This window comes from Vibrio sp. 10N.237.312.B06 (assembly GCF_041464685.1).
Lineage (GTDB): Bacteria > Pseudomonadota > Gammaproteobacteria > Enterobacterales > Vibrionaceae > Vibrio > Vibrio tasmaniensis_A.
Map to the genome: position 1 here is coordinate 1 of NZ_JBFSPI010000027.1, position 56,650 is coordinate 56,650.

General features: G+C 43.9%; 51 protein-coding genes, 1 tRNA gene and 4 pseudogenes. 26 read left to right on the plus strand and 30 right to left on the minus strand.

Annotated features, from left to right (window positions below):
• Positions 1-48: 48 nt before the first annotated feature.
• From purT to AB6C75_RS09570, 7 genes are all read right to left on the minus strand, one after another.
• Positions 49-1,224 carry a formate-dependent phosphoribosylglycinamide formyltransferase gene (gene purT / locus AB6C75_RS09540; protein WP_017070928.1) on the minus strand — a complete coding sequence of 392 codons (1,176 nt, stop codon included), beginning with the start codon at positions 1,222-1,224 and terminating at the stop codon, positions 49-51.
• A 167-nt stretch (positions 1,225-1,391) separates the two neighbouring features.
• Entirely contained in the window at positions 1,392-2,279 is an 888-nt protein-coding gene (gene cdd / locus AB6C75_RS09545) for a cytidine deaminase (RefSeq protein WP_372107640.1), read from the minus strand.
• 286 nt (positions 2,280-2,565) lie between these two features.
• Positions 2,566-3,243 (minus strand): LrgB family protein, encoded by a 678-nt coding sequence (locus AB6C75_RS09550; protein WP_004734865.1) that lies wholly within the window; start codon positions 3,241-3,243, stop codon positions 2,566-2,568.
• 2 nt (positions 3,244-3,245) lie between these two features.
• Complete coding sequence (locus tag AB6C75_RS09555) at positions 3,246-3,617, minus strand: CidA/LrgA family protein (RefSeq protein ID WP_009846947.1); 372 nt, start codon at positions 3,615-3,617, stop codon at positions 3,246-3,248.
• Between the two features lie 25 nt (positions 3,618-3,642).
• Complete coding sequence (gene sbcB, locus AB6C75_RS09560; RefSeq protein WP_372107641.1) at positions 3,643-5,067, minus strand: exodeoxyribonuclease I; 1,425 nt, start codon at positions 5,065-5,067, stop codon at positions 3,643-3,645.
• 206 nt (positions 5,068-5,273) lie between these two features.
• Positions 5,274-6,122: a sterol desaturase family protein gene (locus tag AB6C75_RS09565; protein WP_372107642.1), complete on the minus strand. Its 849-nt coding sequence runs from the start codon at positions 6,120-6,122 to the stop codon at positions 5,274-5,276.
• Between the two features lie 87 nt (positions 6,123-6,209).
• Positions 6,210-7,223 carry a DUF2804 domain-containing protein gene (locus tag AB6C75_RS09570; protein WP_193841435.1) on the minus strand — a complete coding sequence of 338 codons (1,014 nt, stop codon included), beginning with the start codon at positions 7,221-7,223 and terminating at the stop codon, positions 6,210-6,212.
• Positions 7,224-7,392: 169 nt separating this feature from the next.
• Here AB6C75_RS09570 and AB6C75_RS09575 point away from each other — a divergent pair, with 169 nt between their 5' ends.
• Entirely contained in the window at positions 7,393-8,427 is a 1,035-nt protein-coding gene (locus tag AB6C75_RS09575) for an AraC family transcriptional regulator (RefSeq protein WP_372107643.1), read from the plus strand.
• 3 nt (positions 8,428-8,430) lie between these two features.
• Here the strand turns inward: AB6C75_RS09575 and AB6C75_RS09580 are convergent, their stop codons facing one another.
• The gene (locus tag AB6C75_RS09580; RefSeq protein ID WP_372107662.1) at positions 8,431-9,381 is read right to left on the minus strand and encodes a chromosome partitioning protein ParA; all 951 of its coding nucleotides are present in this window, start codon (positions 9,379-9,381) and stop codon (positions 8,431-8,433) included.
• A gap of 39 nt (positions 9,382-9,420) precedes the next feature.
• Complete coding sequence (locus AB6C75_RS09585) at positions 9,421-10,755, minus strand: sphingomyelin phosphodiesterase (RefSeq protein ID WP_372107644.1); 1,335 nt, start codon at positions 10,753-10,755, stop codon at positions 9,421-9,423.
• A 415-nt stretch (positions 10,756-11,170) separates the two neighbouring features.
• Here AB6C75_RS09585 and AB6C75_RS09590 point away from each other — a divergent pair, with 415 nt between their 5' ends.
• The gene (locus AB6C75_RS09590) at positions 11,171-11,692 is read left to right on the plus strand and encodes a DUF2058 domain-containing protein (protein ID WP_012604134.1); all 522 of its coding nucleotides are present in this window, start codon (positions 11,171-11,173) and stop codon (positions 11,690-11,692) included.
• 193 nt (positions 11,693-11,885) lie between these two features.
• On the opposite strand, the gene AB6C75_RS09595 is transcribed toward AB6C75_RS09590, so the two are convergent.
• The 3 genes from AB6C75_RS09595 to AB6C75_RS09605 form a co-directional block, all read right to left on the minus strand.
• The gene (locus AB6C75_RS09595) at positions 11,886-12,647 is read right to left on the minus strand and encodes a YdcF family protein (protein ID WP_372107645.1); all 762 of its coding nucleotides are present in this window, start codon (positions 12,645-12,647) and stop codon (positions 11,886-11,888) included.
• 241 nt (positions 12,648-12,888) lie between these two features.
• Positions 12,889-14,262: an L-cystine transporter gene (locus AB6C75_RS09600; RefSeq protein ID WP_372107646.1), complete on the minus strand. Its 1,374-nt coding sequence runs from the start codon at positions 14,260-14,262 to the stop codon at positions 12,889-12,891.
• A gap of 185 nt (positions 14,263-14,447) precedes the next feature.
• On the minus strand, positions 14,448-15,143 hold the full coding sequence (locus AB6C75_RS09605) for an NAD-dependent epimerase/dehydratase family protein (protein ID WP_372107647.1): 696 nt from the start codon (positions 15,141-15,143) through the stop codon (positions 14,448-14,450).
• Positions 15,144-15,811: 668 nt separating this feature from the next.
• Here AB6C75_RS09605 and AB6C75_RS09610 point away from each other — a divergent pair.
• From AB6C75_RS09610 to AB6C75_RS09665, 12 genes and pseudogenes are all read left to right on the plus strand, one after another.
• Positions 15,812-16,423: a flavin reductase family protein gene (locus AB6C75_RS09610; protein ID WP_372107648.1), complete on the plus strand. Its 612-nt coding sequence runs from the start codon at positions 15,812-15,814 to the stop codon at positions 16,421-16,423.
• 44 nt (positions 16,424-16,467) lie between these two features.
• Positions 16,468-17,496 (plus strand): nicotinate-nucleotide--dimethylbenzimidazole phosphoribosyltransferase, encoded by a 1,029-nt coding sequence (gene cobT / locus AB6C75_RS09615; RefSeq protein ID WP_372107649.1) that lies wholly within the window; start codon positions 16,468-16,470, stop codon positions 17,494-17,496.
• Positions 17,496-18,302, plus strand: coding sequence for an adenosylcobinamide-GDP ribazoletransferase (locus AB6C75_RS09620; protein WP_372107650.1), 807 nt, complete (start codon positions 17,496-17,498; stop codon positions 18,300-18,302). The genes cobT and AB6C75_RS09620 overlap by 1 nt, the downstream gene beginning before the upstream one ends.
• 9 nt (positions 18,303-18,311) lie before the next feature.
• On the plus strand, positions 18,312-18,929 hold the full coding sequence (gene cobU / locus AB6C75_RS09625) for a bifunctional adenosylcobinamide kinase/adenosylcobinamide-phosphate guanylyltransferase (protein ID WP_012604127.1): 618 nt from the start codon (positions 18,312-18,314) through the stop codon (positions 18,927-18,929).
• A 26-nt stretch (positions 18,930-18,955) separates the two neighbouring features.
• Positions 18,956-19,573, plus strand: a complete 618-nt coding sequence (cobC, locus tag AB6C75_RS09630) for an alpha-ribazole phosphatase family protein (protein ID WP_017099710.1) — start codon at positions 18,956-18,958, stop codon at positions 19,571-19,573.
• Between the two features lie 139 nt (positions 19,574-19,712).
• The gene (locus tag AB6C75_RS09635; RefSeq protein WP_017099709.1) at positions 19,713-21,509 is read left to right on the plus strand and encodes a M3 family oligoendopeptidase; all 1,797 of its coding nucleotides are present in this window, start codon (positions 19,713-19,715) and stop codon (positions 21,507-21,509) included.
• Positions 21,510-21,777: 268 nt separating this feature from the next.
• On the plus strand, positions 21,778-22,806 hold the full coding sequence (locus AB6C75_RS09640) for a succinylglutamate desuccinylase (protein ID WP_017102184.1): 1,029 nt from the start codon (positions 21,778-21,780) through the stop codon (positions 22,804-22,806).
• Between the two features lie 133 nt (positions 22,807-22,939).
• Positions 22,940-23,935, plus strand: a complete 996-nt coding sequence (btuC, locus tag AB6C75_RS09645; RefSeq protein WP_017096955.1) for a vitamin B12 ABC transporter permease BtuC — start codon at positions 22,940-22,942, stop codon at positions 23,933-23,935.
• Entirely contained in the window at positions 23,922-24,680 is a 759-nt protein-coding gene (gene btuD / locus AB6C75_RS09650; protein ID WP_372107651.1) for a vitamin B12 ABC transporter ATP-binding protein BtuD, read from the plus strand. The genes btuC and btuD overlap by 14 nt, the downstream gene beginning before the upstream one ends.
• A 29-nt stretch (positions 24,681-24,709) precedes the next feature.
• Positions 24,710-25,069: a DUF6559 family protein gene (locus AB6C75_RS09655; protein ID WP_009846928.1), complete on the plus strand. Its 360-nt coding sequence runs from the start codon at positions 24,710-24,712 to the stop codon at positions 25,067-25,069.
• A gap of 494 nt (positions 25,070-25,563) precedes the next feature.
• Positions 25,564-26,930: pseudogene (locus tag AB6C75_RS09660) on the plus strand (lytic polysaccharide monooxygenase).
• A 236-nt stretch (positions 26,931-27,166) separates the two neighbouring features.
• Positions 27,167-27,655: a GNAT family N-acetyltransferase gene (locus tag AB6C75_RS09665; protein ID WP_017109820.1), complete on the plus strand. Its 489-nt coding sequence runs from the start codon at positions 27,167-27,169 to the stop codon at positions 27,653-27,655.
• A gap of 136 nt (positions 27,656-27,791) precedes the next feature.
• On the opposite strand, the gene AB6C75_RS09670 is transcribed toward AB6C75_RS09665, so the two are convergent.
• Positions 27,792-28,367: a nucleoside triphosphate pyrophosphohydrolase family protein gene (locus AB6C75_RS09670; RefSeq protein ID WP_076671730.1), complete on the minus strand. Its 576-nt coding sequence runs from the start codon at positions 28,365-28,367 to the stop codon at positions 27,792-27,794.
• Between the two features lie 187 nt (positions 28,368-28,554).
• Between AB6C75_RS09670 and AB6C75_RS09675 the strand changes: the two are divergent.
• Positions 28,555-29,626, plus strand: a pseudogene (locus AB6C75_RS09675) (diguanylate cyclase).
• Positions 29,627-29,664: 38 nt separating this feature from the next.
• Here the strand turns inward: AB6C75_RS09675 and AB6C75_RS09680 are convergent.
• Complete coding sequence (locus tag AB6C75_RS09680) at positions 29,665-30,231, minus strand: DUF1415 domain-containing protein (protein ID WP_012604112.1); 567 nt, start codon at positions 30,229-30,231, stop codon at positions 29,665-29,667.
• An 85-nt stretch (positions 30,232-30,316) separates the two neighbouring features.
• Complete coding sequence (locus AB6C75_RS09685; protein WP_372107652.1) at positions 30,317-31,516, minus strand: MFS transporter; 1,200 nt, start codon at positions 31,514-31,516, stop codon at positions 30,317-30,319.
• A gap of 110 nt (positions 31,517-31,626) precedes the next feature.
• On the opposite strand from AB6C75_RS09685, the gene AB6C75_RS09690 reads away from it, so the two are divergent.
• Entirely contained in the window at positions 31,627-32,499 is an 873-nt protein-coding gene (locus AB6C75_RS09690) for a LysR family transcriptional regulator (RefSeq protein ID WP_017104416.1), read from the plus strand.
• A gap of 88 nt (positions 32,500-32,587) precedes the next feature.
• On the opposite strand, the gene AB6C75_RS09695 is transcribed toward AB6C75_RS09690, so the two are convergent.
• A complete protein-coding gene (locus tag AB6C75_RS09695; RefSeq protein WP_371710069.1) occupies positions 32,588-32,824 on the minus strand; it encodes a glutaredoxin family protein in 237 nt (78 codons plus the stop codon).
• 153 nt (positions 32,825-32,977) lie between these two features.
• Between AB6C75_RS09695 and AB6C75_RS09700 the strand changes: the two genes are divergently transcribed.
• Together AB6C75_RS09700 and rlmF are read left to right on the plus strand one after the other, a co-directional pair.
• Positions 32,978-33,475, plus strand: a complete 498-nt coding sequence (locus AB6C75_RS09700; protein ID WP_004734935.1) for a YgjP-like metallopeptidase domain-containing protein — start codon at positions 32,978-32,980, stop codon at positions 33,473-33,475.
• Between the two features lie 4 nt (positions 33,476-33,479).
• Positions 33,480-34,823, plus strand: coding sequence for a 23S rRNA (adenine(1618)-N(6))-methyltransferase RlmF (rlmF, locus tag AB6C75_RS09705; RefSeq protein ID WP_372107653.1), 1,344 nt, complete (start codon positions 33,480-33,482; stop codon positions 34,821-34,823).
• A gap of 89 nt (positions 34,824-34,912) precedes the next feature.
• On the opposite strand, the gene pilW is transcribed toward rlmF, so the two are convergent.
• Positions 34,913-35,662, minus strand: coding sequence for a type IV pilus biogenesis/stability protein PilW (gene pilW, locus AB6C75_RS09710; RefSeq protein ID WP_009846916.1), 750 nt, complete (start codon positions 35,660-35,662; stop codon positions 34,913-34,915).
• A 169-nt stretch (positions 35,663-35,831) separates the two neighbouring features.
• Positions 35,832-36,773 (minus strand): homoserine O-succinyltransferase, encoded by a 942-nt coding sequence (gene metA, locus AB6C75_RS09715; protein ID WP_012604106.1) that lies wholly within the window; start codon positions 36,771-36,773, stop codon positions 35,832-35,834.
• Between the two features lie 275 nt (positions 36,774-37,048).
• Between metA and AB6C75_RS09720 the strand changes: the two genes are divergently transcribed.
• Together AB6C75_RS09720 and AB6C75_RS09725 are read left to right on the plus strand one after the other, a co-directional pair.
• Positions 37,049-37,417 carry an ATP-binding protein gene (locus AB6C75_RS09720; protein WP_372064506.1) on the plus strand — a complete coding sequence of 123 codons (369 nt, stop codon included), beginning with the start codon at positions 37,049-37,051 and terminating at the stop codon, positions 37,415-37,417.
• 73 nt (positions 37,418-37,490) lie between these two features.
• Positions 37,491-37,913, plus strand: a complete 423-nt coding sequence (locus AB6C75_RS09725) for a DUF3859 domain-containing protein (protein WP_372107654.1) — start codon at positions 37,491-37,493, stop codon at positions 37,911-37,913.
• A 155-nt stretch (positions 37,914-38,068) separates the two neighbouring features.
• On the opposite strand, the pseudogene AB6C75_RS09730 reads toward AB6C75_RS09725, so the two are convergent.
• Positions 38,069-39,174 (minus strand): annotated as a pseudogene (locus AB6C75_RS09730) (M20/M25/M40 family metallo-hydrolase).
• A gap of 257 nt (positions 39,175-39,431) precedes the next feature.
• Between AB6C75_RS09730 and AB6C75_RS09735 the strand changes: the two are divergent.
• Positions 39,432-41,395 (plus strand): annotated as a pseudogene (locus AB6C75_RS09735) (diguanylate cyclase).
• A gap of 153 nt (positions 41,396-41,548) precedes the next feature.
• Here AB6C75_RS09735 and AB6C75_RS09740 read toward each other — a convergent pair.
• The gene (locus AB6C75_RS09740; RefSeq protein WP_372107655.1) at positions 41,549-41,734 is read right to left on the minus strand and encodes a hypothetical protein; all 186 of its coding nucleotides are present in this window, start codon (positions 41,732-41,734) and stop codon (positions 41,549-41,551) included.
• A gap of 286 nt (positions 41,735-42,020) precedes the next feature.
• On the opposite strand from AB6C75_RS09740, the gene AB6C75_RS09745 reads away from it, so the two are divergent.
• From AB6C75_RS09745 to AB6C75_RS09755, 3 genes are all read left to right on the plus strand, one after another.
• Positions 42,021-42,689, plus strand: a complete 669-nt coding sequence (locus tag AB6C75_RS09745; RefSeq protein WP_029223195.1) for a DUF2726 domain-containing protein — start codon at positions 42,021-42,023, stop codon at positions 42,687-42,689.
• Positions 42,690-42,954: 265 nt separating this feature from the next.
• A tRNA-Val gene (locus tag AB6C75_RS09750) sits at positions 42,955-43,031 on the plus strand.
• Positions 43,032-43,204: 173 nt separating this feature from the next.
• On the plus strand, positions 43,205-44,446 hold the full coding sequence (locus AB6C75_RS09755) for an integrase domain-containing protein (protein ID WP_372107656.1): 1,242 nt from the start codon (positions 43,205-43,207) through the stop codon (positions 44,444-44,446).
• Between the two features lie 427 nt (positions 44,447-44,873).
• Here the strand turns inward: AB6C75_RS09755 and AB6C75_RS09760 are convergent, their stop codons facing one another.
• From AB6C75_RS09760 to AB6C75_RS09805, 10 genes are all read right to left on the minus strand, one after another.
• On the minus strand, positions 44,874-46,280 hold the full coding sequence (locus AB6C75_RS09760) for a YfcC family protein (RefSeq protein WP_048611918.1): 1,407 nt from the start codon (positions 46,278-46,280) through the stop codon (positions 44,874-44,876).
• Between the two features lie 73 nt (positions 46,281-46,353).
• The gene (locus tag AB6C75_RS09765; RefSeq protein WP_123297081.1) at positions 46,354-47,463 is read right to left on the minus strand and encodes an NAD/NADP octopine/nopaline dehydrogenase family protein; all 1,110 of its coding nucleotides are present in this window, start codon (positions 47,461-47,463) and stop codon (positions 46,354-46,356) included.
• A gap of 192 nt (positions 47,464-47,655) precedes the next feature.
• Positions 47,656-48,591, minus strand: a complete 936-nt coding sequence (locus tag AB6C75_RS09770; protein WP_372107657.1) for a LysR family transcriptional regulator — start codon at positions 48,589-48,591, stop codon at positions 47,656-47,658.
• 284 nt (positions 48,592-48,875) lie between these two features.
• Complete coding sequence (locus AB6C75_RS09775; protein WP_372107658.1) at positions 48,876-49,235, minus strand: RidA family protein; 360 nt, start codon at positions 49,233-49,235, stop codon at positions 48,876-48,878.
• Positions 49,210-50,667: an FAD-dependent oxidoreductase gene (locus tag AB6C75_RS09780; RefSeq protein ID WP_372107659.1), complete on the minus strand. Its 1,458-nt coding sequence runs from the start codon at positions 50,665-50,667 to the stop codon at positions 49,210-49,212. Before AB6C75_RS09780 ends, AB6C75_RS09775 begins: the two co-directional genes overlap by 26 nt.
• Before the next feature lie 11 nt (positions 50,668-50,678).
• Entirely contained in the window at positions 50,679-50,975 is a 297-nt protein-coding gene (locus AB6C75_RS09785; RefSeq protein ID WP_054541260.1) for a (2Fe-2S)-binding protein, read from the minus strand.
• Positions 50,959-52,056 carry an NAD(P)/FAD-dependent oxidoreductase gene (locus AB6C75_RS09790; RefSeq protein ID WP_372107660.1) on the minus strand — a complete coding sequence of 366 codons (1,098 nt, stop codon included), beginning with the start codon at positions 52,054-52,056 and terminating at the stop codon, positions 50,959-50,961. Before AB6C75_RS09790 ends, AB6C75_RS09785 begins: the two co-directional genes overlap by 17 nt.
• Before the next feature lie 56 nt (positions 52,057-52,112).
• Positions 52,113-53,138, minus strand: a complete 1,026-nt coding sequence (gene dctP / locus AB6C75_RS09795; RefSeq protein ID WP_054541262.1) for a TRAP transporter substrate-binding protein DctP — start codon at positions 53,136-53,138, stop codon at positions 52,113-52,115.
• 13 nt (positions 53,139-53,151) lie between these two features.
• Positions 53,152-54,450: a TRAP transporter large permease gene (locus AB6C75_RS09800; RefSeq protein ID WP_017065559.1), complete on the minus strand. Its 1,299-nt coding sequence runs from the start codon at positions 54,448-54,450 to the stop codon at positions 53,152-53,154.
• Entirely contained in the window at positions 54,447-54,935 is a 489-nt protein-coding gene (locus AB6C75_RS09805; protein ID WP_017065560.1) for a TRAP transporter small permease, read from the minus strand. The genes AB6C75_RS09800 and AB6C75_RS09805 overlap by 4 nt, the downstream gene beginning before the upstream one ends.
• A gap of 112 nt (positions 54,936-55,047) precedes the next feature.
• Between AB6C75_RS09805 and AB6C75_RS09810 the strand changes: the two genes are divergently transcribed.
• Positions 55,048-55,974, plus strand: coding sequence for a LysR substrate-binding domain-containing protein (locus AB6C75_RS09810; RefSeq protein WP_054541263.1), 927 nt, complete (start codon positions 55,048-55,050; stop codon positions 55,972-55,974).
• Positions 55,975-56,340: 366 nt separating this feature from the next.
• Positions 56,341-56,650: transposase (locus tag AB6C75_RS09815; RefSeq protein ID WP_372107661.1), on the plus strand; the 310-nt coding region annotated here is incomplete at its 3' end.

Genomic DNA, 56,650 nt, shown 5'->3' on the forward strand with positions numbered 1-56,650 from the left:
ACTCTTTACCATGCTGTTCAAAAAACACTCACGAAAGATCAACACGCCCTAGTAAATCACTTTTACTTTAGAAGCACTCTCAATTGCATCTTCAATCGCAGTCTCAGTGCTGTTGCGACGAGTCAGCGCCACACCTAGACGACGGCGACCATCGATATCAGGCTTACCAAACAAGCGAACTTGCGTTTGTGGTGCGTCTAGCGCCTCTGTAAGACCTTCAAAACGAATGTTGGTTGAAGTGCCTTGGCCCAGAATAACCGCTGATGCACATGGGCCGTATTGCGTGATGGATTTGATCGGCATACCGGTAAACGCGCGTACGTGCAGTGCGAATTCCGATGAGTCTTGAGACATAAGAGTCACTAAGCCAGTATCGTGTGGGCGAGGGGATACTTCGTTGAAGATAACGTGATCGCCTTTAACAAACAGCTCGACACCAAAGATGCCGTGACCACCTAGTGCGTTAACCACTTGTTCAGCCGTGTATTGCGCGGCTTTAAGTGCGTTGTCTGACATCACTTGTGGCTGCCAAGACTCACGGTAATCACCGTCTTCTTGGCGGTGACCGATAGGTGCACAGAAGTGAACACCGTCGACTGCGCGAACGGTAAGTAACGTAATTTCGTAATCAAAGTCGATGAAGCCTTCAACGATTACGCGACCCGCGCCAGTACGACCGCCTTCTTGTGCGTAGTCCCAAGACTTTTGAATGTCTTCCTCTGTTTTGATAACGCTTTGGCCTTTACCTGAAGAGCTCATTACTGGCTTAACAACGCAAGGCATTCCCACGAATTCAACAGCGGCAGCGAAGTCTTCAAAGGTGTCTGCAAAGCGGTAAGGAGAAGTGCTCAGTTTTAGCTCTTCTGCCGCTAGGCGACGGATACCTTCGCGGTTCATCGTTAGCTTGGTCGCATTCGCAGTCGGAACGACATTTAAGCCTTGTGCTTCTAGCTCTACCAACTTGCTGGTGGCAATAGCTTCAATTTCAGGAACCACATAATCTGGCTTTTCTAGTTCAATGATCGCTTGAAGTGCATCGCCGTCTAACATGTCTAATACATGGCTACGATGCGCAACTTGCATCGCGGGTGCGTCTGCATAACGGTCACAAGCAATAACTTCCAAACCTAAACGTTGGCACTCGATAGCAACTTCTTTGCCGAGTTCACCTGAACCTAATAGAAGTACACGAGTAGCATTTTCACGAGTAGCAGTACCAAACATAGAAATTCCTTCCGATCTTTTGAACGATTGATTGAAAACGGGGTGATCATACTTATTTCAATGATAAAAGCAAACGTTTGCGCAAGTTGTTGCGTTAATTACAGGTATAAAAAAAGCAGCCCCGTTAAATAGGGCTGCTTATTTGAATTTTTGTTAATTAGATGTACTTAGATTGCTAAGTAAGTCACTGGAAGGTCGGGATTAATCGCTTCTAATGTAGATTGCGTATCCGCTAGGTGACTGATGCTACCTTCGGCGATTTCAACCAAAGCTGCACTTTCAATTTGTTCAAAATCGAAGCCAGCCAGTTTAAGTTGAATTAACGCGACTTGCAGAGGAGGTAGGCTCGGGTTGAACGCTGCGTTTTCAGCGTAAGCACCCGTAAAAATTTCACCTGACGTCAGTTGTAGCGAAACACCACTTAGGTTTTTTGTGTAAGGCGCATGGCTGCGGTTTAGTGCTGCTAGCGCATCTACAACAATAGGTGTTGTTTCTTCGGTCGTGTACTTATGATCAAGCTCTGTCATTAGGCCTGTTGTTACACCTAAATCAGCAGGGCCGAACGAGTCTGGTAGGTACTCTTGCAGAGACATTTCATCACGTTGTGGAAGCTGAACCTTAAGCTCTTTCGCTGTGGTCAGTTCGTTCATGAATTGACGACAGTGACCACAAGGGCTGAAGTTGATGGTGATATCAGAAATACCTTGTTCGCCTTTCATCCAAGCGTGGCTGATTGCAGATTGCTCAGCGTGTACTGTTTGGCCAAGTTGAGCACCAGCGATTTCAAGGTTTGCACCAAAATACAGAGTGCCAGACAAACCACGCACGATTGCACCAACATAAAAGTCAGATAACGGAGCGTAAGAATAGGCTGCGGCAAAAGGAAGTAGCGCAATACGTAGCTCGTCATCCGCTAAACCACTTGCTTGCAGTAGGCTAGCAAATTGTTCTGGAGACAATGTCGCGTCAAAGTTGTCTGCTAATACGATGTCACTCAAAAGTGCTTTGATTGCTGTTGGAGCACTTTCCAGCGCCAGGGTAATACGACTGTTCATGTTGAATCCTTAATTGACCTTAGGCTTTAATTCTATGCAATGCTCAGGAATTTTCTGTGATAAAGAGCACCATTGAATTGTTGTTGTTACATTGGTTTGCATAATTAGAGTGAGGTCACACTTGAAATCGATTACAAGAGCCATTTATACAGCTGATATCGCACTTAGTGCTCGTAAAAGACCGTGACTTGACTGCTATTGCTAAATAAATGCGAATAAAAAGCCCAAACAGACACTGTAATAAACAGCATTCTGGTTGGGCTGGATCGCGTAGTGATCGTTTAGGTTAAGAATAGAACCAAACCACGAGCGAAAATATACTCGGTGCGATGATTGAGGTAATGACGCCGCAAAGCACAAGAGCCAAAGAACTGAATGCTGCGTCTTCCTGATTCTTTTCAGCACATGTCGCAGTACCTAAAGCGTGAGATACCGTGCCCATGGTTAAACCTCTGGCGATCGGGCTCTTAATGCCAATCAGGTTATAGATTGGGTAAGCAAAAATTGCCCCAAACAGACCGACAATCAATACCAATATTGCCGCAATCGCTGCTTCACCACCTAAATGGCTCGATACTTCCATCGCAATTGGTGTGGTGACTGACTTACCTAATAAACTCGCAATCAAAGTTAAGTCCGCTTTAAAAGCCACTGCGATTAATGCTGTCGTTGTCATCGACATCACACTGCCTAGCGTGCAAGCAAAGGTGATGATGCGCCAGTTGGCTCTGATTTGAGGTAGCTGTTCATAAAGCGGATAAGCAAGGGCAACTACCGCGGGCTGCAGCATGTAGGTAATCCAGGTGTTGTCCGCATAGTAAGTCTCAAACGGTACTTTGAAGAACGTGAGTATCGGAATGATGATACCAATGCTGATCAGCAGGGGATTACACAGTGGTGAGTTAACTTTTTGACTTACCCAGCGAGCAAACAGGAATACCACGATGGTGAGTAGAATCCACATGATCAGTTGCCTCTCGAAAGCAAGCGGTCTAAAAACCATGATAAGGACACCAACACCAGCAACGTGCCACCAACGGCGCTCGCCATAATTGGCAATGCGTTCGCGATGAGCATGTCGAAGTGATCCATCAACCCAACACTGATCGGAACAAACAGTAAGATCATTAGGCGGATAATCAAGCTTGCACCGGGTTGTACCCAGTGCGAAGGAACAATACCAATCACCATGGCGGCAAACAGAATCAACATGCCAAAAATACTGCCTGGGATTGAGGTATCCAAAAAGTGCTGTAACGCGTTACCTACTGTAAGTGCACCTATGATTAAGGTGAAGGAGATTAAGCAGTAAACCAGTTGGATCAATCTTTCTTTCAAAGTGTTACGTCTCTTGATAATGGAATTAACTAGCTAACTTTTCTACGTATTGATAAACCGCCTTCAAGATAGCCATTTTCTTCTCGTCACTTTCATGTTCGTGCGCGAGGTTTTCAAGGTTGAGCATGTACTCTTCTAAACGGCACTCATAAAACTCACGACAATGGTTTGCCCATTTCAATTGCTCAGCTTCGTCGAGCGTCCATGGGAAGTTACGTGCACGGTAACGGAACAGTAACGGTTTAATACGTTCGTCACTGAAGGTGATATCCAAAGCTGCCAAGTTGTTCGGGTCAGTTTCACGAATGATGTTCATCGCTGTTTTATCAGCAGGTGAAAAGAAACCGTCGTAAAGGTGGGTATCAACATCATCACTTTTTTCGTACTCGCGCTCTTGAGAGTACAGGCCAATGAGTTTTTCGCGGATCTCTGGATGTTCGCGCAGCAGTGCCAAGTTCTTCAAGCATTGTTGGCGATCGATACCGATGGTTTCGGCATTTTCAGCCGTCAGCGTTTTGGCTGGAGCAAGAATAGGGCACTTGTTCAGTTGAACCAATTTGATGGGTACGGGTAGCTCGTCTTCACTCAGTTCACTGCGTTTGGTGTAGAGTCTGTCTCTGAGTTCATCAGCGTCCAGTTCTAGTAGTGGGCTTGGATCTTTAGCTAAATCAACCACGATAACCGCATTTTGATTAGTTGGGTGCCAAGCCATAGGCACAATCCAGCTTGTGTAGTTGCAGTCACGGCCAAACATGCCCGAAACGTGCATCAATGGTGTCATGTTTACGATATCAACTAGGTCATTTAGCTTACGCTTATGACGCATGTTGTAAAGGTAATCGAACATCTTAGGTTGTGCAGCTTTAAGCTTCTTTGCTAACTCGATGGTCGCAATAACATCGGCCATCGCATCGTGCGCGTTCTCATGTTCAATGCCGTTTGCCACAGATAGGTGTTCCAGTTTGAAACTTGGATAACCTTCTTCGTTCTCTGGCCAAACAATGCCTTCAGGGCGCAGTGCGTGAACAGCGCGCATTACATCTAATAGATCCCAACGTGAGTTGCCGTTCTGCCAGCTCCACGCATATGGGTCAATGAAGTTTCGGTAACAGGTGTAACGCGTTACTTCATCATCGAATCGGATACTGTTGTAGCCAAGGCTTGTGGTGTTTGGTTTCGCCAACTCAGCATGGATCTTAGCGATAAACTCTGGCTCAGGGAGACCTTGTGAAGCCGCTTTCTGTGGCGTGATACGGGTGATCAACGCAGCTTCAGGCGCAGGGAGGTAATCAGCAGGAGGTTGGCAATAGATAACCAGAGGTTCTCCAATAACATTGAAATCTTGGTCGGTACGAACACCCGCAAACTGACTCGGACGGTCTTTTGCTGGGCTAACGCCCCACGTTTCGTAATCGAAAAAGAAGTAGGTCGGCTGATTATCTGAACTCATTGAAATTCCTGAACAGCAAGCGCAGAACGTTTACTGTGGCTGAAGGTTAGTTTTGTTCAGTATCTGATAGTATGCGGTACGCGTGCAACCCAGATCACAAATAAATTATCGGAAAACGGTGCTTTACTATTCAATCGAGTCGGTGGGGATGCCTTTGAATCCAGTAGAGGCGGTTTCTTAGTTAATACAATCTGTCTATCGTCCGTTTAATCCGATGGGGGGGAGAGTATCAACAGGACTTTCTGTTTAATGGTTAGCTCTCGGTTTCTCAAATCTTTGAATATAGCCTTCCATTCTTGAAAGGTGACGATTATAGGGTTAAAACTGTTTACGGGGTTGGTGACGCCGTAACGTACAGTTTCAACTTCAGGTTCGAACGTACCAAACAACTTATCCCAAATGATCAAAACACCGGCGTAGTTCTTATCTATGTATTGCGGGTTTTTGCCGTGATGTACTCGATGATGCGAAGGGGTGTTAAAGATGTATTCAAGTGGCCCCAAGCTTCGTATCCATTGTGTATGGACGAAGAACTGCAAACCTAGATTCAGAAGCACTACAAAGATGACCCATTTAGGGTCGAAACCTATGATGACGAGCGGTACCCAAAATAGCCACATGCCTGCGAATGGGTACATCAAACTCTGACGGAAAGCCGTACTGAAGTTCATCTGTTCTGAACTGTGGTGCGCGACGTGCGCGGCCCACATCCAGCGAATACGATGGCTTGCTCTATGGAACCAATAATAGAAAAAGTCTTGTAACACCATCAATACGACAAAACTCAGCACGCCCATTTCAATGTCCATTAAGCGCCAACCAAACAGCCATAGATACAGCTGCACGACCAATAACCCAGTGAGCAAATCGGAGAGTTGATGCATTCCCGCCAGCGTGAAGTTACACATCACTTCTGAAAGTTTATAGTTGGAATTGTCTGGTAGTCGACCTTGCTTCTGACCGACAAAATACTCAGCCAACATGCACACCACGAATAAGGGCGCTAATACCAGCAGTAGCCATTCTGGGTGATTGATTAATGCGTCGATATTCATGTTTTATCCTTGTTGAGACGCCATACGCGTTCTTAGTATCAAGTTTACTTAAACTTGCTCGCCTGAGATTCAATCAGCAGAATTACGTTACCAGCGAGCAAAGTGATCTTCTGTTAGGCCAAGAACACCATCGAGTTGATGTGTCACTCCATTGTTGTCTTCAATCGAGCCAGAAAAGTGACCAATGAACTGACGAAAGTTACTCTTTAACAGCCATAAATTGAGCTTTTCGCTGCGGTTATTTAAGGGCGTGAAGGTCAGGTTTATACGTCCATCTTGTGATGTTATCTGCCAAGGCAAGTTCGTGTTTTGGCGACTGAACGTAAACTGTACCGGGTTAAGCAAGTGTCTGGTTCCATTTACCCATAACACGTTTTCGCAGCCTCCGGTTTCATTAACGCCCGCCGCGAGGTTTAGGCCAATACCTGTGCCATTAGATTGCGTATTGATGCTTGCCCAGCGCCAACTGGTTTCACGTCTCATGTAGCCCGCTGAAAAGTCATAACCGGCACGAGCTTGTTCGAGAACGAGTGATTCTCCCTTGATTTGGATTTCACCGCTGATGCGCAAAGCATTGTGCTTTTGGGTGTAAGTCCAACCTGAATAACCCGTTGGGCTGCACATCGCCAAGGGCAAGCTGTCGGCTTTAGGCTCTAAAGCGATATCGGCCTTGATGAGTTTGGTATTCAAGCGAACTTGCCATTGCCCGCCTTCAATATTAAAGGTGATGCTTTGGCCTGCAATGTTTGTCGTGCCGTCAAATGGCGAAGCGGTAACTTGTTTATCAAACCCTAATGGCCTCAACCAAGATGACTCTTCTAGATGGTTGTTTTCAATATCGTACAGATAACAAAATGCCGAGCCCAAATAGCGAATATCCGCGATAGCTACGCCGATAATGTGCGTGTCTGAGACGATGCTGACAAACTGGAATTGCTTGTAGTGGAAGTGCTTCTGCCAAAGATTTGCTTTTGCATCCATAGAGTTTCGGTAGTCAAAGTTCTCGATGTTCAGGTGCTTTGGAATGCCATCGAAATGCCCAATGATCGGCTGACCATTAGAATCAATCAAACTGTGTGGGGCAGGGTTAGTTTTTATCATTGCGATGGTTCACATAAATTTAACAACTAAAGCCATTGTGCGATGAGTAGCGTAGAATTGGGAGGTCATATTCGGACAATAGCGCGTGAGCAATCACGATTTTGTTAGCAGTGTTGTTGAAGCTGAGTAGTCATGTTTATGGGAAGGGGTTAGATATAAGGAGATTCGATTGGATATTATTGCGGAGTATAAGCCAACCGGACATCGGCATCAGTTGGGTACATTAGATATCGCGCTGCTGTTAAATACGCTAGAGCAACGAGGCGTCGATATTGAAAGGCTACTCAATGATGTGGGTTTGCCGAACATGGATTGGCGAGACCCGAATGGAAAGCTGACTTACGCTGATAAACTTGCGTTATTTAGCGTGGCGAATCAGAGCTTTCTTCACGATGGCTTAGGGCTTTGGCTGGGGGAACACGCTAGCTTGAGCCACTTTGGTGTGTTGGGTTATGCGTTATCGACCAGTCAAAATGTCGGGGAGGCCATCAAGTCGGGCTTCAAATATTTGCGCCTGAATGGGCCTATCTTCTCGGTTAAATTGTTTCTAGATTCTGAACAAGCAGTGATTCAGATTGAGAACACCTTGGAAGTGGGCGATCTGCTCCCTTTCTGCAGTGAGTATTTCTTGAGTTCCATCGTCTCTTTGTTCAAAGAACTGACTGGTCATGAATTGGATATTCACACTTTGGCTTTGCCTTATGCTTTTCCCAATTACGCCAAGCTCTATGATGACCGTTTCCAGTGCCCTGTAGTTTTTGAGCAGAGCCATTGTGAATTGCGTTTTGATGCCTCGGTTTTATCACAAACCTTATTGACTCATGATGCCGCGACACTGAAGCGCTATCTCGCGTCTTGCCAGTCGATAGTGGAAACGCTGGACTCTGAGCATCTGCTGACTAACCAAATCAAAACGATCTTTTATCAAACCGCAGGCAGTTTCCCGAATATTGAACAACTTGCGGATGAGTTTTGTTGTAGTTCTCGTACACTAAGGAGAGAGCTAGTGACCCATGATTCCAGTTATCAAGTATTGCTTACCGAAGTTCGAGTGGAACTGGCCAAAGAGCTGTTACTCGGCACAACCATGAGTATCGATGACATCGGTGAAAGGCTCGGTTATAGCGACCCTGCAAATTTCAGAAGGGCGTTTAAAGGTTGGCTCAATAAAACGCCCGCGCAGTTTCGTGACGGTTTAAGTTAAACGTTACTTGCTAAAAAACTGTTCTCTGAAATTGGTGACTTGCTGCTGATAGTAACTGTCCCAATCGTGCTGAGTCCAAGTGGCATAACTTGATGAGCGCTGAGAGTCTAAGGTCGCGTTGAGCTGATCCAGTTGCTCGTGATAACTCATCACGGTTTGCTGCTGTTGCGCGACTTGCTGTTCTCGCGCGGCAATGTTGCTGGTCTGCATTTCATCTAAGTAGGTCTCTTGAAGGTCGGCTTTGACTGATACTATCTCAGCAGGGCTATAGCTGCTGGGTATCAAAGAGACTGCCAATTCATATTTTAGAAGCTGTGTTTCCGCGTTTAACGTGTCCGTATTGTTTTGCCATTCACTGAGCAAATCTTGATAGTTGGCCAAAAACTGGCTCGCTTCGTTCTCTTTAAGGGTGTTGGCGTCAAGCGTAAAATCCAAATGAGTAAACTGGTCTGCGAATAGCTGGTGGGCCAACTCTCCCCATACTTGCTGTGCAGATTGTTTGAATAGGGCAACACGCTCTTCAAGAGTCTCTATGGATTCAAGAGGGATAGTGCTTTGGGTTAATTGCCAGTCGACTGATAGCTGCGGATAGTCGCTCAGTAACTCAAACCATATGCTCGGCAATTCTGATTTCAATCGTGCGAGTTGCTCTGCGCAGTCATCGCGTTGTTGGCAAAGCTTCCAGAACCCGTCGAGTTCATCGAATAAAGCCTTACCTTCAAGCTCAGTCAAGTTTTCAACATGCGTTTCTCCGCCCGATGATTCAGTTAGGGATAGATTGCTCTGCGATGCTGAATTTCCCGAACTGGTGGTTGCAGTGGGCGTGAAATTATCGTCATCAGTTGTCGTAGAAACACGCGGCTTAGCTTCTGTGTGTTGAGCAGAAGATAGCGCTGTTTCGTTCGTTTTTGATGACCACGAATAGCCAATAATGCTCGCCGTTAAGACGAGCATTAGGATTAATATAACTCGATGCATTATTGGTTCACCGAGTTACTTGATCACGGCGCTAACAGGGAAGTGGTCTGAAAGGTTGTAGTGCTTCCATAACTCACTGCTTGTTGATCTTGGAACATCCACGCGATTGTCGTTATGCGCTTTAGCGGCATACTCTGAGCTCACTACCACATAATCGAGATACTCAACGTTCTCGCCACCCGACATAGGCTCACCCGCAAAGTTGTTGATGCGTGGGTCAAAGGTAGAAGCGGTGTAACCTGAGTATGTTGGTTCATCAGCCTGCAGGTTAGCAAACATCTGTTGGTAGTCGCCCGGGAACTTGAGCTTGTTCACGTTGAAGTCACCGCTGTAAACCACAGTTTCTGATGCCGGGATATTCAGAGACTGCGCCAGTGCACGCATCTGCTTGAATTGACGTTGTCGGTAGTCACGTGCCGTGTCCGTATCGAATGATGCCGTGTGGGTACCGAAAACATGGTAAGCCTGACCATTCTTGATCACTTCCGCGTAGTTAACACCTTTATCAGCGAAGCAATCTGTGCCCGTACAATCAGGGAAAACATACTGAGCTTCGTTAACGATAGGGTAGCGGCTGACAATGATCACACCACCGTCGTATATGTTAATCCCATCTTTATCGAGCATTTTAGTTTGATAAGGATACTCTTTCGCAAGTTCACGCAAGAACTCATCTCTGCCGTTGGCAAACACCTCTTGAAGCGCCAGCACGTCATAGCCCTTTACGTATTGAGGGAGAAGGTCGTAGCGGTCACCAATATGCGACGCGATGGCAGGCAGCGCCCAGATGTTATAAGTCATGACTTTGAGTGTATTGGCATCCGGCTCTGGCTGCTCATCCGCTTTTGGTGGGGTGATGGTGTAATAAATATCATCGTAACGCGCCGTAGAATCGGCTTTGAGGGCTAGCTCTGCATTGACCCCGAATGCATCAGTGGTGTTGCGATGAATATTACGATCGTCATGCAACGTTAGGTTAACGTCTGCGGCACTCAAACCATGTTGCAGTGTCGAGTTATACCAATGTCCCTTCATGGTTTGGTTGAGCGTGAAACTCTCGCCCACAGCGTTCGATACCACAGTGTCAAACTCATAGGTCTTCCCAGATTTCACACCAGTCCAGCGGTTAAAACTGATCAGCTTCTTCGTCTCCCAAGGACCAATCTGTTCAACATGCTGTTGCCACTCATCACCGAGTTGAAGTAGGTCGGTACCGGTGTGGTTGGCTTGAATGGTCATCACTTGATTAGTGTTATTGGTAAGATACACGTCGGTGTCTGCGATCGCAGAGGTCGAAGCGATTGATGTGGATGCCACAAGTGCAGCTAACCAAGTCCATTGAGTTTTCATCGTTTACGTTATCCTTATTGATTGATGTCTAGAATAACGTAGTCAAGAGTTATGACATTGGAGTTATAACTCTATGGCATTTATTCAAATGTGAGATATATGCCAAGGTTTTATAAAATTGATTAACCATTGAAAATTAACATATTGCTTTGTCGGAATGATAAGTGGTACGCGCGCGAATAATAGAGTCAGATAATGGTTTCGAGTCGGTAGATCAGCCAATGTTGGCGTGCTTAAACGAAAACTGTTTGTTCGGGGAGAGTAGAGATTGTGAGCAACAAGAAGGGATTATGGCGACAGCTTTGAGCTATCAGCACAAATTTTGCGATTGTTCTGTAATTTACTCTTGTTCAGTAAACAGAAACCTTAAAAACAGGTATGATAGTGCAGTTTTTAATCCTGAACTGGGAAAGTCATGGCAAAGTTAACACTCCAAGAGCAGATGCTTAAAGCTGGCTTGGTAAATGAGAAAAAATTAAAGAAGGCGAAGAAAGGCTCTAAAAAGTCTCGCGTTCAGTCTCGTGAAGCAAAAGCGGCAGCAGAAGAAACTAAACTGGCGCAGCAAGCGAAAGACAAAGAGTTAAACCAACAGTTGAAAGAACAGCAGTTGAGCAAAGAAATTAAAGCTCAAGTGAAGCAACTGATTGAGATGAACAAGATCGAACAGAAGAACGGTGAGATCAAATACAACTTCACCGACGGTACGCTAGTTAAATACCTTTACGTAGAAGAGCTGACTCAAAAGCAACTAAGTAAAGGCATTCTAAGTATTGCGCGCCAAGGCGAAAGCTATGTTGTTATCCCAACAGCAGTAGCAAACAAGATCGCAATGCGTGACGAAGAATCTATCGTTGATACGCAAGCTTCAAGCTCAGATGAAGTAGACGAAGATGACCCGTACAAAGACTTCGTGATCCCAGATGATCTAATGTGGTAATTGCCCGTTAGTACTGAGTAGAAGCACGAATTAAAAATGCAGCTGACAATCCTTCGATTGTGGCTGCATTTTTTTGTTTATGAGCTGTGAATCTTCTAGATACTAAATGACCACTAGCCAAATAGCCAAATAGCCAAATAGCCAAATAGCTAAATAACTAAATAACTAACTAGTTAGATCATGGTTGAAGCGATCAGGCGTCACCGGGCTTCTCACGTTTGCTGTTCCAACCCATAAAGTTGTAAAGGTTGTAACGAGCAAAACCCAATTGTTCATGCAATGCAAAGTCTGTAACTGCGAAGTTGTACCATAATGGTAACCATGAAATTTGAGCAGCCATGTAGTCGGCTCGTACTGGGACGACGTTTAATCCAAAATGATTAAAGTAGAGTTCACTACGACGAATATGTAGGCCTGATGAAACAAGAACAATGTTGTCGAACTGGTGATGCTTCATTAGGTCACTGGTGAGCTGCGCGTTTTTCCAAGTGTTGACGCTATTCGATTCTTGAATGATATCGGCTAGTGGAACGCCGAGTCTAAGCAACTGCTGTTGATAAACTTCCGCTTCGGTTACACCATTATTTTGTGCATCTCCACCACTAACAATCACTTTGCATATGGTTTGAGCCTTCGCACAGTTTTTATATTGGCTTGCCGTTTCATTGATGCGACCGAACGAGAAAAAGGTCGGCTCAAATTCTTGTGTACTTGCGATGAGTTGAGTACCAGCACCAAGCAAGATAATGGCATTGTGAGAGGTCCACTGAATGTCAGGTTTGCGCTCATAATTGGCTTGCAGGTCGTTTAGTAGATAGCGAGGGATTAAACCCGAACCAATCAATATAAATAAAGAGATCAGAAGAAGTTTGATAAAACTAGAGGTTTTTCGCCACTGAAATAAACGTGTAACGCCAACGAATACTAGAAGAAGTAATAATATAATAAAGCTCATGAGGATCCTGTTATCGAACGGGTGCCAGAATGATGTGACATATTGAAGCGGTGCATCATATATCAGTTTGGCTGATGTTTCATGGCTAACTTATTGTACTATTGAACAAATATAGAGTTTTGCGTTATAGAATGTGGATGATCGTAAAGTAATAAACAAAACTAATAAGCAATAAAAAAACCGACGCATGTGCATCGGTTTTTGTTTAACGAGACTCAAGTTATTGGATCAATCGAACCCATTAAGCGTTCGCTTGTTCCAAATCTTGCTGCTTGTCCTTTTTAGCCAATAGGCGGCTTGTGATTGTACCAGCTGTCATTGCACCAGATACGTTAAGCGCAGTACGTGCCATATCTATAAGTGGTTCGATAGAGATAAGCAGTGCTGCGATAGTCACAGGAAGACCCATCGCGGGTAGTACGATAAGTGCAGCGAAAGTTGCACCGCCACCAACGCCGGCAATACCAAATGAGCTCACTGTGATAATAGCAATGAGAGACAGAATGAAGTTAATGTCCATTGGGTCGATACCAACCGTAGGCGCAACCATAACTGCAAGCATTGCAGGGTAAATACCCGCACAACCATTTTGACCAATTGTTGCACCGAAAGACGCAGACAGGTTAGCAATCGCTGGTGGCACGTTTAACTTAGTGATTTGAGCTTCAACGTTCAGGGGAATAGTTGCTGCAGAGCTACGAGACGTGAAAGCGAACGTCAGTACTGGCCAGATCTTTTGGAAGTACTCTTTCGGGTTGACACCAACAAAAGAAACCAACACACCGTGAACGACGAACATCAGGATAATAGCGACATAAGAAGCAACGATGAAGCCCAATAGGCTTAGGATGTCAGAAGCACTTGACGTTGCGACTACCTTCGCCATTAATGCTGCGATGCCGTATGGCGTTAGTGCCATGATCATCTTAACTAAGCGCATAACGATAGATTGAGCCGCTTCAACGAACGTACGGATTGGAGATTCTAATTCTTCTTTCTCTGCCATCACCTTACGAGCAGCAATACCCGTTAGCACGCCAAAGATAACTACCGCGATGATAGAAGTAGAGCGAGCCCCTGTTAGGTCTGCAAATGGGTTAGTCGGAATAAAGCTAACCAGCATTTGTGGAATAGTTAGATCTGAAACGCTGCCGATGCGGCTTTCTAGTGTTGCGATACGTGCTGTTTCACGAGCGCCTTCAGTTAAACCTTCAGCCGACAAGCCGAATGCTTGTGTTACAACAATACCAACAATCGCAGAAATTGCCGTTGTTGCTAGCAACACAGAAATGGTGATGCCGGAAATCTTACCTAGTGAGCCGCCTTTCTCAAGCTTCACTACTGCCGCAATCATTGAAACTAACACCAATGGCATGATGACCATTTTTAATAGGCCAACGTAACCACGACCCACAATGTTTACCCAGTCGAGCGCCTCTTTGATAACAGGATTGCCTTCACCAAATAGCAGTTGAAGACCAAGGCCAAAAGCACTACCGAAAACTAAACCGAGTAAAACGAGGCGAGAAAGTGTGTGTTCTTTTTTCTGCTGTCCGTAGAGAAAAAAGAGGATACCAGTGAATACCGCTAAGGCAGCGATAGCTGAAAATGACATTGTTTTTCCTTATGAATAACCTTGAATCGATAGGGCGCTTAGATATATGGGCGCAAATACTGTTAGCTAAAATAGCGACCTGTAACAAAACGTAAAATAAGGAAAAGTAATTTATTAGAACGATTAGTAATATCCACCCAATGGATTGGATGGATATTCAACATTGTGGTGAATAGGTAGACGTTTTAACGATATTTCGCTAATAAATTAAGCATGTCAGTCGAGGTGTAAATTTCGATACTTTGGAAATTATTTTCGAACAATCGGAATAATATTGCTTTCGCTACATCTTCCGATTGGATAGGGCGTAGGTTTTTGAATTTTCCAAACATTAACGGAGATATTAAAGGGAAGGCTCTTTGTAGGAGTTTTTCATCAGTTCTGGGTTCGGCACGTTCACCCACCAGCGGGCCTGGACGAGCGATGAAGAGCTGCTTGAAGCCAATACGTTTTAGGTTTTGCTCCATTTGTCCCTTACAGCGCAGATAGTGTGAATAGGAGTCTGGCGAAGCGCCATAGCTAGAAACGACTGCGACACGTTGAACTCCAAGGAATTTCATCGACTGTGCCACTTGGCTAACCAGTTCTACATCGATCTTTCGCAGCGCTTCTTTTGAACCTGCTTTTTTCTTGGTTGTGCCTAAGCAGATAATGCCTAAGTTGGGCGTCGCTTTGGTGTCGTCCCAACTCGTTACTTGTAGATCGTTGTGGATGAGTGTATCGAGTTTGTTGGAGTGAAATTCTTCACCTAATGCTCTTCGTGACAAAGCATAGATGTGTTCTACAGCGGGCTCGTTAATGAGCAGTCTCAGGACATGATGACCAATTAGCCCTGTCGCACCAGCTATAACAACCGATGTTTTATCTCCATTAATACTCATTCTATTCCTTACTCGCTCTACAAGTGCTTGTTTAATATAAACAGTGTTTGAATTTTAAGCGAACAAAAGTTTCATGAATGAGCGTTAGGAAGATGGGGTTTGATGATGGGCTTTTATACGGAAGGTATGTGCTTAGCTAGGTAAACCTCAATTAAGGTGTTAAAGATAACAAAGCCCGCTGGGCGACGGGCTTGTTATTTGCTTTACTACTTTGTTGTCTTATTGCTTCGATAGCTATTAGGTGAAGGAGAGTGGGATTTTCCTTACCTTTTTGCTGGTTTTCTTACTTGATTTATTTGGTTTTCTTTTACTTGAGTTTGGAATCATTACACCTCCTAAATCGTTGCTCTGTTTTGTCTTTCAATCGATTGTCTTTCTTTGTGTAGCGTCAGTGTTGTGGGCATTCACTGTATGGGTACTTATCAATGGAGAGATTAACAAGTACTTTAGATAAAGCATAAACGATGCCAAAATGTAAGTTATTGATAAATCTATTATCAGTATTGTAGGTGTTTTAGGGTTCGTCAATTTGATTGTCAATTTGAGAAAAAACCAGTGTGATCTGTTTAAATTAAGAACACTCTCTACGGTTTCTGTTGATTAGGCATAGATACAGCATTGCTTAACACGTAAACTGAGTCGTAATTCACATAGACCAAGGACGTGCTATGAACCTCAAGCTTGATACTCTTGCTCCCACTCAGATTTATCACCTGATGACACAAACCGTTGTTCCTCGCCCTATTGCGTGGGTATTGACGGAATCTTCTGAACAAGAGTACAACCTAGCGCCTTTCTCTTATTTCACGCCTGTTTCTAGCAATCCGCCGCTACTGATGTTGTCGGTCGGGAAGAAATCGGCTGGCGAAATCAAAGATACCACTCGTAACGCCTTAGAAACGGGTAAGCTAGTGATTCACATTGCTTCTTCAAGTTCTGCCGAAACAATGACTGCGACAGCAGCCACACTCGATCATGGTGATTCTGAAATCACCGCGAATGATATTGAGCTGGTTGAATTTGAAGGCTTTTCTTTACCAAGAGTAAAAGAGTGCGCGGTCGCTTTTGGCTGCACCTTGTACGAAGTAAAAGAAGTTGGAGATGTGCCACAAAGCCTTATCTTTGCTCAAGTCGAAACCGTGTACATTTCCGAAGACGTGATCGATAAAGAGAGTGAACGTCTTAAGGTTGATGCGTTGGCATTGGACCCACTGTCTCGACTTGGTGGCGGTGAATACGCGACGCTTTCTAATGTGTTCTCTGTTGCTCGCCCAAAATAGCCAATCCTAAATTAACGTACCCAGAATAAGCGTTTTTAAAAACTATGTTAGATACCCAATACTCGCAGTACATCCAACACCGTATTGACCAAAAAACCAAGCCGCTCGGTGCGCTTGGCTTACTAGAAAAAGTCGCTCATCAATTGGCATTGATTCAGAGCCAAGGCAAAGAAGCTGCGGTCGAACACATTGAATTAAATAAGCCACGTATCATCATTTTTGCTGGCGACCATGGCATAGCAGATGAAGGTGTGAGTATTGCTCCAAGTGCCGTCACGCAACAGATGGTGTTGAACTTCTTAAGCGGTGGCGCAGCGATTAATTGCTTTTGTGCGGTAAACAACGTCGAAATTACAGTCGTGGACACTGGGATTTTGTTGCCTGTTGAATCTGACAGCGACATGTTGATTTCTCAGCGCTTAGGTACGCGAACCAATAACTTTGCCAATGAAGCGGCAATGAGTTTAGAAACTGTTGAACGTGGGATTGAACTGGGAACTGAGCTTGTATCTAGAACCATTTCGAATGGCACGAATATCATCATGTTTGGTGAAATGGGCATCGGCAATACCAGCAGCGCGTCTGCCATCTTAAGTGCGCTAGCAAACCGAACTGCAGATGAGTGTGTTGGTTTAGGCACTGGTATCAACAATGAACAGCTTGCACGTAAAGTGGCGGTGGTTAAGCAAGGTGTTGCTCGTTGCATAAATCCTGACGCAAAAGAGGTGTTAAGCCAAGTCGGCGGTTATGAAATAGTTCAAATGGTGGGGGGCTTCCTTGGCGCTTACGAAAACAGAACCCCTGTGTTGGTCGATGGTTTTATCGTGTCGGTTGCGGCGTATGTCGCGACTCTAATTGAACCGAGTTGCCGTGATTACATGATCTTTGCTCATCGCTCTGAAGAGTCGGGGCACAAGATTCTATTAGACCTGCTAGACGCTGAGCCACTGCTCGATCTTGGATTGAGATTGGGCGAGGGCACAGGTGCTGCGCTAGCTATGCCAATAATTCGTGCGGCGGCAGAGTTCTATAACAACATGGCGAGTTTTGCGAGTGCTGGAGTCACGGTTTAATGAGTGATGCACCAAAAAGATCGTTGAAAGATAGCATCACATACCAATGGGAACTTTTTTCGTTGGCGATGGGTTTCTTTTCTCGTTTGCCGATGCCGAAGAATACGCCTTATTCAGAAGAGCGCATGAATCGTTCGGGTCGCTACTTTTCAACGGTTGGTTTGTTACTTGGTGTTCTGTGTGGCGGTGTGTTCTTGCTACTCGATGCAATACTGCCGAGTGCAGTGGCCATCTTTTTGATGATGAGCTTTAGCTTGATGCTAACCGGTGCTTTCCATGAAGACGGCTTAACCGATATGGCGGATGGTATTGGCGGCGGTATGACCTTAGAACGCCGTTTGACCATCATGAAAGACAGTCGAATTGGTACTTATGGCGCGTCTGCACTGGTTATGGCTCTGCTTGGCAAGTGGGTTCTATTAAACGAACTAGCGAATATGACAAATTTGTTTATGGTTATCGTGACCAGTTATACCTTTAGCCGTGCAATTGCTGCATCACTGATTTACGACATGCCTTACGTTAGCGATTTAGATACCAGTAAAAGTAAGCCATTGGCGAACAAGCAAACTAAAGGTGAACTTGTCTTTTTATTGCTTGTGGGCGTTCTGCCTAGCTTGTGGTTTGGTCTTGAGCTCGCTTTGGTTTTATCTGTCGTCGCCTATCTGTTCAGAACAGGTTTCAAAAAGTGGTTAACGGCTCGAATTGGTGGCTTTACTGGCGACTGCTTGGGGGCTGCTCAACAGTTGATGGAGTTGCTGACTTACCTTGTATTCATTACTGCATTTTACAATGGCTTTCTATAACGGCTCCTTATGACAAACACGAATCAAGCTAATCAAATTAATCAAGTAAGTCAGCGAAATAGCCATCTGGTATTGGGTGGGGCTCGTTCTGGTAAGTCTAGTTTTGCAGAACAACAGGCATTATGTGCGCTTGAAGCATGTTCAAATGGACGCCTCAACTATATTGCGACGGCCACTTATTTGGACGACGAAATGCGTGAGAGAATTGCGCATCATCAACAACGTCGTGGTGAGCTGTGGATTGAGCATGAAGCCCCTGTTGAATTAGCCGAAAAACTGCAGTCTTTTGATCAAAACGATGTGGTGATGATTGACTGCTTAACTTTGTGGTTGAACAACATTATTTTTGAGTTGGGTGATGATGCGACCAATGAACAGGTTGAGGCCGTGGTCGAAGTTTTAGTGAAAAGCGTAGAGCAAAGCCCGGCGCAAATTATCATGGTGTCTAACGAAGTCGGTTTAGGTGTGGTGCCTTTAGGTAAAGTGTCGCGCCTATTTGTCGACAATGCGGGTCGCATGAACCAAGCGCTAGCTCGCGTCGTTGAACGCGTTACGCTGGTTGCTGCAGGATTACCATTGAGCTTAAAGCCGTCGAGCTATTTGACTCAAAGCTCGACTCATAATTAGATTGGTATCAAAGGTTAGTTGAACAAATGGAAAATGGAACAACCAAAAACATCTATCTACTAAGACATGGCAAAGTCGAAGGCGAAGCGGCACTTAATGGTTCATCTGATGTGTTGGTTAATCCTGATCTTCAAGATCGGATATGTGGGGCGCTGATAAAACAAGATATTGCCTTTGATTGCGTGGTTTCTTCGCCACTCAGACGATGTGGTGATCTCGCGAGCTTGTTTGCACAACGCATGTCGGTGCCTCTGTCTGTTGCACCAGATTTCCAAGAAATGAATTTTGGTGAGGTTGACGGGGTCGCATTTGATGAACTTGAAGACAAGTGGGCGATGTTAGACACCTTCTGGCAAGATCCCGCAAACCATCAACTGACTGGCGCGGAAAGTTTACAGAGCTTCCATAACAGAGTAACTCAAGCTTGGTCGCAACTTTTGAATGATCCAAGTGACAATATATTGTTGGTTACCCATGGTGGTGTGATTCGCATTCTGTTAGCACATTGTCTTGATATTGATTGGAAAAATCCGAGTTTGTACTCGAAGCTATCGATAGAAAACGCGTCGATAACTCATATTCAAATCACTCAGTTTGCGCAGAGTTTTATCAGCGTTAAATCGATAGGGCTACCTGTTCTCTGAGTGTTAAAAATACACAGTTTAAGAATTAACAATCTATTAGATCTGTAAATAGAAACAGAAATAAGAATCGAAATATAAAGCGGCGTTTACAGCCGCTATACCAGATTGGTATTACTACCTACGTGAAAGGAATTTAGTCATGACAACACCGAGTTGGGATCTAAGCATTGCTTATCGCGATCTTAATGATGCAAAAATCGAACAGGACATTGAACTCATTCAACAATGTATTGAGCTGTTGTACCTACACGTTGAAAAGCGTCATATTATCCTAGCGATGCAAAACGCCATTCAAACTTCTGAAGCGGCAGGCACGTTACTGAGCACAATCAACACCTTCGCTAATTGCCACGCATCGGTAGACGCGACGCACACAGAAGCCAAAGCACTGCTTGGTCGAGTTGCGAAACTGAATTCTGAAATGTCTCAAGCGTTCAGCCCTTATGAAGACACGCTAATCCACGCAGAACCAGAGTTTATTGATGCAGTTTTAGAGCATGACAGCGCAGATGTAGCAGGACAACGCTTTGCGATTGAAAGCTCGCGTAAGTTATCAAGCAGCCGCCTTAGTGTTGCTGAAGAGCAGTTATTGGCCGCGATGAAGGTTGATGGCCGTGATGGATGGGGTCGTTTGTACGATAACTTAACCGGTTCTTTAAAACTGTCGCTAAAGCTGAACGGTGAAGACGAAGCGCTAGGTTTTTCACAAGCTGCGAGCTTGTTGTACGGCAGCGAATTCGACAAACAAGAACCGGCATGGCGCGCAGTCCAAGGCGCAATGAAGACGCACCAAGAGTCTTTTGCTTCAATTCTAAATGCGCTTGCGGGTTGGCGACTGACAGAGAACAAAAAGCGCTCGAAAATAAGCGACGTACATTTCCTTGATCCAAGCCTACACGCCAGCCGCATCGTACCTGAAACGCTAGACACCATGATGTCGGTAGCAAAGGCAAATCGCGAAGTAGGCCAGAAAGCAGGTCTGTTAATGGCAAGAGTTCACGGGCTTGATGAAATGAAGCCTTGGAACCATTTAGCCGCGATGCCTCCGCTGGGTGACAGCGAATCTAAGGTTTATTCATTTGATGAAGCGATTGAAGTGATCAAAACCGCTTTTGCTGAAGTCAATCCAGAGATGGCTGATTTTGTCGCATTAATGGTTGAGAACGGTTGGATTGATGCCGCTCCGGCTGCGAACAAACGTTTAGGCGCGTACTGCACCAAGTTTGCTGCGACACGTACACCTCTTGTGTTCATGACATGGAGCGGTAGCCGCTCAGACTTAATGACATTGGCACACGAACTAGGCCATGCGTTCCATAACTGGGTGATGAAAGACATGCCTTTGTGTCAGACGCGCTACCCAATGACGCTAGCAGAAACCGCTTCAATCTTTGCTGAAAACATCGTCCGTGACCACTTGTTAAAACAAGCACAAACACGCAATGAGAAACTTGAAATGTTGTGGGAAGAGCTTTCTTCTTCACTCGCTTTGATGGTAAACATTCCAGTACGTTTCGAGTTTGAGAAAGCCTTCTATGAGCAGCGTGAAAAAGGTGAGCTAACGGCTCAGCAGCTGTGTGACTTGATGGAAACCACTTGGAAGGAGTGGTATGGCGATGCAATGACAGAAGCCGACCCTTACTTCTGGGCAAGCAAACTGCACTTCAGCATCTCTCAAGTGAGCTTCTACAACTACCCATACCTGTTCGGTTACCTGTTCAGTAAAGGTGTTTACGCTCAGCGCGATGCTAAGGGCGAACAATTCTACGGTGATTACGTTTCCTTGCTTCGTGATACGGGCAGCATGATGGCGGAAGAAGTCGTTCAAAAACATTTGGGAATGGACCTGACTCAAGCTGACTTTTGGCAACAAAGCATCGACATGGTCAAAGTTCAAATCGATGAATTTGAAAGATTGCTCGATCAGGAAGATTAATTGATCTCAATCTGTTCATGGTAGGTAAGAGCTGTGTTAGCTTACGTGGCTCTTATCTTGCTGATATAAACAGAGATAACCAAAAGTTGTTTTAAATAGGTAAAATTATTTGGAATAGATGTCGGTTAGTAAAGTCAGCAGGTAATACAAAAATATATGGGTAGTATTTGTGAGTGATAACGGAGTTTCTATTGATAAGTGCGATCCTAGCAACACAATTTCTATGTACAATTTATTAACATACGGCCGTGCAATTAAGGAGTAGCGCATGACGAAGACCCTCTTTCGCCAATCATTTCTTTTTGACAGCCTAGATCTTGAGCAAGAAGTGGTTGCAGGACAGACCGTACTGAGTAACGGTGTTCAAATTAAGCTTCATCAACGCGGTGTATTGGAAGTGATTCCCGCAGAGTATAATTCTGAGACCAAGAACATCATCTTTTCAACAGGTGTTCATGGCGACGAAACTTCACCAATGGAGCTGATTGATAAGCTCATTGAGGATATTGAAACCGGCTTCCAAGTCGTGACAGCAAGATGTTTGTTCATCATTGCTCACCCAGAAGCGACCAATGCGCATACGCGTTTTCTTGATGTGAATATGAACCGTCTGTTTGATGAAAAACAGTACGAGAGTAATCGAGAAGTGGACATCGCGAAGAACCTTAAGTACTTGGTTACTGAGTTTTACAAGGAAACGGTGCCTGCCACTCGTTGGCACTTAGATCTGCACTGTGCTATCCGTTTGTCTAAGCATTACTCTTTCGCCGTAAGCCCTAAGGTTCGACACGAAGTTCGCAGTAAAGCCTTGTTCGATTTCATTAACAGTGCTCACGTTGAAGCGGTGTTGTTATCCAATGCGCCAACGAGTACTTTCAGTTGGTACAGCGCTGAAAACTTTGAAGCCCAAGCACTGACAATGGAGCTAGGGCAGGTAGCAAGAATTGGTGAGAACCAGCTTGATAAGTTAACTGCTTTCGATTTGGCAATGCGCAATTTGATTGCTGAAATAGAACCAGAGCATTTGCCAAAGAAAACCATTACTTATCGCGTAAGCCGAACCATTGTTCGTTTGCATGATGATTTTGATTTCATGTTCTCTGATGCCGTTGAAAACTTTACGGCGTTCAAGCACGGTGAAGTGTTTGGTCATGATGGTGATAAGCCATTGATGGCGAAGAATGAAAACGAAGCAGTAGTGTTCCCAAATCGCAACGTTGCTATCGGTCAACGAGCGGCCTTAATGGTGTGCGAAGTTGAAACACGATTCGACCACGGTCAGCTTGTGTACGATTAATACCGACTCGGGTTTAAACGACGAAAACAACCGCTCAACTGGTTGAAATATCAAGGTTCACATTACGGTGTGAGCCTTGAGTTTATTTGGGGATACAGGTAAGGTTACGCGAACAATTTCAAAGTAGCTTGATATGGATTTCCAACAACTTCTTCACCAAAAACAGCGCAAATGGACCCGAGCCATTTATCTGATGGCAGCACTGCTTGTCGCGCTGAGTGCGATTTACCTAATGGTTGGCGATCTTTTCATTTCCCCTCTGGGCACCTTGTCCACGTTAGAACAAAAACTACTGATTGATTTACGCTTACCTCGACTATTGGCGGCTATTGCTATCGGGGCAGGGTTAGCCGTATCTGGCGCAAGCTTACAAGTCTTATTGGGTAACGTATTAGCAGAGCCCGGTGTGCTCGGCATTTCTGGTGGTGCAAGCTTAGCGATGGTGATCGTGCTGTTCTTCTTACCGTTTGCTCCTACACCAGAACTGTTCATGATTGCCGCCGTTTTAGGCTCACTCTGTTTTACCGTGATTCTAGTGAGCATGGTAAAAACGATGCGACTCACCACGGCTAAATTACTGCTGGTGGGTGTCGCGTTAGGTATTCTTTCTGGTGCGATGGTGACATGGGCGTTCTATTTTAGTGATGACTTAAGCCTACGCTTGTTGATGTATTGGCTGATGGGCAGCTTAGGTGGCGTGACTTGGTATCAACACTCGCTCACGTTAGTGATGATCCCCGTGATTATTTGGCTGTGTCTCCAAGGTAGCAAGCTAGACAAGCTGATGATTGGCGAAACGCATGCCGCGCAACTGGGTGTGAACGTTCCGAGATTACGTTGGCGTCTAATTTTCGCTGTGTCTATTTTAGTCGGCTGCGCGGTAGCTTTAGGTGGCGTGATCAGCTTTGTTGGCTTGGTTGTGCCACACTTATTGCGTTTAGCGATTGGTACTGATAACAAATACCTTCTTCCTTTGTCTGCCGTTGCTGGCGCTGCGTTGTTGGTGTTTGCTGATATTTGCGCGCGTACATTACTCGATTCTGCAGAATTACCTTTGGGTGTGATGACCACCAGTATCGGTGCGCCTATCTTCATTTGGATGTTAATTAAAAATCATGATTCAAATTAAGAGCCTGAGCGTCGGCGCTCGTTTATTACCATTATCATTTGAGCTCAAGCAAGGGCAGGTGACTCATGTCATCGGTCCTAATGGCAGTGGGAAAAGTACCTTATTAGAAGCGATATCTGGCGTTGGTGATGGCTACAAAGGTGATATAAAGTTCGACGGACAAGACTTGTCAGTATTATCACTACAAGATTTATCATTGCATCGCGCTTATCTTTGCCAAAGTGCAAGGCCCGCCTTCAACTTGGAAGTGTTCCAATACCTTGCGTTGTCACTGCCAAGTTCATCACACGGCCTTGATATTGAAATCAACGCAGCTTTGGACGAAATCAGCCAGATGCTAGACATCACAGACAAACTTCATCGTTCAATTCAGACATTGTCTGGTGGTGAATGGCAACGCGTTCGCTTGGCGGGCATGTGTCTGCAAATTTGGCCGACGCTTAATCCATACGCAAAGCTGCTGATCCTCGATGAACCCGCAGCTCCATTGGATATTGCTCAAGAAGCCTTGTTATACAAGCTCATTGAACGAGTGGCAGAGAAGGGCATCGCCGTGATCATGGCTAACCACGACCTGAACCGGACCTTGAGGCATGCCGACCAAGTACTGCTGCTCGAAAAGGGCGTACTACAAACATCAGGCAGTGCAGAGCAAGTGCTTGTGCCTGAACAGCTAGAATCCGTATTTAACACGCAAGTAAAAAGCATCTCGGTCGACAATCAAACTTATCTATTGTTTGGTTAACTTAGGCTCATCAATACAAGGCAATCTCTTTGTTTAGATATATTCAACGACGACGAATCAAGAAAGTAATCAAATCACTTTCTGCAAAGTTGGTGAAAGCGTACGGAAGCAGTGATTTTTTCTCTATTGGGCAAGTAGAAACGAGTTCATGTGAATTGAGTAAGCGCCAACAACTGGTTGCCTTAGCATTGTTTGCTGACCCACAAGACCTTGCTGCTGAAATTGCTCCAGCCATTCAATTGCTGCGTAATGATGTGTCTAATGACTTCTTCGGTGGTGAGGAATATAACGCGCGTGATGTACTTAATTTGTTGGGCGGTGGCGGTTGGAAGGGCGGTCGTATGGACGATGATATGTCGAATCGATTTGGCATGAATAGCCGCTATTAGTTTAGCTCGTTCAAATTAACGTTTAATGATTTATCTATTTATAAACGCATACGCTCAGTAGCTTAATAGCTTAGTAACTTAGCGACTTTGCAACAGTCTCAACAACGTTTTGATGATGATCAAAAGCACTCAATATCATTATTTATGCGAGCGTTTCACTCCAATTGATTCCCTAAAAAAATACCTTCCTAGTGAACTATTTTCTTAGGGAATGCGTAATTCGTGTCGGTAAAAATCGATAATTCGAAGCAATATCATCTATCTCTAACACATTTCTTTGAGTTGTGTGACTCTGATTCCTTTCAAAATAAATCCCACTTTTATTGATAGTTATGACGTATATATTTTCCGTGTTCTTTAAGTCAGAAACTATAAACCCTCGAACTGCAATCTTGATTAGTAAATATCCAATCAATATTGCATACGGGGGTAAAATAATAGAGAGTGGGAAAGTGAAAACAGCAAATAATAATATTCTAAAAATAGCAGTGGGGATGGCTATGCTATCCAGCGTACCATCAGTAGCAAACGCTCATGGTTGGTCTGAATTTCCAAGTGCACGTCAGAATACGTGTTACGAGCAGGGCGGAGTTTGGTCAGGTACGCCACCAAATGCGGCATGTGCTCAAGCAAAAGATATTTCTGGGTCATATCCTTTCGTTCAACGCAACGAGTATGCGAAAAATATCCAAGATTTCAACAACATTAATGCTGTGAAAGCGGCGATTCCAGACGGCACTTTGTGTTATGCCAATGATTCGCAAAAACGTGGTATGGGAGCACCTCATACAGGTTGGACTCGCACCGAGCTAAGCACTGGTACATTTGAATATGTATTCAACGCGACTGCACCACACAACCCGTCATTCTGGGAGTTCTACCTAACAAAACCAAACGCCGACCTGAGCAAAGGCCTAGCGTGGGGTGATTTAGATCTTATCCAAGAAGTTGGCAACGTGACGATGCCGCGGGTGAAGGCTTCTATAACTGTTCTGACATCACTATCGCGGGGGGAACAACCCCTCCACCAGAGCCGGGTCCTGAACCTGATCTAGTCCGTGGCGACCTGTTTGTTTCTGACCAGTTTGGTACGCCAGAAATTGGTGATACGGTTAAGTACGACATCATCAACAAGTACGGTGAAGTCGCGCGTAGCTTCGACATCGTTATCGACGCTTCAAACGTTAACGATTGGGCTCGCTTGTTGGCTTCAGAGATTAACGGCTGGCACGAAGAGTTTAAAGATGGCGCGATCTTCATTGGTGATTGGCACACTGAAATGCAGCACTACATGTACTTCCAAAACGATCCTTCACGTAACTTCTTTAACTCAAAAGATAGCCGTGCTTCTGGTCAGTTAACGCTGATTGATGGTGGCGACGGTGGTGTTGAACCATTGAAAGGCGACATCTACGAGCTAGTGAAGAGTGACAACGTAGTGAATGCTGGCGACAAAGTTGTGATTGCAACAAGCGAAGCGGCGACATTGACTCAAACTCAAGGCTCTTCAGTAAGCATTCAAAATAACGGCACGGCTTCTATCGTAGTTGATACCACTGGCATCACTGCAAACGAAACTCTATCGTTTATGGCTAGCTCGATTGAAAGCGAAAGTGTTGAAACCTTCACTTTTGAAGTAATTGCTGATGACGGTGGCGTAACACCAGACCCAGATCCAACGCCGGATCCTGATCCGACTCCTGACCCAGGCACATGGGATTCATCAGCTACTTACCTTGGTGGCGAAGTCGTGACTTACTCGAACCAGTCATGGAAAGCGCAATGGTGGGTTCAAGGTGGTACAAACCCTAAAGCTACCTACGAAAATGATCAGTGGGGCGTTTGGCGTCCAGTTAAATAACGCTATAGGTTTCATGATATGGGCACACCCGAGGTGCCCATATCGAATTACCTCTAGTTTAACTAACCTTGATTCTTAAAATTTACTTCTTCAGAACATCCACATACATTCCCCACATCAGATCCAATAAAACAATTTTATCTAACCTATTGTTAAATATTTACTATTTGATAGTGTGTCTAGGTGCACATTAAGGATGTGTTTCATATTTAGCGATGAAAATAGTAGGAGTTGCGATGAGTATTATAGTGAGACGGTCTGAACCGTCAGATGCAAAGGGAATCAAAGAAGTTTACGAATGCACAAACGCTTATACCGGTACGCTGCAACTCCCAAATCCATCTTTGGAAAGCTGGCAGAAACGAATCTCAAATATGCCCGACAACGTGTACTCGTATGTCGCGATGATCGACGATGAGATTGTTGGTAATTTGGGAATGGAAGTGTGTGTAAACCCGAGAAGGCGTCATGTTGCTTCATTCGGTATGGGTGTTAAAGACGATGTATTAGGCAAAGGTGTCGGTAGTCAACTGCTCGCGACCGCGATCGACTTGTGTGATAACTGGATTAACATCAAACGACTGGAGCTAACGGTGTACACCGATAACGAAAGAGCGATCAGTCTCTACAAGAAATTCGGTTTTGTTATTGAAGGAGAGTCGGCTGGGTTCGCTTTCAGAAATGGCGAATATGTGGCGGCTTATCACATGGCACGACTGGTATAGTGTTCTGCTTCTAATACAAGGCTCCAATTACCACAGCTAGGGCTTTCTAATAGATAATAAAACGCCACGTTAAAATAACGTGGCGTTTTCGATTTTAGTCAACTGCGGCTTTAAAGTGCTTCAGTTGTAGCCTTACTTAAGCCGTTAGAGACTCAAGGTTCGCAGGGCGGTAATGTACTGATTTTAGTACTTTACCTTGGCGAACTGTCTTGCCTTCCGATACGAAATCTTCCGCACACTTAGCGATGATGTATTCACCTTTTTGAACAGCCATCAGTTTGATGTTCTGCTCAGCATAGAAAGCTTCAGTTTCTGCGTATTCTGTTTCGTTACGGCACACTTTACTCATGTTGCTTGAGTGTACTTCGTCCCAACAAGGCAGAAAGTCGATTGAGCGGTTTTTAGAAACATTCAACAGTAGGTCGATCAGGTAGCTGATTGCTAGGTTGTCTTCAACCTTAGCTTGGCCAAGGTGAACTAAACGTCCCATCAAAACATAAACGCTGTCTACAATAGCGTCCGCTTGTTCGATTTTAGAGTCAGCTTCTGCAAGTTCTGTTAGTTCTTCGATCGCTAGAGATGTGTGTAGCGTATCGCCTTTTTCGTCCATTGTTTCAGGAGCAGCAACAGGCAGATCAAAAGTACTGCGGAACTCTTCAATGTCGCGGTAAAGGTGATCGTAGATTTCTTGGCTTAGTTGAGAAAGGTTCATTTTCCTATCCATTCTGTTTCGTTAATGGGGTATTTTACCAAAGCTGGGAATAGGGTGCTAACGCAAAGTCGACTTTTATTCATTGGTTTAATGAGGTATCTTGCATAAAAACTAATTGATTAATATATAATTTACAGTAGGCCACACGTAATATTGCCAATCAGTTCTCCGTCGTAGGATCACAGTTATGCACCAAGCTAATGAAAGTGAAGTTTGTTATACGTCGTTTGTATCAAATCACCAATGATTATCGAAAAGGGTTCGATATTCAGATCGCTCAGCTGCTTATCATGGGGCTTGAACGCTTCAACCTTGATATCGGTATTTTATCTAAAGTCGAGGGTAATACTTACTTAGTTGAACACTCTGTCACACCTGAAGGGGTTGAGCTCAATAGTGGCGATATCTTCGATTATCGTTCAACCTATTGCGAAATTACCTGTAAATCGATTGGTCCTATCTGCATAGAGCATTGTGGCAAACACGATAAGTATGCGACGCATCCCGCTTACCAATCTTTTGGGCTAGAGTCTTATATTGGTATCCCGATTTTCGTCAATGATGAGCTTTATGGCACCTTAAACTTTTCAAGCCCAGCTCCCTATCATCGCGAGTTTAAAGAGTTCGATATCGACGTTATGCGGTTAATGGCCTCATGGATCGAAGTGGAACTGGTTAGAAGACAGCAAGAACGAAAACTCAAAGAGCTGAATGAGAAGTTAGAGTACCAAGCTATGTACGATCCTCTGACCCATTTGCCAAATAGACGTTGCTTGTTCAAAACGTTGAATGCAGAAGTGGAGCAGTTAAAAGGCTCTCTAGGTAAAGGGACACTAGCCGTCGTAGACATCGATTTCTTTAAGGTCGTTAATGACACTTACGGTCACCAAATGGGTGACGTTGTTTTAAAGAAAGTGGCAAACGTTCTGCGCAATAATATTCAAGATGGAGAGTTTGTAGCTCGCTTTGGTGGTGAAGAGTTCATTCTTTGGTATCCAAATAGTACACCAAGTGGTGTTGAAGATAAGTTCATGACTCTTTTACAAGAAATGAAGAAAATCACACTAGATAGTAAGCCTATCACCATATCAATTGGTGCGTGTCATTTTGAGTTGAGCACTGGAGATAGCAAAGGGGAGAGAATGTCGGCATTAGACTCGCTAATCAAAGTTGCCGATGAATGCCTGTACATTGCTAAACAAAATGGACGAGATCAGTTTATATCTCGCCCATATCATCAAGAACACTCAGACTCGTAAGTTGAAGCTGTCAGCTCTTAAAGCTCAAAGGTTAGTTCTTAACTGAATAGATAAGGGAACAACTTACGACGCTCTTCGGGTGTTAAAGATTCAACTCTCGCGATGTTGGTATCAGGAATCGTTTCAGGGTTGGGGTAGTGCTTCAACACTTTTTCCATACTCGCTTCACGAATCAAATGGTAAACCGGATACGGAGAGCGGTTAGTAAGATTTTCATCGTCTTCTGGATCCGCACCACCAAAGCAATAGTCTGGATGGAAGGTTGCCACTTGATAAACGCCTTCCCAATCTTCTTGCTTGATCAAGGCTTCAATCCAATCAATGAACATGTTGTAGTCGAAGAAATCTTGCAGCATGTTAGGCACAACCACCAAAGTCGTCTCTAATTCTGCGACTGGCGTGTTATCTAATTCTACAAAGTGCGTCATGATGTCTTCTAGTAACGCTTCTTCCGTTTTCGCTTCACTCACAAAGATCTTAATCTGTTTATTACGTTGTGGCTTAGCTGCAAATGGACACAGGTTTAGGCCAATAACGACATCGTCTAACCACTGTTTTACTTGGTCATGGATGGTTTGAAGATCTGAGCTTTGAGTGTTCGACATAACAGGTTCCGAAATGAAATTTTGCGTAGGATATCAGAACGGACGTTAATCAAAAGCAATAATTGAGTTACAACCTCAGTCGTACTTATGCTTGTGCGAGTTTAGAGGCTGACACTTGAAGTTGTTTTAACTGGTAGACCCAAGCAAATATCGCAACATAGAAGATAGAACCACCGGCGATAACACCATTCCAACCGAACAACTGCCAGCAATATAAGAGTAAGAAACCACCCAAGCTCCCGCCTATGTAATAGTGAACTAAGTAAAGTGCCGTTGCTGTCGCTTTCGCGCTCGGTGCTTTTTGACTTACCCAAGAATAGGCTAGGGTATGGGCGAAGAAAGCTCCGCCACTGATCAATAACAACCCAGCTAACATGAATGGGACTTTGTCGACGGCAGAAACCAACATACCAATTAAGCTGATACACACGCCGATCAATATACCGTTTAACGGGTCAAAACGAAGTGTCCATTTATTGGAAAGTTTAGAGGTTATCGTACCGGCTAAGTAACATAGGAATATCAGCGAAGCTAAACCAACGGGTACCGAGTGAGGTGCAGATACAAGCCTGAAGCCCATTACTGAGTACAAGTTAACGAACAGAGCAAAGTTAGCGCCACCAATCAACATCGCGAGCCACAAGGTACGGTTTCTTAAGTGCATCACAACCGAGCGGTTATGATGAAAGAACAACCCTTTCTGAGGTTTGAAGTTTTGTTGGTCAGGCAGACTATACGCAATATAGAGTGCGCCAAGCAAAGAGCCGACAACGAAAAACAGAACTGTTGCATGCCAGTCGAAATAGTCCGTAATCAAGCCACCCAATACACGACCGAAGATGCCACCTAATGAGTTAGCCGCAATATACCCACCAATCGCGATGGCGAATGCCTTAGGTGACAACTCTTCAACCAAATAGGCAACAGCCACACCTGCAAATGCAGCGACTGCAATTCCCATGAATGCTCGAGCAATAACAAGCTGTAGTAGAGTAGTCGTGAACACCATGCTCAGTCCAATCAAAGGAATAGCGAACAGACTGAACAGAATGATGGGCTTTCGGCCAAAGGTTTCAGATGCGATTGCCCAAGGCACCAAACTGATGGAAAGCCCAAGTGTTGTCGCGGCAAACAGCCAGTTGATCTGAGTTTCCGATACTTGGAAGTGCTCGGCCATGTGCGGCAAGATTGGCTGAAAGAGATAAAGGTTACAGAAAATGATAAACGATCCAATCGCCAATGATTGGGTGATACGTTTGTATTGAGGGCTGCCTTTATCAAACATTTACGTTGTGCCTGCGCGAGTTAGTAAGCTATTTGTGAACAAGTTATCAGTACAATGGTGATTAAAGAAATATATTAAAAATATCACTTCTATATAATTAATATATCGACATGCTTGAATCAAAACCACTTCGACATTTTCTGGCTGTTGCTCAGTTTGGCAATTTCACTCAGGCCGCCAAAGCGCTGCATATCGCACAGCCTGCATTGAGTATCTCCATTAAAAAACTAGAGCAGACACTTGAGTTGATTCTATTTCGTCGCGGAGATAAATCCGTCACCTTAACGGAAGAGGGCAAAGTGTTATTTGAGCATGCGAAGCGAATCGCCCAACAGTTCAATGATGCTCAACTCGCAATGAATGAGCTAAAGGGACTAGAAAAGGGAGAAGTGCGATTAGGCGCTCCAAGTATGATGGGGAGCTACTTTTTCCCACAGGTGGTGATGGCCTTTAAAAGCCAATACCCAAACCTAAAACTGACGCTTATAGATGCTGGTACCGCTTCGATTCGTGAAATGCTGTTAAACGGCGAACTGGATATCGGGGTTATCAATCATGAAAATGTCCCAGATGATCTCGAAACCGATCACTTGTTGAGTTCTGAGATGCTAGCTGTTGTTGGTAAAGAACACCCATTAGCGTCACAACCATTCATTACCTTTGAAGAGTTTTTCGCTCAAGAACTGATTATGTTCAAGTCGGGTTATTTCCACCGTGATTTCATTGATGCGACCTGTAAAAAATACAATCTCGATATGACCATCGCCTTCGAAACCAACTTATTACCAATGATTCTTTCTATAGTAAAACGAGAGTTTGCCATTACTGCGCTGCTGAGTTTGGTCACAGAATACGAAGAAGACGTCGTGGGGGTGCCATTTAAAGATCCTGTAAAACTCAATCTATCTTTGGCTTGGAGAAAGGAAGGGTACTTGTCGAAGGCAGACCGAACCTTTATTGATTTCGTTAAGCGCTACGTGTGATTTAGAATGGTATAGAACAACAAAGCCCGAGTATCCTAGATTGGACATTCGGGCTTTATTTTATAGAAGTATTACTGGCTTAGAGCACTTAGTTACTCTTTGAGTTATACATCTTATCGAAGTTCTTCTGATTCCAGCCGACCATCACCTGGTCGCCGATTTTAAGTACGGGGATAGAGCGAGCTCCCATCGCTTGCAACTCTTTACGACCACGCTGCATCTTTGCATTCGTTAGGCGGTAAACAATTTTCTTTGAATCCAAATAGCGCTGTGCATCTTTACAGTGCGGGCATTTGTCTGCGACGTACAATACAACACGTTTCATTTTTATAATCTCTTTTTGAGTCTAGCTCTTGGTGAATCTCGCTAAAGTGTAACGAATCCTAGGTGATTAGAAAAGTGTGATCAGTTACACTATGCGGCTCAATTTTCAAGACCACAACGTATTGTCGTGGTGTAACTTGTACGGTCTTTCAGCATGCATCCTTCTTTACGCTATATCCAAGGCTACCCGAAGCACATTCTCGACCCGGTAACTCAACTAGTTGAATCGGGAAAGTTGGTGCCGTGGTTCGAAGCTCGCTACCCAAAGAATCATGAAATAAAAAGCGAGAAAGCCCTGTTTGACTATGCGATTGAGATTAAAAATCGTTATATGAAAAAAACACCACCGATCAGTAAAGTGATTTATGACGGCAAGATACACCTAATTAATAATGCATTAGGTCTGCACTCTTACGTCGCGAAGAATCACGGTGGAAAGATCAAATCGAAGAATGAGATTCGTATCGCTAGTGTTTTTAAAAATGCGCCAGAACCTTTGCTGAGAATGTTGGTGGTACACGAACTGGCGCATATCAAAGAGAAAGAGCACGACAAAGCCTTTTACCAACTATGCTGTCACATGGAGCCGGAATATCATCAACTTGAGTTAGATGCCCGTTTATTCATGATGTATTTAGATTTAAAGAAGTAGCCCAATGAGCCAATCACAAAACAGAACGACGCTAAGCCTGTCGAAAAACAGTACCTCCGCAGCAAAAGCAAAAGATAACCAAGCTAACGAAGGTAACAGTACGCAAGGTAACCGCAAGCAAGGTGATGTTAAGCCAAATGCCGGCACGCCAAGCAGCGACAAGCGTATTTCTACAAAGAACACATCAGACCGCAAAAACAGTGCTCCCAAAGGTGCTGACAACAAAGCAAAGCGACCTTTTGCAAAAGATAGCAAAGGCAAACCGGGTGCGAATAAAGGATCATCGAATAAGGGTTCTTTCAATAAAACTGCATTTAACAAGAATGCAGCACAGAAAAGACGTTCGGCAGAGAAGCCTCAAGGTGGATTACACCCAAGAAACCAACACACAGGTCGCTACGACTTTGAGTTATTGGTTGCAGCGTTGCCAGAGCTAAAAGAACACCTGATCAAGAACCCGGTGGGCGAAGACACCGTTAATTTCTCTGATCCATTGGCTGTTAAGCTACTTAACAAGGCTTTACTGGCGCATCACTATGGCGTTAAGCATTGGGATATTCCTGCTGGTTACTTGTGCCCACCAATTCCTGGCCGTGCAGATTATATCCACAGAGTGGCAGACATCTTAAATAGCGATGGACAAGGTGAACCTTATAATCATGCCTCTGTGAAAGCATTAGATATCGGTGTTGGTGCAAACTGTATTTACCCAATCATTGGCGCGACAGAGTATAAGTGGCGCTGTACGGGTACGGACGTCGATTCAGTCTCCATCAAAACAGCGAACTTCATTGCTGAAAGTAACCCTAATCTAAAAGGTAAGATCCGAGCTCGCCTGCAAGCGGACTCTGAATCTATCTTTAAGGGCGTGATTAAGGATAATGAACGTTACGATGTCACTATTTGTAATCCTCCATTCCATAGTTCTCTAGAAGAGGCGGAAAAGGGATCACAACGTAAATTGGATAACTTAGCGGCAAACCGAGCTAAGAAAGCGGGCAAGTCATTCAAGCCCGAGATGAATAAGAAGCCAGCCAAATCGATTAAGCAAGAGAAACCAACCTTAAACTTTGGTGGCCAAAAATCTGAACTTTGGTGTCCGGGTGGCGAAGCTACTTTCATTATGAAAATGGCGAGAGAGAGCCAACTTTTTGCTACTCAAGTATTGTGGTTCACGACATTGATTTCTAACAAAGATAACGTCGATATGGTTCGTTCAGAGCTGGGTAAGCTAAGAGCTAAACAAGTAAAAGTGGTTGAGATGTCGCAAGGCCAGAAGGTGAGTCGCTTTATCGCATGGACCTTTATGGACGACGAGCAAAGACAAGAGTGGATTGCGCTAAAATAGCGGCAGCACTGTGTTAAGACATTAAGTTGAAATTACGTACGGGCTTGTTGTTAACGCAACAAGCCCGTTTTTTGTGTTTTTCATATGCGCTAAGCAGAAAGTAACTCATCTAACTTACTCTGATATTTCTTCTCTAGAGCACTGTTACCTGCTTTGTTTTCGAGATCGACCAAGATTTTAAGCGATGGAATTTGGTAGCCATAACGCTGGTGGAATTTGAATAAACGAAGCCTAGCGTCGTTGTAATCGGCGTCACTCACTTCAATTTTTGATAGCTGTAGTATCGATTTTACGCGATTTGGATCGTGGTCAATCGCTCGTGTGAAGTAGTATTTTGCTTGGTCGGTATTACCAGCCTTAAACGCGCAGAATGCCGCATTCTCATAACTTGCAGAGACAAGGTAGTAGTAGGGTTGGTCAATAGCGCGATTGAAATATTTATCAGCTTGCTCGTATTCGCCTTGTTTACACAAGAACGTACCGTAGTTATTCAATACATTGCCGTTTCTTGAATCTAGACTGAGTGCTTTGCGGTAAGTGGTTCTTGCTTCATCTACTTCGCCAACTTGCTCGTAATAATGTGCCATCGAAAGTTGGGCGCGGTAATAGCTAGGAGCGTGTTTGATAGCGAGCTCTAGGTTTTCACGTGCCTTGACCATATTACCTTGTCCCATGTAGCCCAAACCCAATTCAATACGTGATTGAGACATCGCAATTGGATCACTTGCCATTTTTGGTGGACCTTCGGTTACAGAAACACAACCTACCAAAGAAAGAGAGGCGAATAGCGTTAGATGAGATATCAGGGTGGATTTTGGTAATAGCGACTTGTTAGGCATGTGCAGCTCCTTTTGAACACAAACCTATGATATGAAATCGAATACATTTAAGTGTTATGTCGATTATGGAATGCGACCCAAACACCATAAAAAAGCCGTGTCCCATTTGGTGTTTTATCAACAACCTATGGAAGACGGCTTAATGTGTTTGTGAATCGGAAGAAAGAACTTAGTCGTCCTTGGTGAAGTTGTCTTCGCTGAAGTGATCCAGATCGTAAGGCGTTTGTTGGTAAACGCAGTAGTTAAGCCAGTTTGAAAACAATAAGTGTCCATGACTACGCCAACTTGCTACAGGCTTGTTGTCTGGATTGTTGTTCGGGTAGTAGTTGATTGGTATCACAGGCTCCATGCCTTCACCCAAATCACGAATGTATTCGTTGTGAAGTGTATGCGCATCGTATTCAGGGTGACCGGTTACAAACACGTTTCGCTTATCTTTGGTTGCCGCAAGGTATACGCCCGCCACATCAGAAGTCGCAAGAACATCAAGGTCGGTATGCTCGGCCAAGTATTCCTGAGAGAAATCAGCATAGCGAGAGTGCGGTGCCAAAAAGGTATCGTCGAAGCCACGTAAAATTGGGTGGTACGGGTTATGTATCTCGTGGTTGTAAACCCCAGAAAGCTTATCTTTACGAGTTCGTTTTGGTAAATCATACAAGAGCTTTAAGCCAGCTTGAGCAGCCCAACACACATACAAGGTTGAGGTCACATGCTTGTTTGCCCATTCCATGATGGTTTTTAGATGATCCCAGTAGATAACGTCTTCAAATTGAACCAAGCCAAGTGGCGCACCAGTGATGATCAATCCATCAAAGTTTCTCCCTTTGACCATTTCAAATTGACGGTAGAAGTTATCAAGGTGTTCTGTCGGAGTGTTTTTACTTGGTCGGTCATCAATACGCAACAGCTCTACATCGACTTGCAATGGGCTGTTGGATAGTAGGCGCAAGAATTGAGTTTCAGTTTCAATCTTCTTTGGCATTAGGTTGAGGATCAAGACTCGAAGTGGACGAATTTCCTGTGTCGATGCTCTTGATAACGGCATAATAAAGATGTTTTCTTCACGAAGAACATCAGATGCTGGCAATTGGTCTGGAATGCGAATAGGCAAAGCTTTCTCCCTAAGCTAGATATGTAGACGTCTATACATCTAAATCTATAGTAGTTTGATACGCTTGTCGATATACAAAATGGATAGTTGTAAATTATTTGTGTTTGCTTTCAGAAGTCATTCACCGACGTCGAGGGGAGTCTCATTGTATTCAGTGATTATCTGAGTCGAGTATAAGGACTCGGTTTTCGGATGTTGAGCAACGGCAGTTATCAGAGAAACTCGTCACTATTTAAGATAAACTCATGTTTTAAAATTAGCCTGTAAAGTGACAGATGAAGTTAATACTCATTCGAGGGTTGCCCGGTTCCGGCAAGTCAACAAAAGCAAAAACCTACGATGCATTGCATGTCGAAGCGGATATGTATTACGTGAATGAGCAAGGCGACTATAATTTTGACCCAAGGCAGTTGCAGCAAGCGCATGAGTGGTGTCAGAACACTGCAGAAGACGGCTTGAAGCAAGGGTTAGACGTTGTGGTGTCGAATACTTTTATTAAGCAGTGGGAAATGAAAGCCTACCGCCAACTCGCACTCAAATATAAAGCGGATTTAGTTATAGAAGTGTGCCGAGAGCAATATGGCAGCATTCACGACATTGAACCGTCGGTGAATAAGCGCATGGCAAAAGATTGGCAAGAATAGCCTCGTGCTTATCCAGCTTGGGTGAGTGGCAAATAGAATTAATTAATAGAACAACTCCAAGGTAACGATTGAAATGGCAAAGCGCTCTGTTGTGGTCGACATGACATCTTACGGCATCTATACAACGTGGGATTCCAAATCTAAAGATCTTCCAAAAATCCAAGAGTTCACCACTACCGTTGATGCTGAAATCGACGTGGAATTTGGCTATATCTTGAATATCAAAAAAGCCAAAGGTGAAAAAATCCGTTACTGCATCTATCACCCGAACATCACCACCGACACGGGTGAAGTGCTCGAACCGTTCGATGGTGAAGAGCATGTCGGCAACAATGACTGGGATTTTTACTTAGGCGATACTATCTGGGCTCCTGTCTCCAACAAACTAGGTAAATGGCGTATGACGGTTGAGCTAAAAGGCAACATCATTGCTGATAAGACATTCGACCTTGTAGCGAAAGATGAAGGGCAGTTTTGGAAGCATAGGGGTTTTTAGATTAGAACTTCTGTCTAAATTAAGACAACAAAAAAGCCGAGTCACACGTTACATGTGAACTCGGCTTTTTGACGTTCACTAGATGGCATTTTCTATTTCGTCAACGACTAAGACAGGCTTGTTAACAAATAAGGCCGGCTAGTTAACCAGTAAGACTATTGAGTCACGTAAGCCACAACAAACTCAGTGATTGCGACCATGTCTTTCACTGCAATGTACTCTTCAGTGGTGTGAACTTTCGCCATACCTGTAGAAAGGTTAACCGTTGTTAGGCCTTTCGCGTTGAAGTTGTTTGCATCGCTACCGCCGCCAGTGCGTTTAGTGTTCGCTGTTACGCCAAGCTTCTCGAATGCGGATTTGATAGAAAGAATGTGCGGGTGATCGTCTGCGATAACGAATGCATCGTAAGCACGAGTCGATTCGATTTCTACTTCAGCACCGAACTGTTTTACACTCTCTTGGAATGTAGAGATCATGTGCTCAACTTGAGCTGTTAGCTTTTCTCCGTTTAGAGAGCGAGCTTCAGCCACGACTTTAAGTTCTGGCATAACGATGTTAGTCGCTTGACCGCCTTCAACAATACCCACGTTTGCAGTTGTTTCTTCATCAATACGAAGCAGGCTCATTTTAGTGATAGCGTCTGCTGCTACTTGAATTGCGCTGATGCCTTCTTCTGGTGCTAAACCAGCGTGAGCAGGGCGACCTTTGATCTTCGCAACAATTTTTTGCTGACCAGGTGCTGCATTTACGATAGTACCAATCGGGCCGCCTGTATCTAGAACAATAGCGTGCTCAGATTGAATGTAAGACATATCGAAGTTCAAAGAACCGAATAGACCGCCTTCTCGAATACGGTGAACGCGATTTCAATGGTTTTGTGAGCTTGGCCTTCAGCTTGGATTACGCGAACCGCTTCCATGATCGCTGCGATACCAGACTTGTCGTCGCCGCCTAGAATCGTATTGCCTTTAGAGCGGATGATGCCGTCTTCAATGATTGGCTCAATGCCGATACCTGGCGTTACTGTGTCCATGTGGCAGCTGAACACTGTGCTACCTGGAAGAGTGCCATCTAGACGAGCGTAGATGTTGAAACCGTTAGACACTTCTTCAGGAACCGCCAGTTTGTGAACTTCGAAACCCAGTCCACCGAGTTGCTCAGCCAAAGCTTCAGCAATCGCTTTTTCGTTACGAGATTCACTATCAATTTTCACTAGATCGCAGAAATGTTCTACGAGGCGTTGTTCATTAATTTGGGTCATTGTTAATTCTCATTTTGCTCCGTTGTTTCTAAAGAAGTCACGGAGGCTGGAACAGGAAAATAACTATAACGCCAATGAGGTAGATGATTGTCTGAGTTAAATCAAGAAAGTTGCCTGATTATTCTAATTAATGGAAAAACCCAATTCAGATCCACCAGTGCGCAGGATTTTAATCTGTATATCTGTCGGGTATAATAAGTTTCTAATATAGATAAACAGCAGTGATATGGTCATTCAATTTGTAACGGTCTTAATACATGAATAAAAACAACGTTTTAGGTTCGTTTCTACTCGTTGTAACAATGAGTGCCGTACTCGGGCTTTATTTACTGTATCCGCTCAATGATGTGGACTTGAGCCCTCCTCAAGCCGACAACACTTCTGTCTACACTCCAGAAAAAGAACTCTCTCAAACTGAATATGGAAAAAAGATAATTCATATTCTCGGTTTATCACGCAGTGACCCCTCTGTTGCAAAACATCAGTTTGATCTACTACGACCGCCCACTAGCGTTAATGACAAGACAATATACCAAGCTTATCGACTTATGATCTTGTCTAATGTCGCTCAACATCAACGAGATGTCGACGCCGTGATGGCCTACGTAGAACAAATAAAAGCATTGTCTGAGCATGAAGGTATGTTGTGGTTGAAGTCAGAATCATTGGTCGAATCTGCGATTGAATATCTCAAGAAAGGCGAACTTGCAATTGCGGAAATTGAAATTCGGTCCGCGATAGGCATTGCTGAATCTATTCGTTACGATAAGTTATTGGTTAAAGCGTATAACACCGCGGGGGCGATCAATAACGTGCGGAACGACTTGCAAGACGCTCAGTACTTTTTCTATAAAGGGCTGCAACTTGGCAAGCAGTATCAACGCACATTTATAACAGCAAGCTGATGTCGAACATGGCGTTGCTCTATATCTATTTAGAGGATTGGCCTAAAGCCCTGCGTATTATCGAGAAAGCAAAAAAACTCTACTTTAAAAGTGGCTTACTTGAAGATGACGCTATTGGCATTCTTTACATTAACGAGTCATTTCTGCATTTGAACAGTGGTGACGTGACTAATGGCCGAATTGCTTATGAGAAGGCAAAAGCACTCGATAGCAAAAGAGTCAGTGCTCGATACAAAATCTTATTACTGAGAACCTACAGTGATGTACTGCTATCAGAGGGCAATTTCAGCAAAGCATTACAAGTGGCTAATCAATGTCTTCAAGCGCCGAATATTAAGAAGTACACGCTTCAAAACGGGCAGTGTTACCTAAACCGAGCGTTAGCTAACATTGGACTGGATCAAGATGACGCCATATTGAATGATCTTGAACGAGCACTTGCAATCTTTGAAGTGGTTGGGAGCAGAAGTTGGAAGGTACTAGGCTTAAAAACACTGGCTGAATATTACGAATCTCAGGGTGACCTTGATACTGCACTGAGTTACTACAAACAATATTATCATGGCAACAAAGCGCTATTGTTTGATAAAAGGCAGAGTGACATTTTCTTACTAGAGCAAGACTATGCAAAACAGACGCTTGCTAACGAAAATGAATTACTCAATACAGAAAAAGACCTCAACGAGTTGCTGCTTCAAAAGGAACAATTGATAAACAGAATCGTGGTGGCATTGATCATAATGGTCAGCATTAGTGCTGTATTACTGGCGATTCGGCTTCGTAGCATTCAAAGTAAAAATAAAGCGCTGGTCACTCAATCTACAACGTGTGCGCTAACGGGTTTGTACAACCGACGCTATCTAGAGCAGTTGTTAACTCAGCCAATGCCATTTAATACTTCACGGTTTGGGATCAGTCTCGTTATTCTAGATCTTGACCACTTTAAGCGCGTTAATGACACCTTTGGGCATGATATTGGTGATGAGGTTTTAGTGGAAGTGGCAAGGCGAGTAAAGCAGCACTTCTTCCCAAATGATGTAGTGGCTCGCTGGGGTGGTGAAGAGTTTGTTATGCTGTTGTCTGGTTCCATTGATCCTGAGCAACAGTTGAACGTTATCCGTTTAGCTATTTCTGAAACACCCATTGATACGCACTCCGGCTCTTTAGACCTCACCACATCGATAGGAGCGTCGATTGGTATTGTTCATGAGCAACTCAATCAAGATACTTACAAGAAGTACCTCAAAGCCGCGGATGATGCACTATATCAAGCGAAAGAGTCGGGTAGGAATCAAGTCATCATCGCTGAAAGTTAATCGCTAATCTGGAAACAAAAAGCCATTCTGATCTTCGTGAGATAAGAATGGCTTCTGGAACACTCTGAGATCGCTAATATAAAAATTTGAGTGAGAAGTGAGGTTTACTTAGCGATATGACGAGTTTATCTATATCAACATTTTCTAAATGAGTTATTTAGCGACACCTTGGAGCATCTCAACCAATTCGCCTTCTGTCGCTGGTTCGCTAGCGAGTTCAATTACCGCTGAAGTCCCTCCCTTTAACATGTAGGCTTGGGTTCCGCAGTGGTCATAGTGGAACCATTTACCATCTACACATACGTCGGTATAACATCTTGGGTCTTGTTTGAGTTCCATAGTCATTTCCTTATTAACATTTGCCTAACGTTTTTCATGCTAATTGGTCACAACTTGGTGCGATTTGATCTGAATCAATTTAATATGTAATTGATGATTTGATTATTAAATAGGAGATGTGCGTCTTGAACTGTCGAAGCCGATAAAGAGACAGCCTCTGGCGATTAAAGCGTTCAAAGGTCATGATTCCAATTCGCAGCTCTGCTTCTTTTGCTTGCCACGTGACGCTTTTCTACATACGCTAACCACTCTCTTAATCCCTATACAAATGTGATTGTGTTGGAAAATGACTAATATCTTTATCGTTGTAATTGTTCTGGTTGTGTTTTTTTACTTTATTCAAAACTATCTAGTAAAAAATGATGACACCAAAGATCATGCTTATCAAAAGAAAGGCTCGTTAATGTCGGCGCAACAAGCGACCTTCTATAACGCACTCAAATCCGCAGTGGGTAACCATGGAGAAGTATTTGCTAAAGTGAGCATGTCTAACATTGTTGTCCCCGCTAAGGCGAACAATAAAAAGAATTGGTTTATTGCGAACAACAAAATCTCACGCAGTTATTTTGACTTTGTAGTGTGCGACCCGCGAACGTTAGAGCCACGCGTAATCATCGAATTGGACAATGGAAAAGAGCTGAATAAAGGAAAGGTTGATCGCGAGAAGCTATTGATGCACGTTTGTAAATCGGCTGGCCTTCCACTTATTGGCGCTTCAATTAAGCACAGTTATCAAGTGAGCCGTTTGAAGAGGTTACTGGCAGCACACATCGATTTGATTGAGCCATCTAAAGAAGTTCGATTCTGTAAGAAATGTAGCAGCCCTATGATCATCAAACTCGCAAGCCATGGCGATTATAAAGGCCGACGTTTCTTTACTTGTAGTCGTCAACCTAACTGTACTTATACCGAGAACTACAACGTCGTGTTCGACATGGACGAAGATTCTAACTAATACATTGCGCCAAAGTGCTCAGTAAAGGGAGAAAAGACACGAAGCATGCTGATGTCTGTAATCATCGAAGTTGAACTTAAATGTGATCTACTTCAAGCCATTGTTCTGCTTTGTGTTTAAATTTTATTCTGATTGTTGTTTTTAAAAGCAAACGAACAGTTTTGTGCAAATTTATCCTTGCACGCATCCAAATCACTCGCTATTATCCATCTCGTTCTGAAGCGTTAGCCACTTAATAAAGCGGTTAGATAAGTTTCACAGCACTGCCCGCTTAGCTCAGTTGGTTAGAGTACTTGCATGACATGCAAGGTGTCACTGGTTCGAGTCCAGTAGCGGGCACCACATTATACGAAAGAGCCCACCTAGTGTGGGCTTTTTTGTGCCTGTAATTCCTTGTCTTATCAGACTCTTAGCCATTTCTTGGTCCCAAGAGATCCCATGATGTGTTGTAAAATCCACCGTTTAAAGTAACACTGTTAGTAACACTACAAGAAATACGGATTGGTGATGTTACTATGGCTAGGAAAACAACCCCATTAACAGCGACTCAGATCTTACAAGCAAAACCAAAAGAAAAGGAATATAGCCTGCTCGATGGTGATGGTCTTGCATTGAGAATAAAGCCCAATGGTTCCAAATTGTGGCTCTTTAACTATTACCGTCCGATTGCTCGTAAACGAGCAAACCTCAGTATTGGTAAATACCCATCTGTATCGCTTGCTAAAGCTCGAACCAAAGCTATTGAAGCTAGAGAACTACTTGCTGATGGTATCGACCCTAAAGAGCACCGTGACACTACTCTTAGAGAAAAACAGTTAGAATTGGCGAATACGTTACAGTCGGTATTTGATGACTGGATTGAAGTGAAGAGAACAAGCGTCAAAGAGCAAACGGCTAAAAAGTTAAAACAACGAATAGAAAAGTACCTTTTGCCGAATCTGGGTAAGTGTCCACTTGGCGATATCACGGCTCCTCAAGCGATCAAAACAATTAAACCCATTGCGAACCAAGGCAAGCTAGAAACAGTAGGGCGCTTGTGCCGCAACCTCAATGAGATAATGACCTTTGCAGTAAACACGGGTGTGATTGAACATAACAAGCTCGCAGGCATTGGTAAAGCCTTTGAAACAGCTAAGGTGACCAATCAAGCTTCGTTAGCCCCAGATGAGCTTCCAGAGCTTCTCAAAACAATCAACTATGCATCAATTAAACCCATCACTCGCTGCTTGCTAGAATGGCAACTTCATACCATGACAAGACCTGCTGAAACGGCTGGGGCACGTTGGGGTGAAATTGACAGAGAAAAGATGCTTTGGATCATTCCTGCTGAACGAATGAAAAAGGGAAGAGTGCATACTGTCCCTTTAACAAAACAAACTCTAGATCTATTGGAAACCATTGATCTCATCACGGGTGATAGTGAATACCTTTTCCCTGCTGACAAAAGTAACAAAAATCACATCAATAAAGAGACAGCAAATAAGGCATTAGTAAGAATGGGCATGAAGGGCAGGCAAACGTCTCACGGTTTGCGCGCATTAGCCAGTACCACTCTAAATGAACAGAATTTTGATCCAGACATTATTGAAGCTGCACTTTCTCATGTGGATAGAGATAAGGTAAGAAGCGCATACAATCGCACAGATTACCTTGAACGTCGTAAAGTTCTCATGGCGTGGTGGAGTGACCACATTGAAGAAGCTGCAAAGGGGAGCTTGTCGATGAGCGGTAAAAAGAGTCTTAAGGTTGTGGGTTAGTTGTATGGTAGTGCAAGAGCAACGTATAACTTACATACTTTAACTGTACTAGCTCATACTCGTTCTGACAGCTTTGCTGACAAGTCACGATAAAATCGTACACATATTCCGTTGGCATCGTGACTCAAAACGGGACAAAATATTCTTACATTAATCACTTAAATTAGAAAAATTCGAATGACTTTTGGTATCGGAAAATTGCTTAGTGAAGTGTCCAGTTCTACTGGAGGAAGCAGAGCACCTTAACGCCGTTTCTCTTTCTTAAGACTGCGTTAAATCAATCTATCAGCAACTCAATATGCAATTTTGTCACTATTCATTAATGGCTGAATAAACAAAGTTCACCTCTAAAGGGGATAGCCAGCCCCGAGATGAACTTTAATCTACGGCTAATTGACGTTGCTGTTGGGTTTATACTTCAGCCAGATTAGCTGATCACAACGCCAATACTTAGAAGAATCATGACCATGGTACAAAGTACGCCAAGCAATGGACCAATGAATTTTAGCCAAGATGAGTAAGCGACTCGCCCAATGGCTAGACCGCCCATCACCACGCCCGATGTCGGTGTCACAAGGTTTGGTAAACCAGAGGCAGATTGGTAGGCAGTGACAACCAGTTCACGGCCAACACCAGCAAAATCTGCGAGTGGGGCAAGAACTGGCATTGAGAGTACCGCAAGCCCTGAAGAAGAGGGAACGACCAAACACATCACGGCTTCGACCCAGTAGATAGCATTGATGAATGCGATTTCGTTTAACCCGCCTAATAAGCCTTCCGCGTAATGCAAAATGGTGTGGGTTATGTTGCCGTTATCCATGACGACCACAAGGCCACGAGCAATAGCGATGATCAGGGCTACTCCCAGAAGATCGCGCGCTCCGTTTACAAAACTGTCGGTAATTTCAACTTCTGACATCCGGCCAACGAAGCCAACAAGAATGCTTGAGCCAAGAAATAGAGCGGAGAGTTCAGCCATCCACCATCCTGCTGCGGATACGCCCCACATCATAACGGCGAAAGTTAAACCGAAGATAGCCAGTACCGCTTTACGTGTGTTGTTTAGCTCTGGTGTTTCTTGCTTTTTACTGTGTAGGAAATATTCTAAGTTTGACTCTTTCTGGTGAGCGACGATTGAAAGTTCAGGGTTGTTTTTCACTTTTTCTGCATAGCGCATTACATAGATAACACAAACGATCCAACCAAGAACAAGGATCACGGCGCGCAGAGCAAAGCCCTCCATAAAATTGATTTCAGCTGCGTTAGAGGCAATGACAGTCGCAAAAGGGTTAATAGTAGAGCCTAAACAGCCAATACCAGCACCAACCATGATAATAGCAACGCCAACGATACTGTCGTAACCTGCTGCGATCATTACAGGTATCAGCAGTGCGTAAAAAGGAATAGTTTCTTCCGCCATGCCGTAAACGGTACCACCCAGCGCAAACAACCCCATTAGAATAGGGATCATCCATTTCTCGCGACCTGATAGGCGTTTCATGGTTCCGGCGATGCCTGCATCAATCGCGCCGGTTTGGGTTACTACAGCCAAAAATCCACCGATAACCAATACAAATAGGGCGACGTCCACTGCACGCGCCACGTAGCTACCTGGGTCATAGAAGCCTTGAATTGGTGCCATTAAAATATCGACGATACCTTGAGGGTTTGAATCAACGGTTTGATACGTACCAACCATTGGCACCATACGGCCTAGTGTTTCATTGGTTTCCATCTGGTACTGACCGGCCGGTATAACCCAAGTTAAAATGGCCATTAGTACGGTCAATATCATCAAAATTGTGTAGGCAGAAGGGAATTTAAATTTTGTCATTACGATGTCCTTTTATTTCTTATGGGGCCGAAGCCCCATTTGTCGGATTTAGCCCAAAAGCTGTTCCTTCACGTTAGCTAACGAATTCCATGATTTGTTGAGCGGACATATCGCCAAGTCCCATTTTTTTTAATGTTCTTCCAGATTCGAAATAATTGGTCTCGTTATACGCATTGTCGATGTGCAGACAAGATGTCACCATAGGTGTGTCAATACCGACCAGTTTACCGAGCTCGTAACAAGGGACGAGAAGGTAAGCGGCATCTTCCGTGATGTATCGGTTGCTGGCTGAGTTGGGTGCGCTGTTCAGTTTGCCGTGGGTTTCTGAAGTGCGGTTAACCTCATAAACACTTTCACATTTCATACCGTAAAGGGCATTCATTGCTTGAAGCTCAGGCAACAGTTGTAATCCTAGCGCTTTGCCTATGGATTGACGCTCTGACTCCATTACTGCTGCCGCTTTTGCTGTTGAAACTGAGCAGCAATCTTTGTAGTAATTGAATTGGCCATCGAAGTTTTCTAGTAAGCCAATATTGAGTGTTGTTAGTAATGGATGTCCGCCAAAGTTGATGTTTTCTAATCCGGCTTCAATGACATTACTAAGCCTTGTTAGAGGTAAAGGCATCACAGTTTGTAAGGCTGCAATAGCCTCTTCCGTGCGATCTGCAGGATAAGCGGCGACAGGAAGGTGCTCTTTCATACCTAAAATAGCGATCTCTGCAGGCCCAACAATTCGAGTTGCCCAGGGAATCGAGATTGCGTCAACAAAAGTGATATCTAAATGGGTAAATCCTTGTTCATTTTTAATTCGATTTAGCGCTAATGAGCCATAATTCCCTGGCATAAGCATGATAATTTGGCCATCACGTAAATGAGGCAGCATTTGAGTAAAGAGTGGCTCTTGCGCAAATGATGGGACCGGTAAGACGAGTAAGTCGGCATATGAGACTGTCTCTGCCAGATCGCGGCTGATTTTGTCACACGCCTGAAAGCCACTGTAAGTCAGTTCAACGTCATTAAAGCTTTCAAGTGCACAGATCCCTCCTCGTTGTTCTATGTCTGCCAGAGGATGGTCAAAACCTGGCGAGCCATAGAGGCAGACATCAGCACCTTGTAGGGTAAAGTGATAGGCCGCTGTTAATCCAGCATTACCGGAGCCAATCACAGAGACGCGCGTTTTCATAATTTCTTCCTTATTGATTTTTGTTTTTCTGGTTGAGAGCTTAAGGAAGAAGGCATATTCGTCGCCAATGACTAAGCTGGAGGCTAGTATGCAAAAAAGGAATGATGAGAGGCTGGTGTTATCTCAAAGCATTGACTTTATTAGTATAAATTGATTTCACCAAAGTAGTCTGGCATCTCTGTAACTGTGAACTTAATCAGAATCATATTCACTGAGGTTTCGCATTGGGCCAATTTTGAGCTGAATATTCATCGCGTCAGCTTGTAACATGAATTGCTCAATGAACTGTTCCGCATTTCGGTGAATGGGCTTTAACGAAGGGTAGAGGATATCAAATTCAAACGGCAGGCCGAATACAAGTGGTTTCATTACGACCTTTGGGTGCTCGCTTTCCATGTAAGCGGTAAATGGATCAGTGATCGCGATCCCGACACCTTCTCGAACTAAGGTTGCAGCGGTGCTTGCCAGTGAGACTTCGATTTGCTCAATCGTTGATAGGTCATAGCGACGTAACAATGCATCGACTCTTCTCTGAGTAATATCCTTTTCGTGGCGGATGAGCACTTGACCCGCAATATCGTAGATATCTATGACCGAGCGTTTGGCCAGTGGCGAATCGGAGGGGATAAGACAGACGCATTCGCATTCTACTTTTTGTGCTTTTACACCCGCGAGGTGATCATCAATAAACGCAAAGCCAATGTCTGTTGTTTGACTTTGAACCCGCTGAATCACCTCTTCGGAACGATATGTTTTAAACCCGACTTTGACTTTAGGCGCTTGCTTTAAAAAGACCGCCAAGATTCTAGGCAAAAAGGCGTTTGAGAGAAGAGGCATCGCAGCAATATTCAGTGTCCCAAAATGGCGCGAGCGAATTGAATGCGCAGCGTGATCGAGACTTGATACAGCATCAAAGACTTTGGATACTTCAATATAGAAGGCTTCCCCCTCATTACTAAGCTCCAAGCGATTTCGTTTACGAGTAAAAAGTTGAAAGCCAATTCTTTGTTCTAAACTGGCTAATAGTCGACTGACGGCGGATTGACTAAGCGATAAGCGCTCTGCCGCGGCAGTGACGGTTTGACATTCAACAATGGCTTTAAAAGCATTGAGTTGGGTTAGCTTCATTACATACAGCTCTGGATACAGGAATCGATGAAATTACCAGAAGCTCTAATGGAATACCTTGAGCTGCAATGAGTAATCAACAATTTCTTGGCAAGTTTAAAGCTCAACTAAAAGTCGTTTTAAACAGTGATGTATGAAGATGACGTGGAGTACAAACGTTTAATGGGAGAGTTTTAGATAAGCCCTTATATATCTCAAAATGTAATTTATGGCTCTGTTAACGGTCTAATTATTGAACTAGACCGTTAACACATGGGCCTCCCGGTGGATAATCGCTACAAATTTTAAATATTGGTTTTGCGTGCTGCAGTCACAAGTAGCTCGACTTTGAGTTCAGGGCTAGCGAGTTTCGCTTCACCACAAGCTCGCGCAGGTGCGAACCCTTCATCAAACCATTCATCCCATACTGCATTCATTTCATTGAAATCACTCATGTCAGCTAGCCATACTGTGACCTGTAAAACATGCTGACAATCACTTCCTGCTTCTATAAGAAGGCTTTCTACTCTCGTAAGCGCTTCTCTTGTTTGCTCCGTAACGCTTGTACCACGGACTCCGACTTGACCACATAAATATACTGTATCGTTGTGGGTTACAATTTTGCTCATACGTTGATTATTATGCAGTCTCTGTATCTTGCTCATACTTAGTATTTCCTTTGTTATACTTTTTAATAAATGAACTCTTTGCGGGGGTGAGACTTGCTAGCTCTCCAAGTTTCAATGGTTTAATAGGGTTGCGTAGTCGGTAGTAGCCTACTTTTTCCATTGAAATACCCGCTTTGTCACTAATAATATGGGCCACCGTTGAGCCGCAATGGCGTCCTTGACACGGGCCCATGCCACAACGAGTGAACGTTTTTATTTGATTAATTCCACAGGCTCCCTGATCTACGTGATCGCGGATTTGTTTTGTTGTCACTTCTTCACACCGACAAACGATCGTATGATCGCTGGGGGCGAGTGCTTGCTTAGGTGGTGCGTACAACGCATCAAGAAACGGTCGTACTGATAGCTCTTTGTTTATTTTTGCTTTTATGGGGTTATCGTTATTTTTAGTTATGGGATTACCGTTAAGCTCAAGATCTTGCAGAGCCTTTTGTGCGACGAGTTCCCCTTGTAATTCTGCTACGAGTGCTCCTCCAATGCCCCCGCTGTCACCAGCAACAAACACACCGTAACGTGAGCTCATGTTGTTACTGTCTAACTTGGGCTTCCAGCAAACTTGTAACGAATCCCAAACATGTTCCAATCCCATAGCGCGAGTGAGCTGCACGTTAGGAATCACTCCTATATGTGCTAAGAGTGTTTCGCCTTTAAGTTCAACCGTTCTTCCTGAGCTTTGAAAGGTTAAACCTTCTAAACGTTGGCTACCTAGTGCTTCAATGTGAGTAGAAGATGTGTAACGCTTGATCCCAAGCTTATGAATCTTGGAAAGGAGCGTTAAGCCTTTGGCTATATAATTGCGTCCTTGCCATGCATTCAACCAATATCCGGCTGCTTTAAAGTAACTTGCGCTTTGCTGAGTATCGACAATGGCCTTCGGTGTAGCGCCGGCATCGCTCATCTGTACGGCGAGTAGGTAGAGAAGGGGACCTGTTCCAACCAAGATTGCATCTTTAGGGACAATGCCTGATGTTTTCATCATGATTTGGCAAGCCCCTGCAGTCATCACCCCTGGTAGTGTCCAACCTGAGAATGGGAATGGTCTCTCAATCGCCCCCGTTGCTATGATGATTTTCTTCGCGGTCGCTTTTTGAGCTTTCCCATCGCGACTCCAATAAACCGCGTTGTCTGAATCAATTCGCCATAGCGTAGCGCCAGAGAAATAAGAGATGTTAGCTTGGTTAAAAGTTTTAACGAGTTCGGCACCTCTTAAATAATCTGGCCCAAATATATGTCCGTGTGGGTGACCTGATTCTTGTATGGCTCTATAAATTTGGCCTCCTGGACGAGCTTGTTCGTCGATAACCATGACATTTGCTCCCGCCATAGAGCATTGAACTGCTGCTGACATTCCTGCAGGCCCAGCTCCGATCACACACACATCAAAATTCATGTTTGATTGTTCCAGCATGAAACCTCCTATTACATTGTTTGTCGGCGAATTTTCATGCCGTCTTTAATCAAATTCATGCAAGCTTGAACGTTAGGTTCTCCATCGACTTCAACGCGGCACTCAAAGCAACTACCCATCATACAAAACGGTGCTCTTGGTGAGCCGGATTGAGGCGTTGTACGAGTATGATCTACCGTTGCTGCTAGCAATGCTGCAGCTATGGTATCTCCGTCATACGCCTTGTAATATTGACCTTCCCATTCAAACTGAATTGATGTTTTCTCTTTATCCGAGGCAAGTCGTTGGAATCTAGAATCTGTCTTCACTGAATACCTCCAAATCTGGTGCGTTAGTAGATTGCTCAAGCCAATGCGGTAACAAATAACTATGAACTGCGGCTAGTGTAATACCGCTGTGGCAACTCACCAGGTAAGCACCTGGATGTGTTTTTGATTGTTGATATATTGGTAGGCCATCAGGTGAAACGATTCGAGTCGCGCCCCAACTTCGAATTAGCCTGGTGTGCTCTAAAAATGGATAAACAGCAATCGCTCGCTCAGCTATAGCAGCTGTAGTTGCGATGGTGTCATTGTTGTCAAATCCAGCATTTTCCTTAGAGTCTCCTATCTGGATACCACCTTCATCTACCTGACGAATAATACCGGAGGGACGCTTCATCTTTTTGGGGAGCTTTTCAGTGATTAAAACTTGCCCTTTTTGAGGAGAGACTAATGCTTTGAAGTTGAGTTTTGGGCCTAATTGAGCCGCTCCTAAACCTGCAGACAAAACAACTTTGTCGCTAGAATAAATCCTCCCATCTTCTAACGTGACTTGAAACGTTCCCGACTTATCTTGGCTAATATCAGACACATTCGTTCCAGTAATTAAATTAGCACCGAGCTTTCGGATCGCGGCAGTATACGCATTGAGTAACTTCAATGGATTGACATGCCCATCTTCTGCTCCGTAAATTGCACCGACGACGTCAGGGCCAATTTCGGGCTCCTCCTGTATTAGGCGTTTGCGATCCCAAATTTCATATGGATGGTCGCTATTCAATTGCTTACGTAGGTGCTCATACTGCTTAGCTTTAGCCATTAATTCTTCTTCACAGAAGTGGAAATCGTATCCCCCTTCTTGCACTAGGTTAAGCTTATGTCCGGTAACGTTTTCTAATTCTTCTGCGAGCTCTTTCCATAACTTTACAGATCGGCGAGTCCATGCTGCATAGTGAGGTGCGTCGAGCCCTTTACTCGACAACCAAACCAAGCCAAAATTGCCACGAGATGCACGATGATCGAGGTCGCCGCCATCCAGTACTGTTACCTGATGACCCGCTTTAAGAAGGCCATAAGCTAGTGCGCAACCCACAATTCCGCCACCGACAACAATATATTCCGGTTTCATAACATTCTCTTCAGCTTTCGTTGAGGGGGCAGGGTGCCCCCTTTGGTTGGTGTTTCTTAATTAAGCGCTTTGTCTAAGATTGGCTGGCTCCAATCAGAACCGATATCGTCAATAATTTGAGGCCATACTGTAGCGCGTACTTTGTTAGCTGTTTTGCTCAACTGACTTGGAGTCATTTCTATGATTGTTGCACCAGCTTCTACCAGTTTTTGTTCATTGGCTTTCTGGTCTAGTTGTGCAGCGCCCCAACGACGGTTTTCAAATTGAGCTGCGGCTGTTTTGAGAGCTGCTCTCTCTGCTTCATCGAGATCTTCTAAGCGCTCAGAATTGATCATCAGGTACCAGATTTCGAAGTGGGTATTGAGAGGAATATAGGTTTTTGTTACATCACGGAATGAAGCGTAATAGCCTTCAGCTCCAGAACCAATAACACCATCAACTACACCAGTTTGTACTGCCGTAAAAGCTTCTGAAAAAGGTAGGGGTGAACCAATATAGCCGACGTTATCTGCTAATAACTGGAAACTCTTGATCGGTGGTACACGAAGCTTAATACCTTTGGTTATATCGGGATCACCAGCACCAACTGCATTACGGTTTAACGAAATTCCTCCAAAGTAAACAGGGTAGGCTGCGAGCAATGTTATATCTTGTTTAGCAAATAGCTCTTCCATTGCTTCACGTACTGGTGCATTCGAACCGTAGATATTTTGAGCTTCTTGCCAATCGTTTGCTAAGAAAGGTAATAAACCAATTTGCATTCTACGGTCGGTAGATGTGGAGGCTGGTTGCAATGCCATATCAATTGCACCAATTGAAATTCGTTCCTGTACTAACGTGTAATCACCTAAAGCGTTAGCAGCATACACTCTTAGTTTAAGGTCGCCATCTGTCGAGGCTTTTAGATCGTTGCTTAACTGCTTGATGTCATTATCAACTACGGTACCTTGTGGGCGTACATGACTGATTTTTAGCGTTGTAGCATGTGCAGGGAAAGTACTTAGGGCGGCGGCCATAAGTGATGCCAACATAGTGACATTTTTTATTGTTTTTAATGGCTTTAACTTACTTGTTTTTAACATTGTTAATTTCCTTTTAATAACCAAACATAGTAGGGAGGTACAGAGATAATTCTGACCAAAAAGACGTAAGAATTACGACAGGTAGATACCCAAATAAAATGAGTAGCATTGCCGGCCCAACAACTTCAGAGAATTTTACGTTACCAATGCGAGCACCAAGGTATAGGATCGACGCATATGGTGGGGTCACTCCGCCCATCGCGGTATTGACTCCCATGATTGCAGCAAATTGAATTGGGCTGATGCCAATTGCCGTCATTAGTGGCAAAAGCAAAGGCGCTATAAGAATGATTGCAGTCAAATCGTTCACGACCATACCAACGACAAACAACAACAGATTAATAAAAATTAGTAATAAAAATTTGTCATCAGTAATATTGAAGATAGCTTCAACTAATTGTTGGGGGATTCCTTCTACAACAAACATTTGGCTAAGAATTAGACTGAATAAAATCATAAACATGATAGAACCAACCGCTGTTGCAGACTCTTTGCCGGATTCTAATAATGTCTTCCAACTCAATCCTTTATAGATCATAAAGCCGACTGGAACAGCATAGATAACAGCAACTGCCGCAGCTTCTGTTGGAGTCATAATGCCGCCATAAATACCACCAAGGATAATTACTGGCATCAATAAAGCAGGCACCGCGTTAAATGTTTGGCTAGAAGCTTTCTTAAACATCTCTGGTAAGCTCAGCTTGTCATCTAAAACAAGTGGGAACTTACGAGCCATAAACATATTGATTGCGGCAAAGTTGAACGTAACCAACAATCCAGGACCAAGTGTCGCGAGGAAACAAGCCAGAATTGATGTGTCAGTAACCCAACCATAAACAATCATTGTCACGCTTGGCGGAATGAGTAGACCTAATATTGACGAGTTAGCAATGAGTGCTGTCGCATAAGCTCGCGGGTAGCCTCGTTTTTCCATCTCGGGGATAAGTAGTGGCCCGATAGCCGCAATACCAGTTAATCCGCTTCCAGAAATGGCCCCGATAATCGCGCAACTAACAGAAGCTACGATACCTAGACCACCGCGTATATGACCGACAAATACATTCACAAAACCTAATAGACTAGCAGCGATTCCACTTCTACTCATTATGGTTCCTGCCAATACAAACAGGGGAATAGCCAACAAAACGGGGTTCATTAATTGCCCAGCGCCCCACATCATGTTGCCTTTCATCGACATGTCACCGGCAAAACTCATGACCATCAGTGCACCGCCGAAACAAAATGGAAGGGGAACGCCGAGAGTCAGTAGTATGACTAAAACTGAGACGGCTAATAGAGCGACTTCAATCATTGTTTCACCTTATTTACGAAAGACGATGGAGTTCTAAGTTGGTTAACCAGCTTTACGATATGTATGGCAATAAAAAGTGTGATCAGAAGAAGTCCGATGAATACGGAACATTCATGATAAAAAGTAGGGATATAGAGAGTGGGGCTTTCTTTCCATACGCGCCAAGCGTACTTGACATAATCCCATGCCCAGTAAGTAAGCCAGCTCGAAATAATAAAACTTATAATTTCGCCTACTAGTGCCAAAATTGTGTGCCCGCGTTCACTTTTGATGAAAATTTCTAAGACATTTGCTCGTATCTGAGAGTCTTCTCTTGAAGCATTAACTGCCCCAAGCATATATAGCCAGATTGTAGGAATGACCATTGATTCTTCGAGTCCCATAATTGGGACCTCAAAAATATATCGTGTCACGACCTGAACAAATTGCATTAGAGCTACTGATGCAATTAAGGCCGTGAGCAAGTATCGAAATTTTTGCTCCACCGTATGTTTCCTTATTGTTGTATTTGTAATTATTTGGTTATTTTATTGGTGACAATCAATAAAAACAAATTTAAAATTACTCTAAAGTCATAAATTTTACTTATAGGGTGTTATGAGCAATCTTTCGATAAAACAATTAGAAACGTTCCGTGCTGTAATGCGTTCGGGATCGGTGACTGTGGCTGCAAAAACTTTATGCCGCACTCAACCTGCAGTGAGCTCTATGATCGTAGGTCTTGAGAAGGAACTAGGGTTGACACTTTTTGAACGACAAAAGGGGCGTTTAATCCCCAACCCTGAAGCATATTTTTTGTTGGAAGAAACTGAGGCGATTTTAGAACGTTTAACTCGTTCAACTCAGTTAATGGCAGAAGTGAAAAACCTCACTAGAGGGAAGTTACGTATTGCTTGTATGCCCGCTGCCGCATTATTTTTTATGCCGCATGTTATAGCTGAATATGTAAAGGACAGACCTGAAGTTGAAGTATCCATGATGATGCGAAGTTCTACTATTGTTCAAGACTGGATTGCATCTCAGCAGTACGATATAGGTTATTCAGAGCTGCCCAAGGACAGAGATTCATTTCATGTAGAACCTATACAGCTTGAGGGAGTGTGTGCATTACACAAGGACCACCCTTTAGCGAGTAAACCGCTCATTACTCCAAAAGACTTAGATAATGTCCCCCTAGCAGCGCTGTTTACCCGTCATTCAGCAAGTGAACACACAAGACTGTTATTTGAAGAACATAACGTCACTTATCGACCTAGATTTGAGCTACAGAACTACATCTCTGGTTTTGAGTTTGTCGAACAACAGCTATGTGTTTGTATCTGTGACCCTATCAGTGCCGCTAGTTATAAACTATATAAAGGAAATCAAGGGAACGTTGTATTTCGCCCCTTTGCTCCAGCTATAGCTTATGATCACGCAATACTGACACCTGCTCACAAACCAATGTCAAAGCTTGCTGAAGTCTTTGCTTTAAATATCCGACAAGCAGTAGATGCGTTTGTGTATGATATCAATGGTTTCTAGATATATATATCTGTTTACGACCATAGACAAACTGGATGCTTATTTAGGTGGGTATGTCTTTTATCATTCTAGCCTCTTCTGAAATAATGCGTTCAAATGTTTCATTTAAGTTCAGCTCATAGAATTCAGATATTGATTTTAAATTATCTTTAGACTCCTGGCTAATCACGAGATTTATAGTGGTCTTATTTTTTGATTTTATTTTCTTTCTATATTTAACCTGATCCCAGGCTTTTTTCATTTTAATAAAAAACAATGTTTTTTCTGCATCTATACCATAAATTGAAGGCTTTGTTGCGTAATTCAATGGAACTAAATCAAGAACCTACGATCTGATCAGCTACCACCACTCTCTCTCGTAGCCTTATGCCTAAACCTTGTTACAAAACAACCAACTGGAAGCAATACAACCAATCGCTCATTAACCGTGGTTCTCTGACCTTCTGGATCGATGAAGAAGCAATAAGTGGGTGGGCGCAAAGCAAACAGAATAAGCGCGGGAGGCCTCGTCGGTTCAGTGATTTAGCTATCACGACAGCCCTCATGGTGAAACGAGTTTTTTCTATGCCATTAAGAGCGCTGCAAGGTTTTATCAACTCGATATTTAGGTTAGCCCATGTACCGTTAAGTTGTCCGCATTACACCTGCATCAGTCGTAGAGCCAAGCAAGTTGAGG

Excerpts from the sequence above, each read along its gene's own strand:
- purT (WP_017070928.1), bottom strand. The coding sequence starts at position 1,224 with ATGTTTGGTACTGCTACTCGTGAAAATGCTACTCGTGTACTTCTATTA.
- cdd (WP_372107640.1), bottom strand. The coding sequence starts at position 2,279 with ATGAACAGTCGTATTACCCTGGCGCTGGAAAGTGCTCCAACAGCAATC.
- AB6C75_RS09550 (WP_004734865.1), bottom strand. The coding sequence starts at position 3,243 with ATGTGGATTCTACTCACCATCGTGGTATTCCTGTTTGCTCGCTGGGTA.
- sbcB (WP_372107641.1), bottom strand. The coding sequence starts at position 5,067 with ATGAGTTCAGATAATCAGCCGACCTACTTCTTTTTCGATTACGAAACG.
- AB6C75_RS09565 (WP_372107642.1), bottom strand. The coding sequence starts at position 6,122 with ATGAATATCGACGCATTAATCAATCACCCAGAATGGCTACTGCTGGTA.
- AB6C75_RS09570 (WP_193841435.1), bottom strand. The coding sequence starts at position 7,223 with ATGATAAAAACTAACCCTGCCCCACACAGTTTGATTGATTCTAATGGT.
- AB6C75_RS09580 (WP_372107662.1), bottom strand. The coding sequence starts at position 9,381 with ATGCTCGTCTTAACGGCGAGCATTATTGGCTATTCGTGGTCATCAAAA.
- AB6C75_RS09585 (WP_372107644.1), bottom strand. The coding sequence starts at position 10,755 with ATGAAAACTCAATGGACTTGGTTAGCTGCACTTGTGGCATCCACATCA.
- AB6C75_RS09590 (WP_012604134.1), top strand. The coding sequence starts at position 11,171 with ATGGCAAAGTTAACACTCCAAGAGCAGATGCTTAAAGCTGGCTTGGTA.
- AB6C75_RS09595 (WP_372107645.1), bottom strand. The coding sequence starts at position 12,647 with ATGAGCTTTATTATATTATTACTTCTTCTAGTATTCGTTGGCGTTACA.
- AB6C75_RS09600 (WP_372107646.1), bottom strand. The coding sequence starts at position 14,262 with ATGTCATTTTCAGCTATCGCTGCCTTAGCGGTATTCACTGGTATCCTC.
- AB6C75_RS09605 (WP_372107647.1), bottom strand. The coding sequence starts at position 15,143 with ATGAGTATTAATGGAGATAAAACATCGGTTGTTATAGCTGGTGCGACA.
- AB6C75_RS09610 (WP_372107648.1), top strand. The coding sequence starts at position 15,812 with ATGAACCTCAAGCTTGATACTCTTGCTCCCACTCAGATTTATCACCTG.
- cobT (WP_372107649.1), top strand. The coding sequence starts at position 16,468 with ATGTTAGATACCCAATACTCGCAGTACATCCAACACCGTATTGACCAA.
- AB6C75_RS09620 (WP_372107650.1), top strand. The coding sequence starts at position 17,496 with ATGAGTGATGCACCAAAAAGATCGTTGAAAGATAGCATCACATACCAA.
- cobU (WP_012604127.1), top strand. The coding sequence starts at position 18,312 with ATGACAAACACGAATCAAGCTAATCAAATTAATCAAGTAAGTCAGCGA.
- cobC (WP_017099710.1), top strand. The coding sequence starts at position 18,956 with ATGGAAAATGGAACAACCAAAAACATCTATCTACTAAGACATGGCAAA.
- AB6C75_RS09635 (WP_017099709.1), top strand. The coding sequence starts at position 19,713 with ATGACAACACCGAGTTGGGATCTAAGCATTGCTTATCGCGATCTTAAT.
- AB6C75_RS09640 (WP_017102184.1), top strand. The coding sequence starts at position 21,778 with ATGACGAAGACCCTCTTTCGCCAATCATTTCTTTTTGACAGCCTAGAT.
- btuC (WP_017096955.1), top strand. The coding sequence starts at position 22,940 with ATGGATTTCCAACAACTTCTTCACCAAAAACAGCGCAAATGGACCCGA.
- btuD (WP_372107651.1), top strand. The coding sequence starts at position 23,922 with ATGATTCAAATTAAGAGCCTGAGCGTCGGCGCTCGTTTATTACCATTA.
- AB6C75_RS09665 (WP_017109820.1), top strand. The coding sequence starts at position 27,167 with ATGAGTATTATAGTGAGACGGTCTGAACCGTCAGATGCAAAGGGAATC.
- AB6C75_RS09670 (WP_076671730.1), bottom strand. The coding sequence starts at position 28,367 with ATGAACCTTTCTCAACTAAGCCAAGAAATCTACGATCACCTTTACCGC.
- AB6C75_RS09680 (WP_012604112.1), bottom strand. The coding sequence starts at position 30,231 with ATGTCGAACACTCAAAGCTCAGATCTTCAAACCATCCATGACCAAGTA.
- AB6C75_RS09685 (WP_372107652.1), bottom strand. The coding sequence starts at position 31,516 with ATGTTTGATAAAGGCAGCCCTCAATACAAACGTATCACCCAATCATTG.
- AB6C75_RS09690 (WP_017104416.1), top strand. The coding sequence starts at position 31,627 with ATGCTTGAATCAAAACCACTTCGACATTTTCTGGCTGTTGCTCAGTTT.
- AB6C75_RS09695 (WP_371710069.1), bottom strand. The coding sequence starts at position 32,824 with ATGAAACGTGTTGTATTGTACGTCGCAGACAAATGCCCGCACTGTAAA.
- AB6C75_RS09700 (WP_004734935.1), top strand. The coding sequence starts at position 32,978 with ATGCATCCTTCTTTACGCTATATCCAAGGCTACCCGAAGCACATTCTC.
- rlmF (WP_372107653.1), top strand. The coding sequence starts at position 33,480 with ATGAGCCAATCACAAAACAGAACGACGCTAAGCCTGTCGAAAAACAGT.
- pilW (WP_009846916.1), bottom strand. The coding sequence starts at position 35,662 with ATGCCTAACAAGTCGCTATTACCAAAATCCACCCTGATATCTCATCTA.
- AB6C75_RS09720 (WP_372064506.1), top strand. The coding sequence starts at position 37,049 with ATGAAGTTAATACTCATTCGAGGGTTGCCCGGTTCCGGCAAGTCAACA.
- AB6C75_RS09725 (WP_372107654.1), top strand. The coding sequence starts at position 37,491 with ATGGCAAAGCGCTCTGTTGTGGTCGACATGACATCTTACGGCATCTAT.
- AB6C75_RS09740 (WP_372107655.1), bottom strand. The coding sequence starts at position 41,734 with ATGGAACTCAAACAAGACCCAAGATGTTATACCGACGTATGTGTAGAT.
- AB6C75_RS09745 (WP_029223195.1), top strand. The coding sequence starts at position 42,021 with ATGACTAATATCTTTATCGTTGTAATTGTTCTGGTTGTGTTTTTTTAC.
- AB6C75_RS09755 (WP_372107656.1), top strand. The coding sequence starts at position 43,205 with ATGGCTAGGAAAACAACCCCATTAACAGCGACTCAGATCTTACAAGCA.
- AB6C75_RS09760 (WP_048611918.1), bottom strand. The coding sequence starts at position 46,280 with ATGACAAAATTTAAATTCCCTTCTGCCTACACAATTTTGATGATATTG.
- AB6C75_RS09765 (WP_123297081.1), bottom strand. The coding sequence starts at position 47,463 with ATGAAAACGCGCGTCTCTGTGATTGGCTCCGGTAATGCTGGATTAACA.
- AB6C75_RS09770 (WP_372107657.1), bottom strand. The coding sequence starts at position 48,591 with ATGAAGCTAACCCAACTCAATGCTTTTAAAGCCATTGTTGAATGTCAA.
- AB6C75_RS09775 (WP_372107658.1), bottom strand. The coding sequence starts at position 49,235 with ATGAGCAAGATACAGAGACTGCATAATAATCAACGTATGAGCAAAATT.
- AB6C75_RS09780 (WP_372107659.1), bottom strand. The coding sequence starts at position 50,667 with ATGCTGGAACAATCAAACATGAATTTTGATGTGTGTGTGATCGGAGCT.
- AB6C75_RS09790 (WP_372107660.1), bottom strand. The coding sequence starts at position 52,056 with ATGAAACCGGAATATATTGTTGTCGGTGGCGGAATTGTGGGTTGCGCA.
- dctP (WP_054541262.1), bottom strand. The coding sequence starts at position 53,138 with ATGTTAAAAACAAGTAAGTTAAAGCCATTAAAAACAATAAAAAATGTC.
- AB6C75_RS09800 (WP_017065559.1), bottom strand. The coding sequence starts at position 54,450 with ATGATTGAAGTCGCTCTATTAGCCGTCTCAGTTTTAGTCATACTACTG.
- AB6C75_RS09810 (WP_054541263.1), top strand. The coding sequence starts at position 55,048 with ATGAGCAATCTTTCGATAAAACAATTAGAAACGTTCCGTGCTGTAATG.